The 57,671-nt window shown below is 60.2% G+C and carries 50 protein-coding genes, 1 tRNA gene and 1 riboswitch (1 of these 52 running past the window's edge); of the genes, 30 read left to right on the forward strand and 21 right to left on the reverse strand.

Annotated features, from left to right (window positions below):
* Positions 1–243 precede the first annotated feature (243 nt).
* From NE623_RS00005 to NE623_RS00035, 7 genes are all read left to right on the forward strand, one after another.
* The gene (locus NE623_RS00005) at positions 244–1,008 is read left to right on the forward strand and encodes a DUF975 family protein (RefSeq protein ID WP_256271231.1); all 765 of its coding nucleotides are present in this window, start codon (positions 244–246) and stop codon (positions 1,006–1,008) included.
* A gap of 168 nt (positions 1,009–1,176) precedes the next feature.
* Positions 1,177–2,217, forward strand: a complete 1,041-nt coding sequence (locus NE623_RS00010) for an ABC transporter ATP-binding protein (protein ID WP_256271230.1) — start codon at positions 1,177–1,179, stop codon at positions 2,215–2,217.
* Positions 2,214–3,077, forward strand: a complete 864-nt coding sequence (locus NE623_RS00015) for an ABC transporter permease (RefSeq protein WP_256271229.1) — start codon at positions 2,214–2,216, stop codon at positions 3,075–3,077. The genes NE623_RS00010 and NE623_RS00015 overlap by 4 nt, the downstream gene beginning before the upstream one ends.
* 15 nt (positions 3,078–3,092) lie before the next feature.
* A complete protein-coding gene (locus NE623_RS00020; protein WP_256271228.1) occupies positions 3,093–4,517 on the forward strand; it encodes a Gldg family protein in 1,425 nt (474 codons plus the stop codon).
* Positions 4,518–4,526: 9 nt separating this feature from the next.
* On the forward strand, positions 4,527–5,543 hold the full coding sequence (locus NE623_RS00025) for a DUF4340 domain-containing protein (protein ID WP_256271227.1): 1,017 nt from the start codon (positions 4,527–4,529) through the stop codon (positions 5,541–5,543).
* Between the two features lie 142 nt (positions 5,544–5,685).
* Positions 5,686–6,858, forward strand: coding sequence for a glycoside hydrolase family 3 N-terminal domain-containing protein (locus NE623_RS00030; RefSeq protein WP_256271226.1), 1,173 nt, complete (start codon positions 5,686–5,688; stop codon positions 6,856–6,858).
* Complete coding sequence (locus tag NE623_RS00035) at positions 6,851–7,906, forward strand: glycosyltransferase family 4 protein (RefSeq protein ID WP_256271225.1); 1,056 nt, start codon at positions 6,851–6,853, stop codon at positions 7,904–7,906. Before NE623_RS00030 ends, NE623_RS00035 begins: the two co-directional genes overlap by 8 nt.
* A 215-nt stretch (positions 7,907–8,121) precedes the next feature.
* Here NE623_RS00035 and NE623_RS00040 read toward each other — a convergent pair whose 3' ends face one another.
* Positions 8,122–9,651, reverse strand: a complete 1,530-nt coding sequence (locus NE623_RS00040) for a YifB family Mg chelatase-like AAA ATPase (protein WP_256271224.1) — start codon at positions 9,649–9,651, stop codon at positions 8,122–8,124.
* Positions 9,652–9,835: 184 nt separating this feature from the next.
* Between NE623_RS00040 and NE623_RS00045 the strand changes: the two genes are divergently transcribed.
* The 6 genes from NE623_RS00045 to NE623_RS00070 all read left to right on the forward strand — a co-directional run bounded on the left by NE623_RS00045 (position 9,836) and on the right by NE623_RS00070 (position 17,472).
* A complete protein-coding gene (locus tag NE623_RS00045) occupies positions 9,836–11,518 on the forward strand; it encodes a phospho-sugar mutase (RefSeq protein WP_256271223.1) in 1,683 nt (560 codons plus the stop codon).
* Between the two features lie 430 nt (positions 11,519–11,948).
* A complete protein-coding gene (locus NE623_RS00050) occupies positions 11,949–13,928 on the forward strand; it encodes a M56 family metallopeptidase (protein WP_256271222.1) in 1,980 nt (659 codons plus the stop codon).
* 10 nt (positions 13,929–13,938) lie between these two features.
* Positions 13,939–14,322, forward strand: a complete 384-nt coding sequence (locus tag NE623_RS00055; protein ID WP_256271221.1) for a BlaI/MecI/CopY family transcriptional regulator — start codon at positions 13,939–13,941, stop codon at positions 14,320–14,322.
* Between the two features lie 227 nt (positions 14,323–14,549).
* Positions 14,550–15,416, forward strand: coding sequence for a PHP domain-containing protein (locus tag NE623_RS00060; protein ID WP_256271220.1), 867 nt, complete (start codon positions 14,550–14,552; stop codon positions 15,414–15,416).
* Positions 15,417–15,428: 12 nt separating this feature from the next.
* A complete protein-coding gene (locus tag NE623_RS00065) occupies positions 15,429–15,683 on the forward strand; it encodes a TIGR03905 family TSCPD domain-containing protein (RefSeq protein WP_256271219.1) in 255 nt (84 codons plus the stop codon).
* A 10-nt stretch (positions 15,684–15,693) separates the two neighbouring features.
* Positions 15,694–17,472: an HAD-IIIC family phosphatase gene (locus NE623_RS00070; RefSeq protein WP_256271218.1), complete on the forward strand. Its 1,779-nt coding sequence runs from the start codon at positions 15,694–15,696 to the stop codon at positions 17,470–17,472.
* A gap of 230 nt (positions 17,473–17,702) precedes the next feature.
* Here NE623_RS00070 and NE623_RS00075 read toward each other — a convergent pair whose 3' ends face one another.
* Both NE623_RS00075 and NE623_RS00080 read right to left on the reverse strand, forming a co-directional pair.
* A complete protein-coding gene (locus NE623_RS00075) occupies positions 17,703–18,662 on the reverse strand; it encodes an ATP-binding protein (RefSeq protein ID WP_256271217.1) in 960 nt (319 codons plus the stop codon).
* A 3-nt stretch (positions 18,663–18,665) separates the two neighbouring features.
* Entirely contained in the window at positions 18,666–19,574 is a 909-nt protein-coding gene (locus NE623_RS00080) for a DnaD domain-containing protein (RefSeq protein WP_256271216.1), read from the reverse strand.
* Between the two features lie 169 nt (positions 19,575–19,743).
* Here NE623_RS00080 and NE623_RS00085 point away from each other — a divergent pair, with 169 nt between their 5' ends.
* Entirely contained in the window at positions 19,744–20,382 is a 639-nt protein-coding gene (locus NE623_RS00085; protein WP_256271215.1) for an orotate phosphoribosyltransferase, read from the forward strand.
* A 307-nt stretch (positions 20,383–20,689) separates the two neighbouring features.
* Positions 20,690–21,787, forward strand: a complete 1,098-nt coding sequence (locus NE623_RS00090; protein WP_256271214.1) for a hypothetical protein — start codon at positions 20,690–20,692, stop codon at positions 21,785–21,787.
* 87 nt (positions 21,788–21,874) lie between these two features.
* Here the strand turns inward: NE623_RS00090 and NE623_RS00095 are convergent.
* Positions 21,875–21,949 (reverse strand) — tRNA-Gly (locus NE623_RS00095).
* A 156-nt stretch (positions 21,950–22,105) separates the two neighbouring features.
* On the opposite strand from NE623_RS00095, the gene rsmD reads away from it, so the two are divergent.
* Together rsmD and NE623_RS00105 are read left to right on the forward strand one after the other, a co-directional pair.
* Entirely contained in the window at positions 22,106–22,684 is a 579-nt protein-coding gene (rsmD, locus tag NE623_RS00100) for a 16S rRNA (guanine(966)-N(2))-methyltransferase RsmD (RefSeq protein ID WP_370866654.1), read from the forward strand.
* Complete coding sequence (locus NE623_RS00105) at positions 22,681–23,151, forward strand: HrpE/YscL family type III secretion apparatus protein (protein ID WP_256271213.1); 471 nt, start codon at positions 22,681–22,683, stop codon at positions 23,149–23,151. Before rsmD ends, NE623_RS00105 begins: the two co-directional genes overlap by 4 nt.
* Positions 23,152–23,290: 139 nt before the next feature.
* On the opposite strand, the gene NE623_RS00110 is transcribed toward NE623_RS00105, so the two are convergent.
* Positions 23,291–23,488 carry a hypothetical protein gene (locus tag NE623_RS00110; RefSeq protein WP_256271212.1) on the reverse strand — a complete coding sequence of 66 codons (198 nt, stop codon included), beginning with the start codon at positions 23,486–23,488 and terminating at the stop codon, positions 23,291–23,293.
* Between the two features lie 91 nt (positions 23,489–23,579).
* Between NE623_RS00110 and mraZ the strand changes: the two genes are divergently transcribed.
* The 9 genes from mraZ to NE623_RS00155 all read left to right on the forward strand — a co-directional run bounded on the left by mraZ (position 23,580) and on the right by NE623_RS00155 (position 34,218).
* Entirely contained in the window at positions 23,580–23,996 is a 417-nt protein-coding gene (gene mraZ, locus NE623_RS00115) for a division/cell wall cluster transcriptional repressor MraZ (RefSeq protein ID WP_215692529.1), read from the forward strand.
* A 19-nt stretch (positions 23,997–24,015) separates the two neighbouring features.
* The gene (gene rsmH / locus NE623_RS00120; RefSeq protein ID WP_256271211.1) at positions 24,016–24,939 is read left to right on the forward strand and encodes a 16S rRNA (cytosine(1402)-N(4))-methyltransferase RsmH; all 924 of its coding nucleotides are present in this window, start codon (positions 24,016–24,018) and stop codon (positions 24,937–24,939) included.
* A 12-nt stretch (positions 24,940–24,951) separates the two neighbouring features.
* Positions 24,952–25,428, forward strand: a complete 477-nt coding sequence (locus NE623_RS00125) for a hypothetical protein (protein WP_256271210.1) — start codon at positions 24,952–24,954, stop codon at positions 25,426–25,428.
* A gap of 83 nt (positions 25,429–25,511) precedes the next feature.
* Positions 25,512–28,028 (forward strand): penicillin-binding transpeptidase domain-containing protein, encoded by a 2,517-nt coding sequence (locus NE623_RS00130; protein WP_256271209.1) that lies wholly within the window; start codon positions 25,512–25,514, stop codon positions 28,026–28,028.
* A gap of 63 nt (positions 28,029–28,091) precedes the next feature.
* Entirely contained in the window at positions 28,092–29,456 is a 1,365-nt protein-coding gene (locus NE623_RS00135; protein WP_256271208.1) for a UDP-N-acetylmuramoyl-tripeptide--D-alanyl-D-alanine ligase, read from the forward strand.
* 30 nt (positions 29,457–29,486) lie between these two features.
* Positions 29,487–30,497 carry a phospho-N-acetylmuramoyl-pentapeptide-transferase gene (gene mraY / locus NE623_RS00140; protein ID WP_256271207.1) on the forward strand — a complete coding sequence of 337 codons (1,011 nt, stop codon included), beginning with the start codon at positions 29,487–29,489 and terminating at the stop codon, positions 30,495–30,497.
* Positions 30,498–30,561: 64 nt separating this feature from the next.
* Positions 30,562–31,842: an FtsW/RodA/SpoVE family cell cycle protein gene (locus NE623_RS00145; RefSeq protein WP_256271206.1), complete on the forward strand. Its 1,281-nt coding sequence runs from the start codon at positions 30,562–30,564 to the stop codon at positions 31,840–31,842.
* Positions 31,843–31,880: 38 nt separating this feature from the next.
* Positions 31,881–32,999, forward strand: coding sequence for an undecaprenyldiphospho-muramoylpentapeptide beta-N-acetylglucosaminyltransferase (gene murG / locus NE623_RS00150; RefSeq protein ID WP_256271205.1), 1,119 nt, complete (start codon positions 31,881–31,883; stop codon positions 32,997–32,999).
* Between the two features lie 37 nt (positions 33,000–33,036).
* The gene (locus NE623_RS00155; RefSeq protein WP_256271204.1) at positions 33,037–34,218 is read left to right on the forward strand and encodes a cell division protein FtsQ/DivIB; all 1,182 of its coding nucleotides are present in this window, start codon (positions 33,037–33,039) and stop codon (positions 34,216–34,218) included.
* Positions 34,219–34,293: 75 nt separating this feature from the next.
* On the opposite strand, the gene purB is transcribed toward NE623_RS00155, so the two are convergent.
* The 10 genes from purB to purE all read right to left on the reverse strand — a co-directional run bounded on the left by purB (position 34,294) and on the right by purE (position 47,228).
* On the reverse strand, positions 34,294–35,730 hold the full coding sequence (gene purB / locus NE623_RS00160) for an adenylosuccinate lyase (RefSeq protein WP_256271203.1): 1,437 nt from the start codon (positions 35,728–35,730) through the stop codon (positions 34,294–34,296).
* Between the two features lie 20 nt (positions 35,731–35,750).
* Complete coding sequence (locus NE623_RS00165) at positions 35,751–39,437, reverse strand: phosphoribosylformylglycinamidine synthase (RefSeq protein WP_256271202.1); 3,687 nt, start codon at positions 39,435–39,437, stop codon at positions 35,751–35,753.
* A gap of 39 nt (positions 39,438–39,476) precedes the next feature.
* Positions 39,477–40,760 carry a phosphoribosylamine--glycine ligase gene (purD, locus tag NE623_RS00170; RefSeq protein WP_256271201.1) on the reverse strand — a complete coding sequence of 428 codons (1,284 nt, stop codon included), beginning with the start codon at positions 40,758–40,760 and terminating at the stop codon, positions 39,477–39,479.
* Positions 40,761–40,828: 68 nt separating this feature from the next.
* Positions 40,829–42,010 (reverse strand): phosphoribosylaminoimidazolecarboxamide formyltransferase, encoded by a 1,182-nt coding sequence (locus NE623_RS00175; RefSeq protein WP_256271200.1) that lies wholly within the window; start codon positions 42,008–42,010, stop codon positions 40,829–40,831.
* A gap of 1 nt (position 42,011) precedes the next feature.
* Entirely contained in the window at positions 42,012–42,743 is a 732-nt protein-coding gene (locus NE623_RS00180) for an IMP cyclohydrolase (protein ID WP_256271199.1), read from the reverse strand.
* Between the two features lie 3 nt (positions 42,744–42,746).
* The gene (gene purN, locus NE623_RS00185; protein ID WP_256271198.1) at positions 42,747–43,340 is read right to left on the reverse strand and encodes a phosphoribosylglycinamide formyltransferase; all 594 of its coding nucleotides are present in this window, start codon (positions 43,338–43,340) and stop codon (positions 42,747–42,749) included.
* Positions 43,337–44,377 carry a phosphoribosylformylglycinamidine cyclo-ligase gene (purM, locus tag NE623_RS00190; protein WP_256271197.1) on the reverse strand — a complete coding sequence of 347 codons (1,041 nt, stop codon included), beginning with the start codon at positions 44,375–44,377 and terminating at the stop codon, positions 43,337–43,339. Before purM ends, purN begins: the two co-directional genes overlap by 4 nt.
* A gap of 48 nt (positions 44,378–44,425) precedes the next feature.
* Positions 44,426–45,898 (reverse strand): amidophosphoribosyltransferase, encoded by a 1,473-nt coding sequence (purF, locus tag NE623_RS00195; protein WP_256271196.1) that lies wholly within the window; start codon positions 45,896–45,898, stop codon positions 44,426–44,428.
* Positions 45,899–45,966: 68 nt separating this feature from the next.
* Positions 45,967–46,680 carry a phosphoribosylaminoimidazolesuccinocarboxamide synthase gene (purC, locus tag NE623_RS00200; protein WP_256271195.1) on the reverse strand — a complete coding sequence of 238 codons (714 nt, stop codon included), beginning with the start codon at positions 46,678–46,680 and terminating at the stop codon, positions 45,967–45,969.
* A gap of 50 nt (positions 46,681–46,730) precedes the next feature.
* Complete coding sequence (gene purE, locus NE623_RS00205) at positions 46,731–47,228, reverse strand: 5-(carboxyamino)imidazole ribonucleotide mutase (RefSeq protein ID WP_256271194.1); 498 nt, start codon at positions 47,226–47,228, stop codon at positions 46,731–46,733.
* Between the two features lie 405 nt (positions 47,229–47,633).
* Here purE and NE623_RS00210 point away from each other — a divergent pair, with 405 nt between their 5' ends.
* Both NE623_RS00210 and NE623_RS00215 read left to right on the forward strand, forming a co-directional pair.
* Entirely contained in the window at positions 47,634–48,125 is a 492-nt protein-coding gene (locus NE623_RS00210) for a transporter (protein ID WP_256271193.1), read from the forward strand.
* A gap of 22 nt (positions 48,126–48,147) precedes the next feature.
* Positions 48,148–49,503, forward strand: a complete 1,356-nt coding sequence (locus NE623_RS00215) for a GH1 family beta-glucosidase (RefSeq protein WP_256271192.1) — start codon at positions 48,148–48,150, stop codon at positions 49,501–49,503.
* A 205-nt stretch (positions 49,504–49,708) separates the two neighbouring features.
* Here the strand turns inward: NE623_RS00215 and NE623_RS00220 are convergent, their stop codons facing one another.
* The 6 genes from NE623_RS00220 to NE623_RS00245 all read right to left on the reverse strand — a co-directional run bounded on the left by NE623_RS00220 (position 49,709) and on the right by NE623_RS00245 (position 56,820).
* The gene (locus NE623_RS00220; protein ID WP_305146072.1) at positions 49,709–51,370 is read right to left on the reverse strand and encodes a formate--tetrahydrofolate ligase; all 1,662 of its coding nucleotides are present in this window, start codon (positions 51,368–51,370) and stop codon (positions 49,709–49,711) included.
* 53 nt (positions 51,371–51,423) lie between these two features.
* Positions 51,424–51,516, reverse strand: a riboswitch (ZMP/ZTP riboswitch).
* A gap of 48 nt (positions 51,517–51,564) precedes the next feature.
* Positions 51,565–53,073, reverse strand: coding sequence for a hypothetical protein (locus NE623_RS00225; protein WP_256271191.1), 1,509 nt, complete (start codon positions 53,071–53,073; stop codon positions 51,565–51,567).
* Between the two features lie 16 nt (positions 53,074–53,089).
* Entirely contained in the window at positions 53,090–53,629 is a 540-nt protein-coding gene (locus NE623_RS00230; protein ID WP_256271190.1) for a sigma-70 family RNA polymerase sigma factor, read from the reverse strand.
* A gap of 148 nt (positions 53,630–53,777) precedes the next feature.
* Positions 53,778–54,566: a glycosyltransferase family 2 protein gene (locus NE623_RS00235; RefSeq protein ID WP_256271189.1), complete on the reverse strand. Its 789-nt coding sequence runs from the start codon at positions 54,564–54,566 to the stop codon at positions 53,778–53,780.
* A 2-nt stretch (positions 54,567–54,568) separates the two neighbouring features.
* Positions 54,569–55,498, reverse strand: a complete 930-nt coding sequence (metA, locus tag NE623_RS00240) for a homoserine O-acetyltransferase MetA (RefSeq protein ID WP_256271188.1) — start codon at positions 55,496–55,498, stop codon at positions 54,569–54,571.
* A 107-nt stretch (positions 55,499–55,605) separates the two neighbouring features.
* Entirely contained in the window at positions 55,606–56,820 is a 1,215-nt protein-coding gene (locus NE623_RS00245) for a trigger factor (RefSeq protein ID WP_256271187.1), read from the reverse strand.
* A gap of 352 nt (positions 56,821–57,172) precedes the next feature.
* Between NE623_RS00245 and NE623_RS00250 the strand changes: the two genes are divergently transcribed.
* Both NE623_RS00250 and NE623_RS00255 read left to right on the forward strand, forming a co-directional pair.
* Positions 57,173–57,391, forward strand: coding sequence for a DUF896 domain-containing protein (locus NE623_RS00250; protein WP_256271186.1), 219 nt, complete (start codon positions 57,173–57,175; stop codon positions 57,389–57,391).
* Between the two features lie 138 nt (positions 57,392–57,529).
* Positions 57,530–57,671, forward strand: the 5' end (the start) of a protein-coding gene (locus NE623_RS00255) for an adenylosuccinate synthase (RefSeq protein WP_256271185.1). 1,151 nt of this gene lie beyond the right edge of the window; 142 of the gene's 1,293 nt are visible here — the first part of the coding sequence; it begins with the start codon at positions 57,530–57,532; the stop codon falls past the right edge of the window.

Here is a 57,671-nt window from a genome sequence, read left to right on the forward strand (position 1 = left end):
CCGCCACATCCGCATATTCTTTTCGCCGGGGGCCGCGGCCCTGCCGAGGCCCTGACGACGTGTATTATTATAGCCAACTGCCCGGAAAATGTCAAGCGTTTTCTGCAAAAAAATCAAATATTTTTTATATTTTTGTTAAAATCTATAAAACTTGCGTAAAAACGTGGAATTGCAGCGGCGCACGGCTTGCTTTTGCGCCATAAAATGCTATAATAGAACTATGAAATATGGAGGTGACCCACTATGTGGACACGTGATTTATTGAAAACCAACGCCAAGCAGGCGCTGAAGGGGCGCTACTGGCGCAGCTTCTGGATTTGCCTTGTGCTCAGCTTTGTCGGGCTGGGAACCGTTGGCGGCAACAGCGGCGCGGGTGCCCGCGAGGCGGTGAATAACGCAACAGGGAACACTACCCATGTCGATGACGTCATCAACAGCATCCCGGACAGTATGATGACAATGGTGATAATCGGTGTCATCATCGGCTCCATTATCGCAATCTGCTGGACGCTGTTTATTCTTTACCCGCTGGAGGTGGGCCGCTGCCGCTATTTTATGGAGAGCCGCCAGTCCCTGACACCGCCCTCCACGGTGGTCAGCGTGTTCCGCTACCCCTACGGCAACCCCATTGCGGTTCAGCTTCTTACCGATTTGAAAATAGCCTTGGGCTATTTCCTGCTGATTGTGCCGGGCATTTACTGGACCTACTGCTATATGCTGGTGCCCTACCTGCTGGCGGAAAACCCCTATATGACCTCCACCCGCGCTATGGAGCTGAGCAAGGAGATGATGTACGGCGAAAAATGGAAATTCTTTGTCCTGCAGCTCTCTTTCTTCGGTTGGCTGCTGCTTTGTGCCCTCACGCTGGGCATCGGCGGCTTCTTCCTGGAGCCGTATATGCAGGCTACCTATGCGGAGTTCTACGCCGCCATGCGCAGCAAGGCGCTGGCGCAGGGCTTTGCCACCACTGATGAGCTGGGCGGCTTTGTGCGCCACGATGCAACCTGAATAAAACTGTCTTACCGCCGCGAGGCCGGGCACGTAACCCGGCTTCGCGGCGCTTTTTGTGGAAGATTTGGTTTCGATTTCACACTTATTCAAACTGTTCACGCAAATTTTTCACATTTTGCCACTATAATATATGTAAAGTTTCAGCACAAAAGGAGAGTGCATACTTTGATTGAAGTAGAGCATCTGACAAAGCGCTACGGCAGTCACACGGCAGTGGATGACATCAGCTTCACGGTCGAGGACGGCTGCATCTATGGGCTGCTGGGGCCAAACGGCGCGGGCAAGTCCACCACCATGAACATCATCACCGGCTATATCTCGGCCACGGACGGCACGGTCAGAATCAACGGCCACGATATTGTCGAGGAGCCCGCCGCAGCCAAGGCTTGCATCGGCTATCTGCCGGAGCTGCCGCCACTGTATCAGGATATGACGGTGCGGGAATATCTGCTTTTTGTGGCCGAGCTGAAGGGCACCCGCAAAAAGGCAGACCGTGCCGCCGCAGTGGAGCAGGTCTGCGCCCGGGTGGGGCTGCAGGAGATGGAGCAGCGGCTGATTCGCAACCTGTCCAAGGGCTACCGTCAGCGTGTGGGCATTGCCGCCGCACTGCTGGGCACGCCGAAAATCATCATTCTGGATGAACCCACCGTGGGCCTTGACCCGGCGCAGATGATTGAGATTCGCTCCCTTATCCGCGATTTGGGCAAGACGCACACGGTCATTCTGTCCAGCCATATCCTCAGCGAGGTACAGTCGGTCTGCGACCGGGTGCTGATTATCGCCCATGGCAGGTTGGCAGCGCAGGGCACGCCGGAGGAGCTGGCTGCCCAGCTGACCGCGAAGGGAACCATCACCGCCACGGCACAGGGCAGCCGCGAGGCTGTTGCCGCCGCTGCCGAAAGCGTCCCCGGCCTGACCGATTTGCGGATTACCGCAGAGGCCGACGGCGAGGTCAGCTTTACCGCCGTCAGCACCGCGGGCACCGATTTGCGCGGTGCGCTCTCGCAGGCACTGGCTGCGGCAGGCTGCCCGGTGCTGAGCCTGAGCGCCGAAACGATGAGCCTTGAGGACGTGTTCCTGCAGCTGACCGAAGCGCAGGAGCCGGCGGCAGCGCCGGAAGTCCCCGCAGCGGTGGAGCCGACTGAAGCGCCCGATACAACCGAGACACAAGACACAACCGAAGGAAAGGAGGGTGACGCACAATGACCGCCATTTTCAAGCGTGAATTCAAGAGCTGCTTTACCGGTATGATTGGCTGGGTCATTGCCGCGGTCAGCCTGTTCTTTCTGGGGCTGTACTACACAAACCGCAATCTGCTGTATGCTTCGTCGGATTTCGCCACGGTGCTTTACACCATGACGATGATTCTGCTCTTCCTGCTGCCCGCCATCAGTATGCGCAGCTTTGCCGAGGAACGCAAAAACAAGACCGACCAGTTGCTTCTGACCAGCCCGGTCGGCATCCCGTCTATTGTGGCGGGCAAATATCTGGCCGAGGTTGCCGTCTTTGCGCTGCCGCTGGCGGCGGCGGTCATTATGCCGTTGATTCTGACGGCCTTCGGCACGGTATCGCTGGTGGCGGCCTACAGCGCGCTGCTGGGGTATCTGCTGCTGGGCGCGGCCTGTCTGGCGGTGGGTACATGGATTTCCGCCCTGACGGAAAATCAGATTCTGGCCTACCTTGCCACCTTCGGCGCGCTGCTGGTGGCCTACCTGATGAACGGCATCCAGACGATGTTCACCACCGGCAATCTGCTGGCCTTTGTGGTATTTATGGTCATTGTGCTGGTGGCGGCCATCCTTGTGGGCGTCAGCTGCAAGCGGCTGACTGCGGGCCTTACGGTGTTCTGCATCGGCGCGGCGGCGGTTTTCATCCTGTTCCTGGCGCGCCCGGCGTGGCTGCTGACGGCCTTCAACGCGGTGCTGGATGCACTGGCGCTGTTCGAACCCTTCAAGGACATTGTGGGCGGTATGTTCAGCATCCCGGCCATCGTCTACTATCTTTCGGTCATCGGGCTGTTCCTCTTTATGACCGGGCAGGCGCTTGAGCGCCGCCGTTGGAACTGAGGAGGGGCGCAGAGTATGAAAAAATTGAACGTGAAGCTCCCGCAGGGCGGCAACAAGCGCACCCTGCACAGCGGCGTGTACGCCAGCGTGCTGGCGGTGGTTGTGTTGGCGGTGGTGATTCTGCTGAATCTGGTTATCCGCGCACTGCCCACCAAGTACACGCAGTATGATATTTCCACCACCTCGCTCTTCACCCTGAGCGAGACCACCGAGCATCTGCTCCATGAGTTAAACACCGATGTCACGGCCTACTATCTGGCCGAAAGCGGGCAGGAGGATGCCAACATCACCCGCCTGCTGGACCGCTATGCGGGCGAGAGCAGCCATTTCAGCTGGCAGCAGCGTGACCCGGTGCTCTACCCGACCTTTGCCCAGCAGTATGACGGTGCCTCCGTCGGCAGTGTGGTGCTGGTCAGCGGGGACAACAACACGGTGCTCTCCTACAGCGATATGTACAAGATGGATTTGGAGAGCTACTACACCACCGGCACCGCCAACTACAGCTTCCAGGCCGAGAACAGCATTACCTCCGGCATTGCCAAGGTGACCCGCACTGCGGCCTACCAGCTGTATGAGCTGACCGGCCACGGTGAAGCGGCCCTTGCCAGCGACTTTACCGAGACGCTGAACAACGCGGGCGTGACCGTGACCGAGCTGAACCTGACCACGAACGGCAGCATCCCGGCGGATGTGAGCGCGGTGCTCATCAACGCGCCGGGGGCAGACCTGACGGACGCGGAAACCACCATCCTGCGGGACTACGTGGCCAACGGCGGCAAGCTGTTTGTGGCCACCGACTTTACCACCGACACCCCGAATCTGGACACCGTGCTGGCGGACTGCGGTATGACCCGTCAGCCCGGCCTGCTGATTGAGACGGACACCGACCACTACCCCTACGGCTATCCTCAGACCTATCTGCTGCCCACGCTGGCCAGCAACGAGATTACGGCGGGCGTGTCCCAGAATATGATGGTCTACACCCCCATTGCGCAGGGCATTGCCACCGATGAGGACAGCGAGTACAGCTTTACCGAGCTGTTGACCACCAGTGCTAACGCCTACTCGATGGAGAACTACGCCACCGCCGAGACCGCCCAGAAGGCCGACACCGACCCCGAGGGCAGCTTTGCCGTGGCTGTGGCAGCGGAAAACGTCACCACCGGCGCACGTGTGGTCTGGGTCAACTGCCCGAATCTGTTGCTGACCAACATCAATCAGGCTGTGTCCGGCGGCAATGCCCAGCTGCTGGGCAGCATTGTCAACTGGATGAACGGCGAGCAGACCACCGCGGTCATCAACGCCAAGAGTATGAGCGCCGCCGCGCTGAGTGTGCCGACCTCGGCCGCGCTGCCGCTGGGCGTGTTGTTCACGATGGTGCTGCCCATCGTCTGCCTGGTGGCGGGTGCGGTCATCTGCGTGGTGCGCCGCCGCCGATAAAGGAGAGCTATGAACAAGAAAAAACTGCTGCCGCTGGCTGTTCTGGCGTGCATTGTGGCCCTGCTGGGTGTGCTGCTGGCGGTGCTGAACCGTACCGACAGTGCGCAGACGGATACCACCATCCCGCTGTGCAGCCTTGCGGCGGATGACCTTGACACGCTGGCCTACGCCGGGAACAATATGGAAGTGACCCTGCTCAAGGGCAGTGACGGCACATGGCGGCTGGACTCCGATCCGACCCTGCCGCTGGACCAGACCAAGGTGCAGAGCCTTGTGGAGGGCTACACCGGGCTGACCGCCCTGCGCAAGCTGGAGGGCGATGATTTGGCCGCCCTGCCCGAAAAAAGCCATACGCCCCAGATTACGATTATGCTGGGGGCAGGGGAGCAGAGCGTAAACCTGACCGTTGACCAGCTGAACAGCGTGGCCGATGTCTACTACGTCTATGACGAATCCGGCGCGGCCTACACGGTGCAGCGCAGTGATCTGGCCACGCTGAGCAAATCCCCGCGCGATTTGTACAAGGCCCAGACGCTGACCGATAAGACCATTGACGATGTGGCCGCTATGCAGGTGAACGAGTTGGCCTTCACCCAAACGGACGGCAACTGGACGCTGACCGATGAGCCGGGCTACGCCCTGACCCAGAGCAGCGTCAAAAAGATGGCCAGCACGATTCTGGAAATGCAGACCGCGTGGAGCATCACCGCGCCCGAGGCGGACAGCACCTATGGGCTGGATGAACCGGACGTAACCGCCACGCTGACCTTTACGGACGGCACAAGCCTGACCGTGCGCTTTGGCAATGCCTGCACCGACACCGAGGACAGCCTGTGCTACCTTGCCAGCGATGCCGCGCCCACGGTGGTCTATGAGGTGAACGCCGATTACAAGACCGCCTACGCCGTGACGAAGGAGAGCCTGCACGATGAGAACGCCACCGCCGAAACCGCCGACCCGGCGGACGTGGTAGCGCAGTACCCCGTCGGCGGCGAAAATGATTTCGCCGACAGCCTGCCGGAATGATGATACAACGCGCTGCCCCGCGCCGGGCAGCGCATTTTTCTTGCCCGAAGCCGGGAAATATGCTACTATTATGCTACTATATAGTATATGATGAGCGATACAAAAGGGGGCGCTGCCCGCACCCCCGGAAAGGTGGTATTCCATGAAAAAGCGTTTTTTTCTGCCCGTTCTGCTGGCGGCGCTCTGCGCCTGCAATGCAGCCGTGCCGACGCCCACCCCAACGCCCACCCCAACGCCCGCCCCGGCAGCGACACCGACCATAGAGGCGCAGCCTGCCGATGCGCTGACGCTGGAAGAAAAGGTCGGTCAGCTTTTCATCGTCCGCCCGGATGCACTCGACCTGAGCCTTTCGCAGGAAACGATCAACGATGCGAAGGCCGATGGCGTGACCGCTGTGACAAACGATGTGCGCAGGGCGCTGCAGCAATACCCCGTGGGCGGCATCTGTCAGTTTGGCAAAAACATCGAATCACCGTCCCAGCTGGCGCGTTTTAATAAAGAGCTGCAGGACGCAAGCGCCACGCCGTTGTTTATCGCGGTGGATGAGGAGGGCGGTCTTGTCGCCCGGCTGGCGAACAACGATGCGTTTACGCTGCCACGCTACGCCAGTGCTGCCGCCGTGGGCGCAAGCGGCGACCCCGAGGATGCCCGCGCCATGGGGCAGACCATCGGCGCTTATCTGAAGGAATACGGCTTTAATATGGACTTTGCGCCCGATGCCGATGTGAACACCAACCCGGATAACCCGATCATCGGCAGCCGCGCCTTCTCATCCGATGCCGGTACCGCAGCTGCCATGGCGGCCGCTGCGGCAGACGGCCTGCGGCAGAACGGTATTCTGCCGACCCTCAAGCACTTCCCCGGCCACGGTGACACCGCCGAGGATAGCCACACAGCGCTGGCTGTGACCTACAAAACGCAGGAGGAACTTGCAAACTGCGAACTGCTGCCCTTTGGGGCGGACACCGGCCTGCACGCCGTCATGGTGGGGCATATTGCCGCGCCGAATGTGACAGGCAGCAATACCCCGGCTACACTCTCGCCGCAGCTGATCGCAATGATTCCGAACGCCGAAGATACGCTGATCATCACCGACTCGCTGGCGATGGATGCCATCGCCGATGCCTACACCCCCGGCGAGGCCGCAGTGCTGGCCCTGCAGGCGGGCTGTGATGTACTTTTGATGCCAAACTCCCTACCGGAGGCCTACGCTGCCGTGCTGGATGCCGTACAAAACGGCACGATCACGCAAGAGCGTCTTAACCAAAGCGTCAATAAAATCTTGCGCTATAAAGAGATATTTGCTCATGTCTGAAACTGTCTGGGCCGTTGACGGCTCCTTTTTTGCCCAGCGCCTTTCGGGCATCCAGCGCTATTCCATCGAGCTGCTGGCCGCGCTTGACCGCATTGTGCCGCCGGGCCTTGTGGAGATCGTCACCCCGCAGGGCGTCACCACGCCGCAGTATGCCAATATAAAGGTGGTGCCCTATGGCACGCACAGGGGCGGCGTGTGGCAGCAGCTGGACTACCCGCGCTATCTGAAGCGGCGCGGGGCAAAGGGGCTTGCCACCTGCAACGTCATTCCACTGTTCGGGTTCCGCGGTATAGCGGTGGTGCACGATGTCTGCTACCGTGCCCGCCCGGACTTCTACACCGACCCACGCGGCCGACTGAGCGCCGCATGGCACTGCCTGCAATACCGCCGCATTGCGCAGCGGGCCGAGCGTATTATCACGGTGTCGGAGTTTTCCAAAAGTGAAATTACTAAATATTACGGCGTGCCTGCGTCCAAAATAGACGTGATTTACAATGCGTGGCAGCAGATGGAGCGCGCCGTGCCGGACGAGACCGTTTTTGCCAAGCACCCCGAGCTGAAGCCGGGCGAATACTATTTCAGTATGGCGAACCTGCTGAAGAACAAGAACTTTCCGTGGGTGTTGCGTGCGGCCAAGGCCAAGCCAGACGCCGTGTTTGCCATTGCGGGCGGCGGCAGCCTTGCCGCCGAGGCCGAGCGTCTGGGCCTTGCGGATTTGCCCAATGTGCGCTATCTGGGCTATGTCCGGGACGGTACGGCCAAGGCGCTGATGGCCCACTGCCGCGCCTTTCTGTTCCCGACCCTGTACGAGGGCTTTGGCATCCCGCCGCTGGAGGCCGCCGCCTGCGGTGCGCCGCAGATTCTTGTCAGCGACACGCCCTGTATGCGGGAGGTCTACGGCCCCAGCGCCGCCTACATTGATTTGAACACAAACCCCGGCAATGTCGATGCTGTCACGCCCGCCACAGCCCCCACCGCCGCGCTTTTGCCTCGCTACAGCTGGGCCAAAAGCGCGGAGAAACTGTTGAGGATCCTGTTGCAGGGATAGAGACTGCCCGGTTGCGGGTGTTTCCGCACGCTTGGCCCTCATCAGTCACCTTCGGTGACAGCTTCCCCCGCAGGGAAAGGTGGTGCAAAGCGCCGGATGAGGGGCAACCTGACCGGTAAATGCTGCTTGCGGGCAACCGTCCATACCCCCAAAAACACCACGCGCCCGCCGTTCCCAAAAACGGTGGGCGCGTATTGTATAGGCAAACCAATCGTTTACCGCATCCCGGCCTTCCTGTCCAGGCTGCGGTACTGCAGCGCTTCGGAAATGTGGGCCGCATCTATCATCTCGGCGCCGTCCAGATCGGCCACCGTCCGGGCCACGCGCAGGATGCGGTCATAGGCGCGGGCACTGTAGCCCAGACGCTCAAACGCGCCGCGCAGGATTTTATCGGCGGCGGGGGTCATACGGCAGAAGCGCCGCAGGGCAGAGGAAGGCAGCTGCGCATTGCAGCGCACGCCGGGCAGGGTTTTGCTGCGCTCCTGCTGAATAGCGCGGGCCGCAACCACCCGGGCGCGGATGGCCGCGCTCGGCTCGCCGCCCTGCTCGGAAGCAAGGTCATCGTATTCCACCGGCAGGGCCTCCACGTGCAAATCAATGCGGTCAAGCAGCGGGCCGGAAATGCGCCGCCGGTAGCTGTCCACCGCGCTGGGCGTGCAGGTACACTCCCGCGTGGGGTGGCCCAGATAGCCGCATTTGCAGGGGTTCATGGCGGCCATCAGCATAAATTTGCAGGGGTAGGTCGCCGTGCCGTGCACGCGGCTGACTGTGACCTTGCCATCCTCCAACGGCTGGCGCAGCACCTCCAGTGTGTCGCGGGCAAACTCCGGCAGCTCATCGAGAAAGAGCACGCCGTTGTGGGCCAGGCTCACCTCGCCGGGGCGGGGGACAGACCCGCCGCCCACGATGGCGGTGGAGCTGACGCTGTGATGCGGGCTGCGAAAGGGGCGCTCCTTTATCAGCCCCGCGCCGCCGCGCAAAAGCCCGGCCACCGAGTAGATGGCGCTGGTTTCCAGCGCTTCCTCGTAGGTCAGCGGCGGCAGAATCCCCGGCAGGCGCTTGGCCAGCATGGATTTGCCGGTGCCCGGCGGGCCGACAAGCAGCAGATTGTGCCCGCCCGCGGCGGCAACCTCCATCGCCCGGCGTGCCTCGCTCTGGCCGCGCACATCGGCCATATCCGGGCCAAGCCAGACGCCGTTCTCGTCGTAGCCGTCCGGCGTGGCGGGGGTGATGGGGCTTGCACCGCACAGGTGCAGCACCACATCCTGCGCACTGCGCGCCGGGTAGACGGTCAGCCCCTCGGCCACAGCGGCCTCGGCGGCGTTCTCGGCGGGCAGAAAGAGCTCCTTCACACCGTTCTCCACGGCGGCCAGTGCCATCGGCAGCACGCCGGTCACGGGGCGCAGTGTGCCGTCCAGACCCAGCTCCCCCAGAAAGGCACGCGCATCGCCGGGGGCGGGCAGCTTGCCCTGCGCGGCCAGAATCCCGACAAAGACCGGCAAATCGTACACTGGCCCTGTCTTGCGCACGTCGGCGGGGGCAAGGTTGATGGTAATGCGGCTGGCGGGCCACTCATAGTGGAGATTTTTCACGGCGCTGCGCACGCGCTCGCTGCTCTCCTTCACGGCGGAATCCGGCAGCCCCACAAGGTTGAACTGCGGCAGCCCGCCGGACAAATCGGCCTCCACCTGCACGATATACCCGGCCAGCCCGGTCACGCCAAGACTTGTCACTTTTGCATACATTGGGGCCTACACTCACTTTCGCGCTTTTTTATCAGTATACCGCACACCCCGCCGTAGTACAAGCATAAACCGGGAAAAAACAGGCAAATTTAAACAAAATTCGATTGACAGGCTGCTGTAAAGTTGGTATATTTAGAATATACCTAAGATATGGGTACCTATGGAAAGTGAAGGTGTTTTACTTATGTATCAGGATATGTATGAGCGCTGGCTCGCCGCTGAGCTGGACGATGCCGACCTCAAGCCCGAGCTGGAAAGCGTCAAGGGTGACGATGCCGCCATTCAGGACCGCTTTGCCGTGGCCCTGAAGTTTGGTACCGCCGGTCTGCGCGGCGTCATCGGCGCAGGCACCAACCGTATGAATATTTATGTTGTCCGTCAGGCGACCCAGGGCCTGGCCAACTGGGTCAAGACGCAGGGCGGCAGCCAGACTGTTGCCATCAGCTATGATAGCCGCATCAAGAGCGATTTGTTCGCCAAGACCGCTGCCGAGGTGCTGGCCGCCAACGGCATCAAGGTGCGCATCTACAAGGCGCTTATGCCGGTTCCCGCGCTGAGCTTTGCCACCCGCTACTATAACTGCAACGCGGGCATTATGGTCACGGCCAGCCACAACCCCGCCAAGTACAACGGCTACAAGGCCTACGGTCCGGACGGCTGCCAGATGACCGATGAGGCCGCCGACATCGTCTACGCCGAAATCCAGAAAACCGACATCCTGACCGGTGCCAAGCTGATTTCCTTTGAGGACGGTATGGCGCAGGGGCTGATTGAGTATGTCGGCGAGGACTGCGTCAATGCGCTGTATCAGGCCATCGAGGCGCGCTCCATCCGCCCCGGCATCTGCAAGACCGCCGGCCTGAAGCTGGTCTACAGCCCGCTGAACGGCTCTGGTCTGGTGCCTGTTACCCACGTGCTGGGCGACATCGGCATCACCGATATTACCATCGTGCCTGAGCAGAAGAACCCGGACGGCAACTTCCCGACCTGCCCGTACCCCAACCCCGAAATCTTTGAGGCACTGCGTCTGGGTCTGGAGCTGGCCGAGAAGTCCGGCGCTGACCTGATGCTGGCCACCGACCCCGACGCCGACCGCGTGGGCATTGCCGTCAAGTGCAAGGACGGCAGCTATGAGCTGCTCTCCGGCAACGAGGTGGGCGTGCTGCTGCTGGACTACATCTGCGCAGGCCGCATTGAGCAGGGCACCATGCCGAAGAACCCGGTTATGTGCAAGAGCATCGTCTCCACCCCGCTGGCCGACAAGGTGGCCGAGCACTACGGCGTAGAATGCCGCAACGTGCTGACCGGCTTCAAGTGGATTGGCGACCAGATTGCCAAGCTGGAGGCCGCCGGTGAGGTTGACCGCTTCATCTTCGGCTTTGAGGAGAGCTATGGCTATCTGGCAGGCCCCTATGTCCGCGACAAGGATGCGATCATCGGCTCTATGCTGATTTGCGAGATGGCCGCCTACTACCGCGCCAAGGGTTCCTCCATCAAGGAAGAGCTGGAGCGCATCTACGCCGAGTACGGCCGTTACCTGAACAAGGTGGATAGCTTTGAGTTCCCGGGCCTGTCCGGCATGGACAAGATGGTCGGCATTATGGCAGGCCTGCGCGAGAACCCGCCGAAGGACTTTGCCGGTGACAAGGTGGTCAAGGTTGTGGACTACAAGAAGCCCGAGGAAACCGGCCTGCCCGCCGCCAACGTCCTGATTTACACGCTGGAAAGCGGCGCCACCGTGGTGGTGCGCCCCTCCGGCACCGAGCCGAAAATCAAGACCTACTTCACCACCAAGGGCAAGGATCTTGCTGAGGCCGAAGCCCAGAAGGAGAAGCTGGCCGAGGCCTGCAAGCCCCTGCTGGCGTAACCGCTGCTGACCCCTGATTCACCCGCACCGTTCCTGTAAAAGGGAGCGGTGCTTTTTTTGTAGGGCAAAAGCCAATTTTACAGCCACTGTAGGGGGGCGGCGTCGCCGACGCCCGGGCAACGTACCGGCAGATGGCGTTTGCCCGGGTACGCGGGCGGATATAGAATCCGCCCCTACGGCGCAATGATTTTGGATATCTGTAGGGCGGGGTGACCCCACCCCGCCGTAGTGTTGCCGTTATATCCCGTTTCCGGTTCAAGCGTCCCCATGGCTTCCCCCTCCAGGGAAAGCCATTTGCGCTCCGTTTCCTTCTCACATTATGCACAAACCTATCCCGCAAAAATTGGCGGCTTGTACGATTGACAAAAACCCTCTACATTTGTAGAATGAAATTATCCTCTACAACTGTAGAATTTAAAGGAGGCCGCTTATGCTTGCTGCACTTTTTACATCGCTCTTTGTTCAGGGGCTGCTGCTGGGGCTGGCTGCGCTGGCTCTGCTGGCCGCTGCGCCCGGGCTTCAAAAACGCTATGGCCCGCAGTGGCTCTGCCGCCTGTGGGTAGTGCTGGCGGTACTGCTTCTGGTGCCGGTGCATTTTCTTCTGCCAAAAGCCCCGGCGCTGGTGTCTGTCCGCACCGAGCCACTTTACAGCGTGAACGCCGCACCAGCCCAAGGCACAACCGAAGAGCCGCCCGCCGGAACCACCTATGCGGTGACGAACGAGGCAAGCGGCGTGACAAGGCACTATATTGCCTCCTACCAGACGGAGCAGGCAGGCCCTGCCGGTTTACAGCGGGCCGCCAGCCTTGATGTACTGTCTGCCCTGTGGGCATTTGGGATGCTGGCGGCGGCAATCTGGCAGCTTGGCGGGTATGCAGTGTGGCGGCTGCGCGTGCGCCGCACGGCACAGCAGCCCGCCCAAAGCTGGCGTAACGCTCTGCCGCAGGGGCAAAGCCCGCGTATGCTTGCCACGCCGCTGGTGCACAGCCCGATGGTGGCAGGCATCCTGCGCCCGGTGCTGCTGGTTCCGGCCGGGGAGGCTCCGCACGGCGCCGCGTATATGCTGGCGCATGAGCTGACCCACATTGCGCGGCAGGACGTGGCCCAAAAGCTGCTGTTCACGCTGGCTTGCCTTGTGCATTGGTATAACCCGGCGGCGTGGCTGCTGGCGGTGCGCGCCGGGCGGGACATAGAAGCCGCCTGTGACGCGGAAACCCTGCGCGGGCGGGGCGCGGCCTACCGCGACGCTTACGCGGATGCACTGCTGACCGCCGTGCGTTTGAACCGCGGCCCGGCGCTGACCAGCGGTTTTGCGTTGAACAAGCGGCAGTTCAGGCAGCGCCTTGCCGCCCTGTGGGACACCGCGCCCAAGCACCGCGGCAGGCTTCTGCTGGCGGTGCTGGCCCTGACCGTCTGCTGTGCGGGTGGGCTGGTGGCCTGCAGGACGGCGGATACCCCGCAGGACGAGCCCGCAGCGGAAGCGCCCGCGCCCACGGCAGCGCCGACCGCCACCCCGGCGGCAAGCACAACCCGGCCTATGCCCACGCGGGAAGAGATGGACGCCTTCAACCGGGAATCCAGCTATTTTTGGGACGAGTATCTGTCCAGTCAGCGGGGCTACATTTTCAATAACGGAATGTCCAATGAGGTGGATATAAAGGATGACGGACAGGACGGCCTGCGCGAGGTTCTGGCCCAGAAACGGAAGGACGGTACAACATGGCAAGAGTATCTGGAAGGTGGAAATGGTATTCTGGTCAAACAGTTTTTTGAGGCAGAATTGCAGCCGGAGTATGCGTATCTTGGTCCCCAGTACGGAGAAGGGCGCTTCTTTGCCTATGTTGCAGCGCCGCTTGATGAGAGTGAGCCCTGTGAGGTAATCAGCGGCTGGCAACAAAATGATACGTCGAAGGCACCGCAGTTTGCCATTCTTGACGATGCCCGTGAGCTGAAGCTGACAAACAAGCAGTACCGTATGCTGCTGCACCAATGTGACGCGCTGGCATTGACCGGTATACGCAATTTTGCAGGCCCGGCGGACTGGACGCAGGACGAGCTGGAAAGCTATCTTTACTACCGCAATCGGTATTTTTATAATGAGGCGGACGCCCTGATGATTCTGAACCTTGATTTCAGCGACACGAACGACTGGAACGCTCTGCCGCCCTACCTGACCTATGACGAGATGACGGCGCTGGACTGGTCTGCGCCCAGAACCAGTGCTATGCCCGGCTACAGCACGCCGGTAAGTATGGCAAGTGACGGTGCGGGCGGTTGGCGGTTTACGCGTGACGGCGATACAATCACGGCAGAGTGGCCCGGTGCCCAGCGCTACACCTTTGCGGTGCACAACGATGAAAGGGACTGGTTCTCCCGCACTGTGTGCACCGGCGGCGAAAGCCTGCAATAAGGAGGCTGCTATGGCAAAAATCAAACGCCTGCCTGATGCAGAGCTGGAAATTATGAACACGCTGTGGGACGCGCCCGCCCCGCTGACGGCGGCGGAGCTGGAGGCCGCCCTGCCCGGTACGCCCCGCGCCCGCACCACCCTGCTGACACTGCTGGCGCGGCTGGAGGAAAAGGGCTGTGTGGCGCGTGAAAAGCAGGGGAGAGGTTACCGGTATCTTGCCGTGCTGGCACGGGAGGAGTATCTGCCCGCCGAGACCAAAAGCCTGCTGGGCCGCCTTTTTGGCGGTAGCCCCCGCAACTTTGTTGCCGCCCTTGCCGAAACTGACGCCCTGACGGAGCAGGACATAGACGAGCTGGCGGCCTATCTGGAGGAACTGAAAAAACAGCGCGGATAAATTAACGGCATAGAACGGCAACGTTGCACGGCGGGGTGGGGTCACCCCGCCCTACGGATAACCCAAAAGCATTGTGCAGTAGGGGCGGGGCTCTGCTCCGCCCGCCCCATGGCTTCCCCCTCCAGGGGAAGCCATTTGCCCTGCTTTCCTGCCAACACTTGCAATCCACCACCAATTTGTAGTATAATAATATGTCCTATAATATCTGCAAGTGAGGTGACAGCGCTATGCCCGGGGATTTGCATACCCATACCACGTTTTCCGATGGCTCGACCAAGGTGGAAAAGCTGCCGTTTCTGGCGGCCTGCGCGGGTATGACGCATCTGGCAATTTCGGACCATGACTCCATCCAGAGCGTGCGGTACGCCTACGCGCATCCGGTGCAGAACGGCGTCCATCTTATCCCGGCCACCGAGCTTACGGCCTATGACTATGAGCGCGCCCACCGCGTGCATCTGCTCTGCTACTGGCCGGATGACTGCGCCGCGCTGGCGGACTTCTCCGCCCTGATGGCCGAGCGCCGCCTGACCGCCATGCTGCAAAGCTGCAAGGAGCTTGAGCAAATCTGCCCGCAGTTCCGCACCGAGGAAGCGCTGGAGCTCGCCAAGGACAGCGGCACACTGTTCAAGGCACAGGTTATGCAGGTACTGTGCCAGTACGGTCTGGCCGATGGTATCTACAATTCGGTCTACAAATCCCTGTTCGGGCTCAAACCGGTGCGCGGGCGCATCCTGCACACACCCCGGTATGAGTCGGTGGACACCGTGCTGGAGGTCATCAAGGCAAGCCGCGCCGTGGTGGTGCTGGCGCACCCCAGTGTTTACCACAGCATGGAGCTGGCCCGGGAGCTGATTGCCGCCGGGCGGCTGGATGGCGTGGAAATCGACCATCCCCGCAACACGCCGGAGGATAAGGCCGAGCTGACGCGCCTTGCCAAGGAAAACGGACTCATCGTGACAGGCGGCACGGACTACCACGGCATGAACACCGTCACCCCGCGCCCTGTCGGCGCATTTGCCACAAGCGATGAAATGATTGCGCGCATCGGCGATATTGCCAAGGCGCGCAAGGCAACCTGGAAAAAATCAAACTAAGGAGCAAAACAAATGACTTACACCTATAACAACAAGGGAACCTGTTCTGTGCGCACCATCGTGGAGCTGAACGAGGACCACACCATTAAGGACGTGCAGATTCTGGGCGGCTGCGACGGCAACCTGAAGGGCATTGCCAAGCTGCTGCCCGGTATGAAGGCCGAGGATGCCATCGCCCGCATGGAGGGCACCACCTGCGGCCGCAAGCCCACCAGCTGCCCTGACCAGATTGCACAGGCGCTCAAGGGTGCTTTGGCAGAGCTGTAAGGGAGACATTATGGACTGCTTCCATTATCCGCTGGATACCGAAACCCTGCTGCGCAAAAAGCGCAGACTGCGGCGGGAGCTGCTGGCCCAGAACCCGCATCCGCTGCACAAAAAAATTGCTATCCTCGGCGGGTCCACCACCAATGAAGTGGCCGATCAGCTGGGGCTTTTCCTGCTGCAATACGGCATTGAGGCGGAGTTTTACCAGAGCGAGTACGCACAGTACTGGCAGGATGCGATGTTCGGCACGCCGGAGCTGGACGAGTTCCACCCGGATGTAATCTACATCCACACCAGCTGGCGCAATTTGACAGCGCTGCCCACCACCGCCGACAGCAAGGTCGACATTGACGCCATGCTGGACGAGCAGTACGCCCATTTTGAGACGATGTGGCAGGCGCTGGAGCAGAAATTTGCCTGCCCTGTCATCCAGAACAACTTTGACCGCCCCAACTACCGCCTGATGGGCAACCGCGACATCTGGGACTGCCACGGCCGTTCCAACTTCATCAGTCGGCTGAACCAGAAATTCTATGCCTACGCCGCGGCGCATGAGCATTTCTACATCAATGATATTGACTACCTCTCTGCCGATTACGGCCTGACCGCGTGGGGGGATGCCTTCTACTGGCATATGTACAAATATGCCATGTGTCTGGATGCGATTCCCTCGCTGGCCAACAGCGTGGCCAATATCATCAAGTCGCTGTACGGCCGCAACAAAAAGGCGCTGGTGCTCGATTTGGACAATACACTCTGGGGCGGCATTGTCGGCGATGACGGCGTGGACGGTCTGGCCATCGGCCCCGAAGTCCCGGAAGGGCAGGTCTACGCTGAATTCCAGAGCTACTGCAAGGCACTGAAGTCCATCGGCGTCATTCTGGCGGTGGACTCCAAGAATGAGGAAACCAACGCGCTGGCGGGTCTGAACCACCCGGATGGTGTGCTGCGCCCCGACGATTTTGTGGCCATCAAGGCCAACTGGGAGCCGAAAGATCTGAACCTGAAGGCGATTGCATCCGAGCTGAACCTCGGTGCGGACAGCTTTGTCTTTGCCGATGACAACCCGGCGGAGCGCGCCATTGTGGCGGCACAGGTGCCCGGCGTGGCGGTGCCTGCGCTGGACGGTGCTGAAAACTACATCAAAACGCTGGACCACGGCGGCTATTTTGAGGTGACGGCCCTCTCCAAGGAGGACTTGAAAAAAACCGAGCTCTACCACCAGAACGCCGAGCGCGCCAAGGCACAGGCGGCCTTCACCGACTACGGCCAGTATCTGGACAGTCTGGAAATGACGGCTACCATCAAGGGCTTTGAGCCGCTGTACATCCAGCGCATTGCCCAGCTGACAAACAAGTCCAACCAGTTCAACCTCACCACACTGCGCTGCTCGGAGGATGATATCCGCGCAATGGCGCAGAATGAAAATGCGCTTTGCCTTTGCGGCAGGCTCGTCGATAAATTCGGCGATAATGGCATTGTCACCGTTGTGGAGGGCGAACAACAAGGGGATACCCTCGATTTGCGTCTCTGGCTCATGAGCTGCCGCGTGCTCAAGCGCGGTATGGAGGATGCCATGATGGACACCCTCGTGGCCGAGGCTGCCGCCCGCGGCGTGAAAACCATCGTGGGACACTACTATCCGACTGCAAAAAATGCGATGGTGCGCGAGTTCTACGCACAGTTCGGTTTTACCAAGGTTGCCAAGGACGCCGACGGCAACACCGAGTGGCGGCTGGATGTCTCCACCTATGCACCGAAGCATCCGCATATGAAGATTGAACGGTGATACGATAGGAAATCTCCCGCAAAAGTAGGAGGGACCCTGTCGGTACGGCATTAAAAATAGTAAAGGCATATGCCCCCGAAGATGGGAGGCATATGCCTTTTTGTTTGCGTGTGGTCACCCGGTGACGGATGCCAACCATCTACAAAGCAATGGAAAGCGTGTAGGGGCGGGCATTGCCCGCCCGCAGGAGCTATAAATGATGGACGGCATTTTCCGGCAATCCGCGGCGGTTATTTCAAACGCTGGTCTACCCCGAAAAATTTGAACATCTTACAGCCGCCCAGCATACGGCTGGCTACTTTCTCGGTGTAGCGGGCCACAAACACATTCTGGTCGGTAATGTTTGTTGTGTAGATGGTTGGGCGGTGAGTCAGCATCCGGGTGTTAATCAGCTCATACAGCACGCTGATCGTCAGCGGCGTGATGTACTCGGTGCCCAAATCGTCCAGAATCAGCAGGTCGGCCTCCTGGCAGGCGGCCAGCCACTCATCGTTGTTGGTGTAGTCAAAATGCTCACGCCCCAGCTGTGCGGCAAGGGCGGCGGCGCTGGTGTACAGCACATCATGGCCGCCCTCCAGCACGGCGTCCGCAATGGCCAGTGCCAGATGGGTCTTGCCCAGCCCGGTGTGCCCCATAAACAGCAGATTCGGGCTGCTCTGGTTGAACCGGGCCGCGTAGTTCTTGCAGTAGTTCAGCAGCTTACCCATATAGGCCCGCGGCGAAATGCCCAGCTCGGGCTCCACCTCGTCACTGTAGCGCACCAGCTCAAAGCTGGCAAACTGGCACAGGCCCAGCGGGCTGGCGGCGTTGATTTCCTCCCGGCGCAGGCGGCGGGCTACATCTGCCACGCAGCTACAGGGCACGCCGTCCTTCATACCGGTGTCCTCACACAGGGGGCAGCGGTAGGCGGGGCGGAAAGCGTCCGCACTGTAGCCGGCCTCCTGCACGGCGGCGGCAAGGGCTTCGTCGGCGCGGGTCAGCGCGGCGCGGGCGGCGTCCACGTTGCCGCCCAAGGCTGCAGCCTTGGCCAGCCCCAGCCCGGCCCGCATATGGGCCTCATCTGCGGCGGCCAGCGCCGGGTGGGCGGCGTAGGCGGCACGGCGGGCGGTCTCGGCCTGCATTACAGCCTGCTGGCGGTAGGCGGATACCTCCCGCTGGGCGGCGCGGAACAGTTCATCTTTTGTGCGCATGGGTTACCCCTCCTCGTCAAACATGGCCGCCCAGTTGCGGTTGAACAAATCCTTCTGGGCGCTGGCTGCGGCAGGCGGCTGCGCGCCGGGGCGCTCGGTCATAACAATGTTGCTGCCCTCCAGCTGGCCCTGCTTGCGGGCGGCATCCACGGTGGTAATGCCCTGCGCACGCCATGCGCGCAGGATGCCGTCCACGTACCGCACGGTGTTCTTGCCATTGGCGCGCAGCAGGGCCTCGTCAATCATCTCGCGGCCAATGCCCATCTCCTCATGCCAGCGGGCAATCGTGCGGCGCTCCCAGCTGGTCAGGTCGCGGGGCGCAATGCCGAACTGCGCGGCAGCGTCTGCACACCAGGTCTCGCGCTGGGCGGCGCGCTTGAGCCAGCGCTCGGCGTCCTCGCCGGTTTCCACGCCGTCCTCCCGCCAGCGGGCCAGCAGGTGGGCCACGGCGGCCACGGTGCGCCGCCCAAGGCGGGTGACCTCGGCACAGCAGAGGAGAATTACATCGGGCTTCCAGCCCTCGTTCAGGTAGAGCCCCACCAGCCGCTGCATTTCGCTGCGGTTCAGCGCCTTGCCAAAGGCGTTCTGCGCCTCCTGACAGAGCACCGCCACATAGGGGTCGTTGGCCACGCTGGCCAAATCTACCTTGGCTGGTTCAACGGCCGGGGCAGGGGAGCCGCCGCGGTCGGATTCCAGCAGCCCCGCACCGGCCCAGTATTGCAGGGCACGCTTGGCAGCCTCGATGCTGGGCAGCGCCAGCGCCCGCGCCATGGTGCGGGGGTCGGTGTCATGGGTCTGCAAAATGTAGAGCGCGGCGCGGATGGTATCGCCGTCGGTCTGGGTCAGGTGCGCCAGAACCAGCTGCGGCACGGCCAGTGTATCGCCGTTGTTCGCCGCCAATTTATAGCCCATATCCGCAAACCTCCCCACTTTAAAAGTGTCTTAATTATACCATTTGTCCCGCTGTTTGTCCAGAAAACTGCCCAAAAATCGCCCTTGGATTTTGGGTAAACCGTTTCTTGTTTTTCCTGCTAAAAATTTGTACAATATACCTATAAAAAGTTAAAGGGAGGATTTCACTATGGCGATGAATCTTGTCAAACTGCCCACCGGCAAACCCAATCTGCAGCTGCGCGTCAGCAAGGGGCACTATGCCACCAGCCACAGCCATATCAACTATTATATTGATGTCACGCTGACGAAGTTCCGCCTGTCGGAGGCCCGCGCCGCCGCCGCAGAGCTGGTGCGTGAGTACAATTCAACCACCATCGTGGACACCATCCTCTGTCTGGACGGCACGGAGGTCATCGGTGCCTGCATGGCCAGCGAGCTGACGAAGTCCGGCTACACGAATATGAACGCCCACCAGACCATCTACGTTGTCACGCCGGAGCACACCACCGGCAGCCAGCTGCTCTTCCGCGAGAACACCGCCCCGATGATTGCAGGCAAGCACGTGCTGGTGCTGGCCGCTTCCGTTACCACCGGCTTCACGGTGCAGGGCGCGATTGAGGCCATCCGCTACTACGGCGGCGAACCTGTGGGCATTGCGTCCATCTTTGCCTCGGTCAAGGAGTGCGCCGGGTACCCGGTGGCGAGCATCTTTGACACCCATGACCTGCCCGATTACGAGACCTACGATTCCCACAGCTGCCCATGGTGCAAGCAGGGCAAGCGGATTGACGCGCTGGTCAACAGCTTCGGCTATTCAAGCCTGTAAACCGCCTTCCCGGAAACGGCATTTTTACAGATTTTGCCCCCTTTTGCAAGGGGGCATTTTGTTGTTTTTACGGATTGACGCCTTGTGTTCATTCTTTTATAATAGGAAGGCTTGGGCAACACCGCACAATTCGCGCCTTACGGCTTAAGCACCGCTACAGCGGCGGCGAAGCACAATCTGCGTTGCAAAAATGCTCGATAATACATCCAGTATTATCTGCGCTTTTTGCTTAGCAGCTTGCACTTCTCGCTCGCCGTATCGGCACTTAGAATTATGCGGTGTTGCCCTTATGCAAGGAGGAATTGGTTTGAATACGGAAAATCTGAATGGGATTCTTGTACAATATATCCAGCACTGCAAAAGCCGTGCGGCGGCGGAGGAAGGCTCCTTCTGGCGCGCAGCGGACTGCTTCGGCGTAAACTGGGACATAGATGACAGCGACTTCCCGGCGATGTTTGCCGATGCTACGCAGCAGGCCAGGCTGGCGCTGGACAACCCGGTTCTGCAGCCCATCGGCGGGATGCAGAACCTGATGCTGCGTGGTACCGAGATTGAGCTGGTACGGGAGTGCTTCCGATGGCTGTTCAAGGCGGATGACGGCGATATTTCCAAGCGCCGCGGCCGCGTGGAGCTCTTTGCAGACCAGATTAACGGCCGGTTCCGCCGCGTTTTTCCGCGTATGACCAAATATACGATGAATGCGGCCCATGCGGCGTATCTGCTGAACCTGTGGAGCCCCCGCGAAAACTACTTCTATAACGCCGCCGAGGCCAAGGCATGGGCGGACTATTTTGACTATGAGGCCGATTTCGGCGGCGGTGCGGCGCTGAACCTGCCCCGCTACTACACGATGTGCAATGACCTGCTGGCCGCGCTGGAGGCCTACCCGGAGCTGCTGGCGCTGCACAAGGCGTATGTGGGGCAGGAGCTGGGCGGCGTGGATGATGCCAACCATCTGCTGGTGTATGACATCCTGCACACGGCCTACACCGAGCAGCTCTACCCGAAGGGCTACGCCCGCACGGCCACCACGAAAGAGCGCGCCAAGGCTGTGCAGGAGAAGGCGACCCGTGCCGAGCTCTGCGCCTGCATCGGCGAAGCCGAGCAGGAGCTGCAGGAGCTGCTGGCCAACCCCGCGCAGCTGCCCGACTTGACCGGCTGCAAAATCACCCATAAGATGTTCGGCGCGGGTACGGTCCAGCCTGTCGAGGGGCAGTTTATGGTCATTGATTTTGGCGGTACGCTGAAAAAATTCAGCTACACAGCGTCGATGAACAGCGGCTACCTCACCGCCGAGGACCCCACCGTCGAGGATGAGCTGCAGGCCTATCAGGACTACAACAAGACCAAGGACCGCCTTGAAAAAGAGCTGAAGGCTATGAAGGCAGAGCTTGTGAAGATGTGAGAAACCCCGCTTATGGGTGCTTTCCGGCCGCAAATACAAATAATAAAAACGCTGGCGCAGATTCCTACGAATCTGCGCCAGCGTTTTTGGAGCGGCTGATGGGAGTCGAACCCACGTCCTCAGCTTGGAAGGCTGATGTACTAGCCGTTGTACGACAGCCGCATAACAGTGTCTATTATACCTGTCCGCAGGGGGATTTGTCAAGCCCGCAGGGCGGAGTTTTCTGGTCTCTGTTACAATTTTGCCATTTTATTTTACATTTTGCACCCTTGACAATCCTTGCGGTAGGCCGCATAATAAATACTGAATCTGTATCAAGTGAATTTGGAAAGGAAAGAGGTGCGGCATATGCGCGTCATCGCCGGTACAGCCCGCGGCAAAAATCTGCAGGCCCTCCCGGGGGAGGATATCACCCGCCCGACCATCAACCGCGTGAAGGAGGCCATGTTCTCCAGCGTACAGTTTCTTGTGCCCGGAGCCCGGGTGCTGGATTTGTTCGCGGGCAGTGGCCAGCTGGGCATCGAGGCGCTGTCCCGCGGTGCAAAAAGCTGCCTCTTCGTTGACCACTCCGCCGAGGCTCTGGCCATCGTGAAGGCCAACTGCAAGACGGCGGGGGTGGACCGCCAGAGCGATATCCGCCAGGGCGAGGCCGAGAGCTTTCTGGCCAACATCCGCGGGCCGTTTGATCTGGCTCTGCTGGACCCGCCGTTCCACCATGATACCGTGGCGGCGGTGCTGCCGCTGCTGGCGGCCAAAATGGCCCCGGGCGGCGTGGTGCTCTGCGAGACAGAGCGCGAGGCCGAACTGCCTGAGCAGGCCGGCGCCCTGACGCTGGTGAAGCAATACAACTACGGCAAAATCAAGGTCAGCCGCTATGAGAGAGGGGAAGAGGCATGAACGTTGAAGAATTGCTGGAACTGATGGAGGAAACGCTGGAGGCGGGCACTGCGGTGCCATTCTCGCCCTCCAAGCGCATGGTCGATGTGGACCGTATGCGGGACATCATTGATGAGGTGCGCAACAATCTGCCAGATGAGGTCCGCGAGAGCAAGAAAATTGTCAATGACCGCGAGCAGATTATGAAAAACGCCCGCATTGAGTCGGAAAATATCATTCAGCAGGCCGAGGAGCGCGCCCGCACCCTGACAAGTGAGCAGGAAATCGTCAAGCGCAGCCAGCAGCGTGCGGTGGAGATTCTGACCGCCGCCCAGTCGCAGGCCAAGGAGCTGAGCCGCAATGCCACGGTCTACTGTGAGGGTATCCTCAAAAATTCCGAGGAGGTGCTGGCCCGCAGCGTGGCGGATATTAAAAATACCCGTATGAATCTGCGCAGTGCCGCCCGCCCGAACCGCGGCCAGAAATAAAGCCCTGCGGCGGGCAGAATTTTGCCTGCAAGGTTGTTATTCACGGCACAATTCCCATAAAAAAGACAAATAAGCACAAAATAAATCGCTGTATCGTGAAAAACGATACGGCGATTTTTCTTTTGCGTAAATTAAAACTTTACCCATGCGCATTTGATGCAAACCGCCTGCCCTGGGCCGCCCGGCTTTGTACAATCTGTGAAAAATCCATTTGCGGCGCAGTTTTTACGCTCTCGCCCTTGCTTTTTGCAAAAGAAAATGGTACTATTATTTTACCACGGTGGGTAATTGTGGTGAGAATAACAACAAAAGTGGTGAAGAGTGGGTAGTTTTCCACGTTCTCCACAGAGTTATCAACAAACTGGACGCAGACACGTAAAAAACTAAGTCGCAACTTTGTGCAACCTGACGAAGGGAGGGAAAGACAGATGCTCGTAGGCCAGTACGATTACGCAATCGACGCCAAGGGACGTCTGAATTTTCCCGCCCGCTTCCGCGATGCGATGGGGGAGACCTTCATCGTCACCCGCTGGCTGGACCACTGTCTCGCCGCCTTCCCGGCCGAGGAGTTTGAAAAGGTTGCCGCCAAAATTGAGGAAAAGGGCCTTGTCAAGGGCCGCAAGGTCAGCCGTATGCTCTATGCCTCCGCGGTGGAGGTCACGCCGGACAAGCAGGGCCGCATCCAGCTGCCCGCCAAGCTGCGGGAGTACGCGGGTCTTGACCACGATGTAACCATCATCGGCAGCCGCAGCTTTGCGGAAATCTGGAACACCGAGGCATGGAACGCCAGCCAGGAAACCAGCGATGAGGACTTCACCGCAGAGATGGAAAATCTGGACTTTTAACGATATAGGACGATAACACATGGAATTTTCACATATTCCCGTACTGCTGCAGCCTTGTTTGGACGGGCTGAACATTGACCCCACCGGCATCTATCTGGATGGCACGGCGGGCGGCGCAGGCCACAGCAGAGAAATTGCAAAACGTCTGACCACAGGACGCCTGATTTCGCTGGATCAGGACCCGGATGCGGTGGCAGTCGCCACCGAAAGGCTCAAGGGTCTGCCCGCGCAGGTGGTTCAGGTCAATTTCCGAGAGGCGGCACGTGTCCTCTCGGAGCTGGGCATCCCGGCGGTGAACGGAGCCCTGTTGGATCTCGGCGTGTCCAGCCACCAGCTGGACGATGCGGCCCGCGGCTTTTCCTACCATGCCGATGCGCCGCTGGATATGCGCATGAGCCAGCAGGGCCCCACCGCCGCGGACCTGGTCAACACGCTCGACCGCGAGGAGCTGACCCGCATCCTGCGCGACTACGGCGAGGAGCCCTACGCGTGGCAGATTGCGGGCAAAATCGTGGCCGCCCGTCAGGAAAAGCCCATCACCACCACGCTGCAGCTGGCCGAGATTGTGGCTGCCGCCGTGCCGCCTGCCGAGCGCCGCAAGGCCAAGAACCCGGCCCGCCGCACCTTCCAGGCCATCCGCATTGCGGTCAACTCCGAGCTGGATGCCCTGAACGAGGGTCTGGACGCAATCTTTGATTGTCTGGCCCCAGGCGGACGGCTCTGCGTCATCACCTTCCACAGTCTGGAGGACCGTCTCGTCAAGAACAAATTCCGCCGCTGGGCACAGCGCTGCACCTGCCCGCCGGAGCAGCCCATCTGCACCTGCGGGGGCGTGGCCAAGGCCAAGCTCATCACCCGCAAGCCTATTGAAGCCGACGCCGCAGAGCTGGAGGCCAACCGCCGCAGCCGCAGCGCCAAGCTGAGAGTTTTGGAGAAAGTATAAGAGGCAACAACTATGACAACTGTTTTGCTGCACAGCGGTGCGGCGGCGCCCAGGCTGGACCCGCCGCGGCCCGAGGTACGTGTTGTGCGCGGAGGAAACCGCGGGCTGAACCGCGCCCGCCGCTTTGCGCGCACGCTGCTGCACGTGATGGCCGTCGCCACTGTGGCGGGGCTGATTATCAGCGTGCTGTACAGCCACGCCAAGCTGGTGGAGCTGAACGGCCAGATTAACAGCATCAATACCGAACTGGCCGCCGCCCAGAGCGAATATGACTACCTGAGCACCAAGATGAGCGACATCACCAGCCGCGCCAGCCTGCAGGAGGTAGCCGAGGGGCAGCTGGGCCTTGTAAAGCTGGACCCCAGCCAGATTACCTATGTGCAGCTGGAGGACCAGAGCGTCATTGAAAAGAGCACCAACAAGGCGGGCCGTCTGCTGGACAGCGTGCGCACCGCCGCCCTAAGCCTTCTGGACGGGCTGAATCCGTAAAAAATAGGCAGCTATGAGCCTTTTTGCTGCGCGGTGTCCCCGCCGACGGTAAAAAGGCTTTTTGAAATACCAGAGGAAAATTCATGCCACAAACCAACCAACCCAATCCGCCACGCCGCCGCACCCGCGCCGACAGCGGTATGATTACCCGCACACTGTTCTGTGTGGCTGTGTTTATCATTGTCTTTTTCGGTCTGCTTGTCTACCAGCTGTACGCCCTGCAGCTGCGCGATGCTGAGCTTTACCGCACCGAGGCTGTGACCCAGCAGCTGAAGGACACCACCATGCCCGCACTGCGCGGCTCCATCTACAGCGCCAACGGCAAGCTGCTGGCCAAGAGCAACACGGTATGGAATATTGTTGCCGACCCGTCCTCCATCGCAAAAAGCGAGGCAACGGATGACCAGCTGCGCACGGCGGCAGAGTATATCGCCGGTGTGCTGGGCGGTGACGCCACCGCCGACAGCATCTATGCCGTGCTGACCGCCAAAAATGACAGCGGTGAGCCGTACCAGTACCGTATGCTGGCCAAGGGCGTGGAAAAGCCCGTGGCGGACGCGATACTGGACTACGCCGACACCTACCGCATGGCGCCCGAGGACGGCGCAAAGACCGGCAAACGGATTCTTTACCTTTCGACCGAGCAGGCCACAACCCGCAGCTACCCCTACGGCGAGTTCCTGGCCTCGGTGCTGGGATTTTGCAACAGTGACGGCGCGGGTGCCTACGGACTGGAAAAATACTACGATGAGACGCTGGCCGGCACGCCGGGCCGCAGTGTGGCGGAGACGGATGTCTACGGCAACACGCTGGCCGCAGGGCAGGCCGATGTCCATGAGGCTATTGACGGCAATGACCTGAACCTGACGATTGACGAAAACGTGCAGGCCGTTGTGGAGGAGTATCTGGCCGAGGCTATGAACACCTTCACGGTGCACGGCCGCGGAAGCGCCATTGTGATGAACGTCAAGACCGGTGCCATTCTGGCTATGGCCTCGGTTGAACAGTTTGACCCCAATGACCCCTATAAAATCACCGACACCAAAATGACCGACATTCTGGATAAGGAGGAAATCGACGCCGACGATATTGACTGGCTCGAGGGCCGCCTTGGCGAGAAGGCTGTGGCGTCCATTGTGGCGGATGGAAAAATCAGCCGCGAAAAGACTGTAGATGAGGACGGCAACGAGGTCGCCAGCGAGTACACCCAGCTGCAGGGTATGATGCGCGAGGCACAGTGGAAGAATAAGAACATCACCGAGCTGTATATGCCCGGCTCCGTATTCAAGCTTATCACCGCATCTGCAGGACTGGACTCCGGCATCATGAGCACGAGCCAGACCTTCTACTGCGGCGGCAGCCTGACCGTCAATGAGGGCAGCGAACTGTGGGAGCATACCTACCGCTGCGCCAACGGTGAGGTCCACTATGAACAGGACATGGCGGGCGCGCTGAACCACAGCTGCAACCTCTGGTTCATTCAGGCGGCCGAAACACTGAAGCCGCAGATCTTCTACGACTATATTCAGGCGTTCGGCTTCACCCAGCCCACCGGCATCGACCTGCCCAATGAGACCCGCTGGACAAGCGTCTACAACGCCGAGCAGATGGCGGAGGTCGATACAAACCTCTATACGGCAGCCTTCGGCCAGAACGAGTCCATCACGCCGATGCAGATGGCCACTGCCGTGGCGGCCATTGCCAACGGCGGCTATCTGGTCACCCCCTACGTGGTGGGTTCCATCACCGATAAAGACGGCAACGAGGTCAGCAAGACCGAGACGAACATCCGCCGTCAGGTTATCTCCGAGGATGTCAGCCGTCAGCTGCTCTCAATGATGGAGAACAACGTCTACGGAGAAGGGGACTACCACTCCTGCATCAACGCCTATGTGGCGGGCTACCGCATCGGCGGCAAGTCCGGCACGGCCGAGCGCACCGACCGCCATCTGCGCGGTGACGGCGACTATTATAAGATGATGAGCTTTGCCGCCGTCCTGCCGATTGACGATCCCGAAATCGAGGTTTTTGTCCTGCTGGATGACCCGCGCTGGGTCAAGGACTACGCCAGTCAGGTTGTAGCTCCGGTGGTCGGCAACATCATCAGCGAGATTGCGCCCTATCTGGGCATCGAGCAGAACCCGGACTACAACCCCACCGGCAGCGTCAAGGTACAGACCTGCCTGAACTACACCTGGACCAATGCGCAGGTCACACTGAACCGTCAGGGCCTTAAGCACAAGCTGATTGGCCCCAGCAGCGGTACGATTGTTTACCAGTACCCTGTTGGCGGCAGCGAGATTCCCGCGGGCTCCACGGTCTATCTCTACACGGCCACCGACCAGAATGCAATGACCACCGTGCCCGATGTGGAGGGCAAGACCGGCACCTTCGCCGAGCAGATGCTCAAGGCTGCCAACCTGAACGTGCAGTTCAGCGGCAGCAGCGAGGGCAAGGTGGTGGCCCAGAGCGTTACGGCGGGCGGTACCGCCGCCTATGGCACCGTCATTACACTAACCACGGACAGCGGCGAGGATACCGCCGCAGCAGAGCCCGTGCAGGATGACGGCACGATTGACCCGGCCAACGAGGCAGGGTAAGCTGAGACAATTCCTTTTTCTATATAGAGAGTCTGATTTTCAATCCCAAGGAGGTTCCCATTCATGCAAAAGATTCCTGCCAATGAGCTGCTGGCCGGGCTGACGCTGGCCGAACCCGTTCCCATCCAGTCGGTTGTGACGGACAGCCGCAAGGTCGCGCCTGGCTGCGTGTTCGTCTGCTTCCCCGGTGAGCGTGTGGATGGCCATACCTTTGCCGCCGCTGCGTATAAAAACGGCGCGGAATATATCATTGCCAACCACCCGGTGGACGGCGTCCCCGCGGAGCGCACCGTGCTTGTGCCGGACAGCGCCCGGGCAATGATTCGTATGGCGTCCAACTATCGGATGCTGTTCAACCCCAAGATGATTGGTGTTACCGGCAGTGTGGGCAAGACCACCACCAAGGAGTTCTGCTATGCCGTGCTGTCCGCCTTCGGCAATACGCTGAAAACCGAGGGCAACCAGAACAATGACATCGGCGTGCCCAACACGCTGTTCCGTCTGGACAACGATACTGAGTACGCTGTTGTCGAGATGGGCATGGACCACGCGGGGGAGATTGAGCGCCTGACCCGCTGCACGCGGCCCTCGGCGGGTATCATCACGATGATTGGCGTCTCCCATCTGGAAAATCTCGGCACGCGGGAGAATATACTGAAGGCAAAGATGGAAATTTGCGTGGGCCTGCCGGACAGTGCACCGCTGGTACTGAACGCGGACAATGACCTGCTGCCCACCGCACAGGTCCCGGCCCGCCTGCAGGCCGTGTGGTTCGGCATCGACGCTGAGAATGTCGATGTCCGTGCCACGGACATCACCACTGGAACGGACGGCACAACGTTCAAAATTGTGGATAAGGCATACGGCACCTTCAACGCATTCATCCCCACCGCGGGCGTGCACACCGTGTATGACGCGCTGGCAGCCTACGCTGCTGCCACTCGGCTGGGGCTGGATGCTGCCCGCTGCGCCGCCGCGCTGGCCACCTACCAGACAACCGGTATGCGCCAGCATATTGTGGAAAAGGGCGGCGTTACCTTTGTGGAGGACTGCTACAACGCCAGCCCCGACAGCATGAAGGCTGCGCTTTCTGTGCTGAAGGCACTGCCCAACGCCCGCAAGATTGCGCTGCTGGGGGATATGCTGGAGCTCGGCGATGCCAGCGAGGATGGCCACCGCCATACCGGCGAGTGGGCCGCAGACGCAGGCGTGGAGGTAGTGATTGCCTACGGCCCCCGCAGCGAAGCCATGGCACAGGCCGCAAGGGAGCGCGGTGTTACAACTGTGCATTGCCAAACGGCGGAAGAAGTGCTACAATATCTACGGCAATTCGTGCGCCCCGGCGATGCGGTTCTGGCCAAGGCCAGCCACGCAATGGGCCTGGAGCAGCTGCTGCAGGATTTCTACAAGGAATTGCCGCAGGGGTAAGCTGACCCCTAGATTTGGAGGAATCACTGCATGGAGCAAATCTCATCTCTACTGGCGGCGGCAGCTGTCGGTGGCTTTGCCATCACCGCGGTGGCAGGCAAGCTACTCATCCCGGTGCTGCACCGTCTGCACTTTGGCCAGACCATCCGCGAGGAGGGCCCCACCTGGCATAACAAGAAAAACGGCACCCCCACGATGGGCGGCCTCTGCTTTATTCTGGGCATTGTGGCCACCCTTGGCATTGTGTGGGCCATATTCCACGCCAGCCTGCCGGAGGTGCTGGGCCTGCCCCAGCTGCAGGCGGGGCTGCTGGTGCTGTTTCTGGCTTTCGGCTCCGGCCTGATTGGCTTTCTGGATGATTTCATCAAGGTGTTCAAGCACCGCAATCTGGGCCTGACCGAGGCGCAGAAGATGATTCTGCAGATTGCCCTGACCTTCGGCTTTATGTTCGGCTTGAACAGCATGGGGCTGCTCACCACCGTGGTGCAGCTGCCGATTTTCGGCACGGTCGATATGGGGCTGCTCTACTATCCCATCGCTTTCTTCGGCATCATCTTTTTGGTCAACGCGGTCAACCTGACCGACGGTCTGGACGGCCTTTGCACCGGCGTGACCTTTGTGTCAATGATTGGCTATCTGCTGGCGGGCAGCCTGCTCGGCTTTGTCCATGTCTCGCTCATTGCCGCCGCTACAGCGGGCGCCTGCGCGGGCTTCCTGGTCTGGAACTTCTACCCGGCCAAGGTCTTTATGGGCGATACCGGCAGTATGTTCTTCGGCGGCATTGTCACGGCGCTGGCCTTTGTGATGCAGCGCCCCGAGCTGGTGCTGTTCTTCGGCATTGTGTACATCTGGGATGCTATGACGGTTGTCATCCAGCGTGTCTACTTCAAGGCCACGCACGGCAAGCGCATCTTCCGTATGACGCCCATCCACCACGCTTTTGAAATGCGCGGCTGGAAGGAAGTCAAAATCGACGCCTTCTTTGCCCTGATTGCCGCCATCGGCGTGGCCATGGGTATGCTGTACATCTGCGTTGCATAATTTACAGGGCCGGGCCCACCCGGCTCTTATTTTGTTCTTACCCTGTCGGGGGAGGTGACTGCTTATGAATATGGCAGTAAGTCTGCTCAGTATCCTGTTTGACCATACCATCGGCAATATTCTGCGTATGCTGGCGGTCATCCGCCTGCCTAAAATGGAGCGCGGCCACCTTTCCCATGGGTTTGTGGCCACGCTGATTGTCATTATGTGCTATGGGCTGGTGATGCTGTTTTCGGCCAGCTATTCCAACGGCTACACAAACTACGGCGATGTCTACCACTTCATCCGCCCGCAGACCATCATTGCGGTGGTGGGGCTGGGCGTTATGTGGCTGGTGTCCAACATCAACTACCGCGCCCTGCGCTATATGAACGAGAGCTTTTATATCATCACGCTGGTGCTGCTGATTGCGGCCCTGCTAAGCCCGGAGGATACCAACGGCACCTACCGCTGGGTCTATTTTGCGGGCGGCGCGGTATCCGTCCAGCCGTCGGAGCTGGCCAAATTTGCGGTTATGCTCTGCACGGCGGACATTCTGGACCGCTATCATGACAAGAAAAAGACCCTCCGCTATGGCTTTGGCTTACCGCTGCTGCCGCTGATTCCTATTATGCTTCTGCTCTGGAAGGAACCGCACTACTCCGCCATGATGCTGATGATGGGCATTTTTGCCACAATGCTGATTTGCAGCGGCTCGGCCATGCGCTGGTGGCCTGCACTGGGCGCGGCGGGTGTGGCGGGCATCCTTGCCTTTCTGAAACATCTTGCCACCGGCGAGGGCTACGCCGCGGGCCGTCTGGGCGGCGTCTGGGGCCTGACGCCCACAAACACCGCGGGTATGCAGTGGCAGACCCGCCAGAGCATCTACGCCATCTGCACCGGCGGGCTGTTCGGTGTGGGCATCGGCAACAGCGTGCAGAAGCACCAGTGGCTGCCTTACGCGGAAAATGACTTCGTCTTTTCCGTTGTGGGCGAGGAGCTCGGCTTTGTGGGGGCGATTGCCCTTATCGCGCTATTTGCGGCGCTGGTGGTGCAGGGCGTCTTTATTGCGCTGCGTGCGCCGGATTTGTACGGTACCCTGTTGGGCATCGGCATTATCTCGCAGGTGGCGTGGCAGGTGTTTCTGAACATCGGCGTCGGCACGGCGCTGTTGCCCAATACCGGCATCAGTCTGCCGTTTTTCTCCTACGGCGGCACAAGTCTTTTGATGCTGCTGGGCGAGATGGGCATACTGTTGAGCATATCCCGCGCAGGTAATGCCCGGGAGGCGCGCCTGGCGGAGCAGCATCAGGCCGAAACCGACCGCCTGCTGCAGCGCACCCGCTACCGCAAGCGGACAGAGTAAATGATATTTGCACGGAACTTCACTCGGGAGGGTTATCAATGCGTGTTCTTATTGCTGCCGGCGGCACAGCCGGTCACATCAATCCCGCGCTGGCGATTGCCGGTGCGCTGAAGGCCGCCGACCCCACAGCGGAAATACACTTTGCGGGCCGGCGCGAGGGTATGGAATATGGCCTTGTCACCAAGGCGGGCTACCCATTCCACCACATCGAAATTAACGGCTTCCAACGCAAAATCAATCTGGAAAACATCGGCCGCAATATCGTGGCTGTCTGGCATTTGGCGCTGTCCGGCCCGCGCACCAAGAAAATTCTGAATGAGGTGCAGCCGGATCTGGTCATCGGCTGCGGCGGTTATGTCAGCGGGCCCATCGTCCGCGCCGCCGCCCGCCGCGGCATCAAGACGGCCATCCATGAGCAGAACGCCTTCCCCGGCGTGACGAACAAGCTGCTGGCCAAGGAGGTCAACATCGTCCTGGCCGCCAGCGCAGACGCGGTGGAAAAGCTCGGTGCGCCGGAAAAGACCACCGTGGTGGGCAACCCTGTCCGCCCCGAGGTGCTGACCGCTGACCGCGCCGCCGCCCGCGCCAAGCTGAACGCAGGGGAGCGCACGGTGATTCTCAGCTTCGGCGGCAGTCTGGGTGCGGACCGCATCAATCAGGTGGTGGCTGACCTCTGCGCGTGGGAGCACAACACCCATCAGCAGGTGCTGCATCTGCACGCCACTGGCAGCCGCGGCGTCAAGCTGTTTGAATCGCTGGAAAAAGAGAAGGGCTTTGCCCCCGGCGAAAACCTTGTGGTGACGGAGTATATTAACAATATGCCGCAGCTGCTGGCCGCGGCGGATCTGGTCATTGCACGCTCCGGCGCGCTGACGCTGGCCGAAATTGAAGCGGTGGGCCGCGCCGCAGTGCTGATTCCCAGCCCGAATGTGGCGGAGAACCACCAGTATTTTAACGCGCTGGAGCTGGAAAAGGCCGGAGCCGCCGTTGTGATAGAGGAAAAGAACCTGACTGGCGAGGGGCTGGTGCAGACGGTCGAGAGCCTGCTGAACACCCCCGGCAAGCTGGCAGAGATGGGCGCCAACGCCAAAACGCTGGGCAACCCGCACAGTCTTGACTTGATTACCGAAAAATTGATGGAACTGATGCAGCAGTAAGCTGGCTGCAAATGGAAAGAAAGGAGCCGTTCCCCGCATGGACAACAACCAGCGCAGCCGCAGGCAGAAATCCGCGAACGGCTCCCCTGCACAAGGCCCACGGCGCGGCCTTGGCAGCCGTATCGGGCTGGAAAAGCGCGGCGCACCCGCCCCAGAGCAGCCCACGGCACGGCAGCAGGCGGCGCGGCCAAGGCAGAACGCCCAGCGCCCGCCGCGCCCCAGCCAGCAGATTAACCCGCAGAAGCCCGGTTACCGCCCCGGCGCGCCCCAAAAGCAGCGCCGTGTCACCCAGGCGGAAATCATCCGCCGCCGCAACCGCCGCCGCGCACTCGGGATTCTGGGCGTGCTGGCGGTGCTGGCGGTCGGCGCGTTTGTGTCGGTCAACCTGCTGTTCAAGGTCACAATTTTCCGGGTGGAAAATATGGACCGCACCACCCCTGCAGACACCGGCATTTACACGGAGGAGGAGCTGCTGACCGCGCTGGGCGTGGAGGCAAACTCCAACCTGTTCGGCTTCTCCACTGCCGAGAAAACGCAGCAGCTGGCCCAGCAGTTCCCGTATCTGGAACAGGTGGAGGTGGATATTCAGCTGCCCGCCACCGTCATCATCAAGGTGCAGCCCGCGCAGGAACGGTTTGCCTGTGCGTATTCCGGCGGCTGGATGGTACTGAGCGATTCCCTCAAAATCCTGCGCACCGATGCAAGCCAGCCGGATGGCCTTACGCTGCTGAACATCGCCTTGCCGGACGACTTCACGCCTGCGGTGGGCGCACACATCACCCCCAAGAGCTACAACTCCTTGCTGGGGGCAGAGCAGGCCACCGCCGAGACCGCGGGCCTGCAGGCCTCCGCCGCCGATACCCTGACCGAGCTGATGGAAAATCTGCAGGCAAACGGCCTGTTTGACGGCACCACGGCGCTGGACGTACAGGATTTGAGCGATATTGAGTTCACCTACCAGAACCGTGTGGTGGTGCGGCTGGGCAGTGAGACCAATCTGCCCTACAAGCTGCGGCTGGCCGCAGCGGCGCTGGCAGACCCCGAAAAGGGGCTTGCGGACAGTGACCGCGGCGTGCTGGACATTTCCACCCAGCAGTCAAACGGTGATATCCGCGCCTACTTTGCGCCGGAGGAGGCCGCCCCGACCCCGGAACCCGAACCCACCCCTGAGCCTGCGGAAAACGCAGGGGATGCAGGGGACGCCGCTGCGGCAGAATAACCAGACAAAATAAATCCCGCTGACCGGGTTGCATCCGGTCAGCGGGATTTTTGTACTTTTGATGCGGGAAAGGGCTTAGACGCTCAGCTCGACGTGCTGGCCCAGATCCTCCTTGTTGGCGTCCAGCACAGGCTGGATGACGTCACGCAGGAACTCGGTGACCTGCTCGGCGCTGCGACCGGTGAAGGCTTCGGGCGAGAGCTCGGCCTCAATCTCCTCACGGCTCAGGCCGAAGGCGGGGTCAGCCTCCACGCGGGCAATCATATCGTTGGGCTTGCCCTCCTGCTTAACAACCGCGGCGGCGGCCACAGCGTGCTCACGCAGGCGCTCGTGCAGCTCCTGACGGTCACCGCCCTTCTTGACGGCCTTCATCATAATGTTCTCGCTGGCCATAAAGGGCAGCTCGGCCATAACGCGGGCGCGGACAACCTTCGGGTAGACAACCAGCCCGTCAGAGACGTTCAGCAGGATATTCAGAACGGCATCGGCGGCCAGGAAACCCTCCGCCATGGCAATGCGCTTGTTGGCGGAATCGTCGAGGGTACGCTCAAACCACTGGGTGCCTGCGGTGATGGCGGGATTCAGCACGTCCACCATCAGGTAGCGGCTCAGGGCGCAGATACGCTCGCAGCGCATGGGGTTGCGCTTGTACGGCATAGCAGAAGAGCCAATCTGGTTCTTCTCAAACGGCTCTTCCATCTCCTTGAAGTTGGCCAGCAGGCGGATGTCGGTGGCCATTTTCATTGCGCTCTGACCAATACCGGCCACGGCGGACAGGACGTTGTAGTCCACCTTGCGGCTGTAGGTCTGGCCGCAGACCGGCACGACCTTGTCAAAGCCCATCTGGGCGCAGACGTCCGCCTCGACCGCCTTGATTTTGGCAGAATCGCCGTTGAACAGCTCCACAAAGCTGGCCTGCGTGCCGGTGGTTCCCTTGACGCCGCGCAGCGCCAGCTGGGAAATCTGGTGGTCAACCTCCTCTAAATCCATGTACAATTCGTTCATCCAGAGGGTGGCGCGCTTGCCCACGGTGGTGAGCTGGGCGGGCTGGCAGTGGGTGTAGGCCAGGCAGGGCATGGCCTTGTATTCATCGGCAAATTTGGCAAGGTTTGCCAGCACGCCGATGAGTTTCTTGCGGACAAGCTGCAGGCCCTCGCGCATGATGATAACATCGGTGTTATCGCCGACATAGCAGCTGGTGGCACCCAGATGGATGATGCCCTTTGCCTTGGGGCACTGCAGGCCGTAGGCGTAGACGTGGCTCATCACATCGTGGCGAACCAGCTTCTCGCGGGCAATGGCATCCTCATAGTTGATGTCATCCTTGTGCGCCTCCAGCTCGGCAATCTGCTCATCGGTGATGGCCAGACCCTGCTTCTGCTCGGCCTTGGCCAGTGCAATCCACAGTCTGCGCCAGGTGCGGAACTTGTTGTCCTCCGAGAAGATGTACTGCATCTCGTCAGAGGCGTACCGGGTGCTGAAGGGGGAAATGTATCTGTCATGTTGTGCCATGGAAAAAGTCCTCAACTTTCTTACAGCTTGAAGTAGTTTACGCCGCCCTCAAAAATCGGCTGGTACTTGTCGCCGGTGACGTTCTTGTACAGCAACTCGCCGCTGCGCTCGCTGTGGCCCATCTTGCCAAAGACACGGCCGTCCGGGCTGGTAATGCCCTCAATGGCCAGCACAGAGCCGTTGGGATTGTAGCGCAGGTCCATCGTCGGGCGGCAGGTCAGATCCACATACTGGGTGGCAATCTGGCCGTTGTCGATAAGCTGGTTCAGCAGCTGCTCATTGCAGACAAAGCGGCCCTCGCCATGGCTGATGGCAATCAGGTGCTCATCGTTGATGTCGCACTTGCTCAGCCACGGGCTCTTGTTGCTGGCCACGCGGGTGCGCACCAGCATGGACTGATGGCGGTGAATCGTGTTGAAGGTCAGCGTCGGGTCATTCTCGGTGATGGGGCGGATTTCGCCGTAGGGGACAAGGCCCAGCTTAATCAGCGCCTGGAAGCCGTTGCAGATGCCCAGTGCCAGACCGTCGCGCTGGTTCAGCAGGCGGTTGACAGCATCAGCCACAGCAGGATTGCGGAAGAAGGCTGCAATGAACTTGGCGGAGCCGTCCGGCTCGTCACCGCCGGAGAAGCCGCCCGGCAGCATCAGAATCTGTGCCTCGTCCAGCTCCTTCACCAGCGCCTCGCAGCTCTCGGCCACATCGGCGGGGGTCAGGTTCTTCAGCACCAGAATATGGGGGTCACCACCGGCACGGCGGAAGGCGCGGGCCGTATCATACTCGCAGTTCGTGCCGGGGAAAACAGGGATAATCACGCGCGGCGTGGCAAGGCGCACAGCGGGGGCTACGCGCTTGTTGGCGGGACAGTCATGCTCCAGCGCGGGCACAAATTCGCCGGGCTTGCGGTAGGGGAACACCGGTTCCAGCTTGGCCTCCCACAGCTCCTGTAGGCGGGCCAGGTCGATGTGCTTGCCCTCGGCCTCCAGCGTGTAATCCACGGTGGTGAAGCCGAGGAACTCACCGGCAGAGGGGTCAAGCAGCTCCAGAATGACCGCACCGTAGGCGGGCTTGAAAAGGCTGTCGAGGTCGATATCGTTGGACAGCTGCAGGCCGACATGGTTGCCGACACACATCTTGAAGAGGGCCTCGGCCACACCGCCGTAGCCGGGGGTGGCGGCGGCCAGCACCTTGCCTTCGTCAATCATCTGCTCAACGGCCTTGTAAATGGCAATCAGGCTGCCGACCTCGGGCAGACCGTTCTTGCAGTTGGGGCGCAGAATGACAACCGAGCTGTTGGCCTTCTTGAACTCGGGGCTCTGCACGTCATGCGTGTTGCCGACTGCGGTGGCAAAGCTGACCAGTGTCGGGGGCACGTCCAGCCCCTCAAAGCTGCCGGACATGGAGTCCTTGCCGCCGATGGACGCAATGCCCAGACCCATCTGTGCATCCAGCGCACCCAGCAGGGCAGCCAGCGGCTTGCCCCAGCGCTCGGGCTTATCATTCATGTGCTCAAAATATTCCTGGAAGGTCAGGTACATATCCTTGTGGTGGAAGCCTGCGCAGACCAGCTTGGTCACGCTCTCGACCACAGCCAGATAAGCGCCGCGGTAGGGGTCGGCCTCGGTCAGATAGGGGTTGAAGCCCCACGCCATACCGCTGCAGGTGGTGGTCTCGCCGTCCACAGGCAGCTTGGCGGCCATGGCCATGGTCGGGGTCAGCTGGTACTTGCCGCCGTAGGGCATCAGCACGGTGGCCGCGCCGATGGTGGAGTCAAAGCGCTCGCCCAGACCCTTCTGGCTGCAGACGTTCAGGTCAGAGACCATGGACGCCATTTTTTCCTCAAAGGTGTTGCCGGCAAAGTGCGGTTGCCAGCTGTGGCCGGCCAGAATATGGGCGCTGGCGTGGCGCTCGGCACCGTTGGAGTTCAGAAACTCGCGGGAGAGGTCAACAATCGTCTTGCCGTTCCAGACCTCGCGCATACGCTTTTCCTCGGTCACGGTGGCAACAATCGTAGCTTCGAGGTTTTCTTCGGCAGCATACTGCATAAAGGTCTCGGCATCCTCGGCAGCAACGGCCACGGCCATACGCTCCTGGCTCTCGGAGATGGCCAGCTCGGTGCCGTCCAGACCCTCGTACTTGCGGGTAACCTTGTTCAAATCGATGTGCAGGCCGTCGGCCAGCTCGCCGATGGCCACGGAAACACCGCCCGCGCCGAAGTCATTGCAGCGCTTGATCAGGCGGCAGGCGTCCTCGCGGCGGAAGAGACGCTGCAGCTTGCGCTCGATGGGCGCGTTGCCTTTCTGCACCTCGGCACCGCAGGTTTCCAGACTGGTCAGCTTGTGTGCCTTGGAGGAGCCGGTGGCACCGCCGACGCCGTCACGGCCGGTGCGGCCGCCCAGCAGAATGACCACATCGCCGGGAGCGGGTTCCTCGCGGCGGACGTGGCTGGCGGGGGTTGCACCCACAACGGCACCGATTTCCATCCGCTTGGCGGCGTAGCCGGGGTGGTAGAGCTCGGCTACCTGACCGGTGGCAAGGCCAATCTGGTTGCCGTAGCTGGAATAGCCCGCGGCTGCGGTGGTGACCAGCTTGCGCTGAGGCAGCTTGCCGGGCATCGTCTCGGAGACAGGCTTCAGCGGGTCAGCCGCGCCAGTCACGCGCATGGCCTGATAGACATAGCTGCGACCGGAAAGCGGGTCACGGATGGCACCGCCGATACAGGTGGCAGCACCACCGAAGGGCTCAATCTCGGTGGGGTGGTTGTGGGTCTCGTTCTTGAACAGGAACAGCCAGTCCTGCTGCTCACCATCCACATCGCACTTGATTTTGACCGTGCAGGCGTTGATTTCCTCGCTCTCGTCAAGGTTCTGCAGAATACCACGCTGCTTGAGGGCTTTGGCACCGATGGTAGCGCAGTCCATCAGGGTGCGGTTCTTCTGGTCGCGGCCGGTCTCGGCACGCAGGGCCATATAGCGGTCAAAGGCGGCCTGCACCACAGCATCATCAATCTTGACATCGTCAAGAATCGTGCCAAAGGTGGTGTGGCGGCAGTGGTCAGACCAGTAGGTGTCAATCAGGCGGATTTCCGTGATGGTCGGGTCGCGGTGCTCGGACTTGAAGTAATTCTGGCAGAACACGATGTCGGCGTGGTCCATTGCCAGACCCTTCTCGGTGCGGAAGGTCTCCAGCGCGTCCTCGTCCAGCGCAGTGAAGCCGGTCAGCGTCTCAACCTCGGTGGGGATGGCAAACTCCATCTTCAAGGTGTTGCGCTCGTCCAGGCTGGCCTCGCGGGCCTCGACCGGGTTGATGACATACTTCTTGATGGCGGCAAGGTCGTCCTCGGTCAGCGCACCCTGCAGCAGGTAGACGCGGGCGGAGCGCACGGCGGGGCGCTCGCCCTGGCTCAGCAGCTGGATGCACTCGCTGGCGGAGTCGGCGCGCTGGTCAAACTGGCCGGGCAGATACTCGACCGCAAAAACATTCTCGGCCTCGGGCAGCTTGTCATAGGTCACATCGACCGGCGGCTCACTGAAAACGGTGGGCACAGCCTGCTGGAACAGCACGTTGTCGATGCCCTCCACGTCATAGCGGTTCAGCAGACGCAAGCCGGTCAGGCTCTTGATGCCAACCAGATCGACCAGCTCATGCAGCAGGCCCTGCGCTTCGCCGTCGAAGCCGGGCTTTTTCTCAACATAAATGCGATATACCATTGTATTTCCTCCTGAGAGTTGAATTTGCAGGAAGTGGGTTCAGCGCATCGCCGCCAGCGCACGTGCGCCGATGTCGCTGCGCTTGTGCAGCTTGTCAAAGTGGATACCCTCCGTTGCGGCGTAGGCTTTTTTCAGAGCCTCGGGCAGGGTGTTGGCCGTGGCGGTCACGCCCAGCACGCGGCCGCCGTTGGTGACAAGCGTACCATTTTGAAGGGCTGTACCTGAATGATACACCGTCACGCCCTTCGCGTCAAGTTGACCGGCGGTAAGACCGGTAATCTCCTTGCCCTTTTCGTAGGCAACCGGGTAGCCGCCGCTGGCCAGAATCACGCAGGCGGCAGCGCCGTCGCGGAACTTGACCTCGGTTTCGGCCAGTGTGCCGTTGGTGGTGGCCTCCATCACGGTCAGCAGGTCGCTTTCCAGCAGGGGCAGCACCACCTGTGTCTCGGGGTCGCCAAAGCGGCAGTTGTACTCAATAACCTTGGGGCCGTCGGGGGTCAGCATCAGGCCGAAATAGAGGCAACCTTTGAAGGGGCAGCCTTCGGCCTGCATGGCCGCAACGGTGGGCAGGAAAATCTCCTTCATGCAGCGCTCGGCAATTTCCGGCGTGTAGTAGGGGTTCGGGGCCACCGTGCCCATGCCGCCGGTGTTCAGGCCCTCATCGTGGTCCAGCGCACGCTTGTGGTCCATGCTGGACACCATCGGCTTGACGGTCTTGCCGTCACAGAAGGAAAGCACGCTGACCTCGGGACCGGTCAGAAACTCCTCCACAACCACATGGTTGCCGGAGGCACCGAACTTTTTGTCCAGCATAATCTCCTTGACGCCGTCGGCAGCCTCCTGCTCATTCTGGCAAATCAGCACGCCCTTGCCCAGCGCCAGACCGTCCGCCTTGATGACGACCGGGTATTTGCCCTCGGCACGGATGTAGTCCATGACCTTCTCGGGGTTGTCAAAGGTTTCATACTTGGCGGTGGGGATACCGTATTTCTTCATCAAATCCTTGCTGAACACCTTGCTGGCCTCAATGCGGGCCGCGGCCTTGTCGGGGCCGAAGGCCGGAATACCGACGGCGGCCAACGCGTCCACCATGCCCAGCGCCAGCGGGTCATCCTGTGCGACTACCGCGTAGTCAAAGGCTTCTTCCTTGGCAAACTTGACCATGGCGTCCACATCGGTGGCCGGGATGGCCTTGCAGTGTGCATCATAGCTGATGCCGCCGTTGCCGGGCGCGCACCAGATTTCGGTGCAGCGGGGGCTCTTTTTCAGTGCGCGGATGATGGCGTGCTCACGCCCGCCGCCGCCAACAACCAGAATTTTCATAGGGGAAACCTCCTGTAAAACACCAACAGCCCGCGGCGGAAAAAACGCCGCAGGCGCGATGAAAAATATCAGTGATGGAACAGCCGGATGCCGCAGAACGCCATGGCAATGTTATATTTGTTGCAGGTGTCAATGACCTGCCCATCGCGGATGGAGCCGCCCGGCTGCACGATGGCCGTCACGCCGCTGCGGCGTGCACGCTCAATGTTGTCGCCGAAGGGGAAGAAGGCATCGCTGCCCAGAGAAACGCCGGTCACGGCGTCCAGCCACGCGCGCTTTTCCGCAGCGGTCAGCGGGGCGGGCTGCTCGGTAAAGGTCTCGGCCCAGACATCATCGCCAATCACGTCCTCCGGCGTGTCGCCGATATAGACGTCAATCGCGTTGTCGCGGTTGGGCTTGGCCACATCGTCACGGAAGGGCAGGGCCAGAACCTTTGGCATATGGCGCAACTGCCAGTTGTCGGCCTTCTGACCGGCCAGGCGGGTGCAGTGTACGCGGCTCTGCTGGCCTGCGCCCACGCCGATGGTCTGGCCGTCCTGCACGTAGCAGACGCTGTTGGACTGGGTGTATTTCAGCACGATCAGGCTGATAATCAGATCGCGGCGCTGCTCGTCACTGATGAACTTGTTCTCGGTCACAATGTTCTGCAGCATCGTCTCGTTGGAAATGGCCAAATCCTGGCGGCCCTGCTCAAAGGTCACGCCAAAGACCGTGCGGGTTTCCAGCGGCTGCGGCTCGTAGCTGGGGTCAATCTGCACAATGGCGTAGTTGCCCTTTTTCTTTCCCTTCAGCACCTCAAGTGCGTCGGCATCATAGCCGGGGGCAATGATGCCGTCTGATACCTCGTGCTGGATGAGCTTGGCGGTGGACAAATCGCAGACATCGGAAAGTGCAATCCAGTCGCCGAAGCTGGACATACGGTCCGCACCGCGGGCGCGGGCATAGGCGCAGGCCAGCGGGGAGAGCTCGGTCTCCGGCGCAATGTGGTACATGGCGCGCAGGGTATCGTCCAGCGGCAGGCCGATGGCGGCACCGGCAGGGGAGACGTGCTTGAAGCTGGCGGCGGCGGGCTGGCCCAGCGCCTTCTTCAGGTCGCGCACAAGCTGCCAGGAGTTGAAGGCATCCAGAAAGTTGATGTAGCCCGGGCGGCCGTTCAGAATCTGTACCGGCAGGTCACTGCCATCGGCCATATAGATGCGGGCGGGCTTCTGGTTGGGGTTTGTGCCGTATTTCAGTTGAAATTCGTTCATATTAACCCTCCACAGCGGTGTATTTGTTCAGAATAATGTCCTCATAGGCGCCGGTCTCCAGCTCAATGCTACGGACAAACAGGCTGACCTTGTTGTCAGCGTTCAAGTTCTTCCACAGCTTTTTGGCAAAGGCGTCGGCATCGTTGGTGTCAATGGCCACGCGCAGCGGCTCCCCGGCAAAGCTGGGAATCGGCGCGCCGTTCTTGACGTAGGTGCTGATGAAATGTCCCTCGCCGGCCATGGGCTGGGGGTAATCGAAGGTCTGGCGCTGCACGCTGTCGGCGCGGCCCTCGTTGGATTTGACGATGGACAGCTTGTAGCCGCCGCGGCGCATATCCATCACGCCGGAGATGCGCGGTGTGAAGTTGGGGGCGTCATCCTCAAAGGTGCGGGTGGCAAGGGCGGCTTCAAAGCTGTAGCCGGGGAAAAGGTTGCCGTTCATAAACTGGGCAATCGTGTCGGTCTGGTCGCCGTTGGTCACCACGGTGGTCTCGCGCAGGGTCAGCACCGCATTGTAGATAATCAGATGCGGGTCCTCCAGCTTGGCAGGGTCGGCGGCTACCGTGCGGATGCCGCCCTCGATGGGCTCAAACACGCGGTTGCGGCTGTTGGCGCTGCGGCCCATAATCCAGTAGGCCACAAACGCCTTCTGGCCATCAGGGCTTTGCCCCAGCACAATGCCGCGGCCCGGGTATTCATTCCCGGCCAGATATTTGTACAGATTCTTTTTCATTGTTTATACCTCGTCACTGCACACCATCGCCAGTGCCTTGGGCAGCAGCTGCCACTCGGCCTCGACCATGACGCGCTTCTGCAATGTCTCGGGGGTGTCACCGGGCTGAACAGCCACGGCCTTCTGCAGCAGAATCGGCCCGCCGTCACATTCCTCGTTCACAAGGTGGACGGTTGCGCCGGTCAGCTTTACGCCGCGGGCCAGCGCTGCCTCATGTACGCGCAGGCCATAGTAGCCCGGGCCGCAGAAACTGGGAATCAAACTGGGGTGGACGTTCAGAATTTTGTTGCGGTAGGCCGCAATGACCTTCTCGCCCAGCACGCTCAAAAAGCCTGCCAGCACCACCACGTCAATCTGGTGGCTTTGCAGCACCTCCAGCAGCGCGGTGTCAAAGGCGGCGCTGTCAGCATAGTCCTTACGGCTGACAACCGCGCTCTCCACGCCGAAATTGGCGGCGCGCTCGAGCGCATACACGCCGGGTTTGCTGGCAACCACCAGCACGATTTTCCCGTTCGGGTTTTCGCCGCGGCGCTCACTTTCCAGCAGGGCCTGCAGGTTGGTGCCGCCGCCCGATACCAGTACCGCTACACGCTTCATACCAGCTCGACCCCGTCACCCTCAACGATGGTGCCCAGACGGTAGGCGTCCTCGCCGTGGGCCTTCAGAATCGCAATGGCCTTGTCCGCATCCTCGGGGGCAACGGTCAGCACCATGCCAACGCCCATATTGAAGGTGTTGAACATATCGTGCTCGGAAATGCCGCCCTCGCGCTGCATCACGTCAAACAGGGCAGGGGTGCGCACATCGGCCTTGGCAATGCGGGCTGCACAGCCCTTCTTCAGGCTGCGGGGAATGTTCTCATAGAAGCCACCGCCAGTGATGTGGGACACGCCCTTGACGGTCAGCTCGTCCATAACGGCCAGCACCGGCTTGACGTAAATCTTCGTGGGGGCCAGCAGGGCCTCGCCCAAAGGCTTGTCCATGCCGTCAAAGGTTTTCTGCAATACCTCGGGGTGGTTGTCGATGTCAAAAATCTTGCGAACCAGCGAGAAGCCATTGGAGTGCACGCCGGTGGAGGGCAGGGCGATGATGACATCGCCCGTCTGCATCGTGGAGTTGTCCAGAATCTTGGCCTTGTCCACAACGCCGACGGTGAAGCCCGCCAGATCGTACTCATCCTCGGGCATCATACCGGGATGCTCGGCGGTTTCGCCGCCCACAAGGGAACAGCCCGCCTGCACGCAGCCCTCGGCCACGCCCTTGACGATCTCGGCAATCTTTTCCGGGATGTTCTTGCCGCAGGCAATGTAGTCAAGGAAAACCAGCGGCTTTGCGCCCGCGCAGATAACATCATTGACGCACATGGCCACGCAGTCGATGCCGATGGTATCGTGCTTGTCCAGCAGCATGGCAATGCGCAGCTTGGTGCCGACGCCGTCCGTGCCGGAAATCAGAACCGGGTGCTCCATGCCGGAGCAGTCCAGCTCAAACAGGCCGCCGAAGCCGCCCAGACCGCCGATGCAATTCTCGGTCATGGTGCGGGCCACATACTGCTTCATCAGCTCAACCGAGCGATACCCGGCGGTAATATCCACGCCTGCGGCGGCGTAGCTGGCAGAATAGCTTTTTTCCATAATAGAATCTCCCTTGCGAATCCGTTCGTATTTGTGGGGATGAAATTTTTACAGCTTTTTGTTCGGGTTTGACACGCTCAGCGGCTTGTCGTAGACAATGTCCATCGTCTCGGTGGGCGGGTTGACCGGGTATTCGCCGGTGAAGCAGCCTGTGCAGAAGCCGCACTTGCTGTGGATGGCCAGCTGCTGCACGTGCTCAATGCTCAGGTAGCCCAGACTGTCGGAGCCGACCAGCTTGTTGATTTCCTCCACCGTGTGGCCGGTGGCAATCAGGTCCTTCTCATCGGGAATGTCAGTGCCAAAATAGCAGGGGTGGGCAAACGGCGGTGCGCTGATGCGGTAATGCACCTCGGCGGCACCGGCCTCGCGCAGCAGGCGGATGGTGCGGGCGCTGGTCGTGCCGCGGACGATGGAATCATCCACCAGCACAACGCGCTTGCCCTTGACTGTGGACGAAATAGCGTTCAGCTTGATGCGCACGCTGCTCTCACGCTGGGCCTGCGAGCCCTGAATGAAGGTGCGGCCGACATATTTGTTCTTGATAAAGCCCACGCCGTAGGGAATACCGCTTTCCTGCGCGTAGCCCAAGGCGGCGTCAAGGCCGGAATCCGGCGCGCCGATGACCACATCGGCGTCTACAGGATGCTCCTGCGCAAGGAAGCGCCCGGCCTGCAGGCGGGCCTCATGCACGCAGGTGCCCTCAATGACGGAATCGGGGCGGGCAAAGTAGATGTACTCAAACACGCACATCGTGTGCGGGGCCGTGCCGCAGTGGTCCTCCATTGTGCGCAGGCCGTTGTGGTCGGCAATCACGATTTCGCCGGGCTTCACGTCGCGGACGAATTTTGCACCCACGGCGTCCAGCGCGCAGCTCTCGCTGGCAAAGGCCCAGCCGTTGCCGTTGGGCAGCTCACCGATGCACAGCGGGCGGAAGCCGTTGGGGTCACGCGCCGCAATGAGCTTGGTGTGGGTCATAATGACCAGAGAGTACGCGCCCTCGATGTCATCCATCGTGCGGCTGACGGCCATCTCAATGTTGGGGGTCAGCAGGCGGTTCTGGGTCAGGAGATAGGCAATGACCTCGGTATCGGAGGTGCCGTGGAAGATGGAACCACTCATCTCCAGCTTGCGGCGCAGCTTGGGCGCGTTGACCAGATTGCCGTTGTGGCAGACGGCCATGGCACCCTTGCAGTGGTGCAGAACCATCGGCTGCGCGTTGGAACGGCTGCGCTGCCCGGCGGTGGCATACCGCACGTGGCCGGTAGCCATCTTGGCACCGTGGGGCAAATCTTCCAACACGCGCTTGGTAAAGACCTCGCTGACAAGACCCAGATCGCGGTAGCCGGACAGTACGCCGTCCACGTTTAGGGCAATGCCGCAGCTCTCCTGCCCGCGGTGCTGCAGCGCGTACAGGGCGCTGTAGACGGCGCTGACCATATCGGTCTCGCCGGTTTTATCATACATACCGAACACGCCGCACTCCTCGTGCAGGCCCGCGGCATATTGGGAAAATTCGTTCATGTTTTGCTCCATTTATCGGAAAGTAGAAAGCCGCAGCGGCAAAAGCCGAGCTCTGTCTGCGGAAAAAATCAGCCCAGCAGGCGCTTCATGACCTCCTGATAGGCGTCAGCCTCGCCGCCCATATTACGGCGGAACAGGTCCTTGTCAAGATGTGCGCCGGTGGTGGCATCCCAGAAGCGGCAGGTGTCGGGGCTGATTTCGTCAGCCAGAATGATGGTGCCGTCCGGCAGGCGGCCGAACTCGAGCTTGAAGTCTACCAGACGGATGTTGGCGTCCAGCATAATCTTTTTCAGCACCTCGTTGACCTTGAAGGCATACTTGGCGATGGTGTCCAGCTCCTCCTGCGTGGCCAGCTCCAGGGCCAGGGCATAGTAGTGGTTGATGAACGGATCGTGCAGGTCGTCATTCTTGTAGCTGTACTCCAGAATGGGGGTCTTGAAAACCTTGCCCTCGGGCACGCCCATGCGCAGGCTGAAATGACCGGCGGCCACGTTGCGGATGATGACCTCCAGCGGCACAATCTCGACCTTCTTGACGAAGGTGTCGCGGTCATTGACCTCCTGCACGTAGTGGGTGGGGATGCCCTCCTTCTCGAGCTTCTGCATCAGAGCGTTGGACAGCTTGTTGTTGACAATGCCCTTGTCGCGGATGGTGCCCTTCTTCTCGCCGTCACCGGCCGTGGCATCGTCCTTGTAGTGCACCATAACGATTTCGGGGTCATTGGTGGCAAAAACCTGCTTTGCCTTGCCTTCGTACAGCTGCTCTTTGACTTCGTAATTCATGATAAACGCTCCTTATTTTTAATATACGGTGTGTGGTTGACGTGTAAATATTACAGGGCCGCGGCCTCGGCGGCGATGGCGGCATCCTTTTTGGCAATGGCGGCGGCGGTGTCTGCGCGGAAGGCATCCAGCTTGGCTGCCAACGCGTCATCGGCCACGGCCAGAATCGCCACGGCCAGATAGGCGGCGTTCTTGGCACCGTTCAGCGCCACGGTGGCCACCGGAAAGCCGCTGGGCATCTGTACGGTGGCCAGCAGGGCATCCAGACCGTCCATGGCGCCGCCCTTCATTGGGATACCCACCACGGGCAGGGTGGTGTTGGCGGCAAAGGCACCGGCCAGGTGCGCTGCCATGCCCGCGGCGCAGAGAATCACGCCGTAGCCTTCGGCGCGGGCGGATTTGGCAAAGGCTGCGGCAGCCTCCGGCGTGCGGTGGGCCGAGAGAATGTGCGCCTCATACGGCACGCCGAAATCCTTCAGCACTGTGCAGGCGGACTTGACCACCGGCCAGTCACTGTCGGAGCCCATGATAATCGCAACTTTTTTCAATGTGGTAAACCTCCCTTACAAAAGCGAAACAGCGCAGTGCCCCATTAGGTTACACTGCGCTGTGGTTTTACTGTGAAAAGGGTATGACGGTACAGAACACCCATGTGAATCCAAAGACGCTGCATTGCGTTTGCCACACTAGATCCCCCTTTATAGAAAAGTAAGATGTGTCCTGTAAAACCAGTGTAAACTGTGGGGCGAAAAATTGCAAGTGGGCGGCGGACATTTCAGCCAAAAAACGGCACGGCCGGAGTTTTTACCGTCGCTTTTTGTCGTATTTGATGGGGTTTTGAGGGGAGTTGTCATACTTTAAACCGGTCTGTAAAATTATGCTGGTACAGCGGTGTGAAATGTGGTATGATAAAGGCAATTCTACAACTATCATATACTTAAAGGAGCAGCCCTATGAATGAGCCCAGACGCCGCCTGACGAACCACGCCCTGCACGGCAGGGAAGAATGGTTCAAGCGTGTTTTCCGTGACCAGATTGCCGAAGCCGCGGGCATCCTGGAGGTGGTGCTGTCCGCTATTGTGCTGATAGCCCTGCTGATGAGCGTCATCCCGCTGCTGAAGCTGATGCCCGGCCTGCTCACCGACGCCGACAGTATGGAGGTACACACCTTTTTAGAGCGTGCGCTGGACATCGTCATCGGCATTGAGTTTATCAAGATGCTGGCCAAGCACAGCCCCGGCAGCGTGCTGGAGGTGCTATTGTATGCCATCGCCCGCCATATGATTGTCGGTCACGAGGACGCCGTGCAGAACCTTGTCAGCGTGGGCGCGATTGCGCTGATTTTCATTATCCGCAAGTATTTCTTTGTTCCGTCCTTCGGCCACAAGCTGCCCGGCGGGCAGCCTGCGCCCGATATTACAGAGCAAACAGAAAAAGAGGAATAAACCAAGGCAGGAGGTCTTGTGTATGTCATTTCCGGAAAATTTCGTCTGGGGTGCGGCCACAGCGTCCTATCAGATTGAGGGCGGCGTCTCAGAGGGCGGCCGCGGCGTTTCCATCTGGGATACCTTTTCCCACACGCCGGGCCGCATTGTGAACGGTGACACCGGCGACGTTGCCTGCGACAGCTACCACCGCTGGGCGGAGGACGTCGAGCTGCTCAAGGCCATGCACCTGAAGGCTTACCGTTTCTCGATTGCCTGGCCGCGCATTATCCCGGGCGGCACCGGCCCGGTGAACGCCGAGGGCCTTGCGTGGTACAGCCGCTTTGTCGATGTGCTGCTGGCTGCAGGCATTGAGCCGTATGTCACGCTCTATCACTGGGATTTGCCGCAGGCTTTGCAGGATAAGGGCGGCTGGCTCAATGCGGATACCGCCAAGGCCTTTGCCGAATATGCCCGCGTGGTGGCAGAACACTTCCGTGGCCGCGTCACACACTATTTCACGCTGAATGAGCCGCAGTGCAGCGTCGGCCTCGGCTATGCCACCGGCGCACACGCGCCCGGCTATAAGCTCGATGACGGCGCGGTTTTCTGCGCATGGCACAATACAATTTACGCGCATTGTCTGGCCGCGGACGCCATCCGCAAGGCAGACCTGGCGGCGCTGGTGGGCATTGCCCCCACGGGCCGCATCTGCACGCCTGCCACCGACAGCCCCGCCGATATCGCCGCCGCCCGGCAGGCCATGTTTGACCTGGAGGACGGCAACTGGACCTTCACCTACAGCCCGGCGCTGGATCCGATTGTGCTGGGCAAGTGGCCGCAAATCAAGGGCGGGCAGGCACAGCGCGTCATTGACGCCATCCCGCAGGAGCAGCTGGACGCCCTGCCGCTGGGGCGGTTGGACTTTATCGGCATGAACATCTACAACTCCATCGCGGTGCGTGCCAGAGCCGACGGCAAGCCGGAATTCTGCCCCCGTGCCGCCGGTCATCCGCGCACGGCCATCGGCTGGCCCATCACCCCCGAAGCCATGGAGTGGGGCCCGCGGTTCCTCCATGAGCGGTACGGCCTGCCCATCTTTATCACGGAGAACGGCCTTTCCTGCACCGACCGCATCCACCTGGACGGCAAGGTGCACGACCCGGAGCGCATCGACTTTATCCACCGCTACCTGCTTGCCCTGCGGCAGGGGATAGAGGCCGGGGCCGATGTGCAGGGTTACTTCCACTGGTCGCTGCTGGATAACTTTGAGTGGAGCGAGGGATACAACGAGCGGTTTGGCCTGGTGTATGTAGACTACCCCACCGGCACCCGCACCCCCAAGGACAGCGCGGCATGGTACACCCACGTTGTGGACACCAACGGCGAGGCGCTGTAAGGCAAGCCGCAAGAGGGCGGCAACGCAAGGCTTCTCCCTCATCAGTCACCTTCGGTGACAGCTTCCCCCGAAGGGGAAGCCAATGCCCCCACCGGGGGAAGGTGAGGACAGACCCTGTCCCATATCCCGCTCCCATCTCGCTACTTTACAAGCAATCTACGAGAAAAGCTCCGCATGCTGTGCGGAGCTTTTCTATACGTATCTATCAGAACAGGCCGGTGATCTTGCCGTTCACGTCCACGTCAATATCCATGGCGGCGGGGTGTTTGGGCAGGCCGGGCATCGTCATGATGCTGCCGCAGACGACGACCACAAAGCCCGCACCGGCGGAGAGCCGCACCTCGCGGACGTTGAGGGGGAAGCCCTCCGGTGCGCCGGTCAGCTTGGCGTTGTCGCTGAAGGAATACTGCGTCTTGGCAATGCAGACCGGCAGGCCGCCGTAGCCCAGGGCGGTCAGCTCGTCCAGTGTCTTTTTGGCGGCGGCACTGTAGCTGACACTGCCTGCACGGTAGATTTTCTTCGCTACAGCATCAATCTTGTCGGTGAGCGGCGCGTCCAGTTCATAGGTGTATTTTACCTGGGCGGTATCGTCCAGAATCGACAGCACGGTTTCGGCCAGGGCCTTGCCGCCCTCGCCGCCCTTGGCAAAAACCTCGCTCAGGGCACAGGGCACACCGGCCTTGGCGCAGACCTCATGGATAACGGCCATTTCCTCGTCCGTGTCGGTGGGGAAGGCGTTGATGGCCACACAGACCGGCACGCCGAAGCCCTGCAGGTTCTCAATGTGGCGGGCCAGGTTCACACTGCCCTTGCGCACGGCCTCGGCGTTGGGTTTGCTCAAGTCGGGCTTGGCAACGCCGCCGTGGGATTTCAGCGCACGGACGGTAGCAACCAGCACCACAGCGGCGGGGTGCAGCCCGGCATAGCGGCACTTGATGTCGAGAAACTTCTCCGCGCCCAAATCTGCGCCGAATCCGGCCTCGGTGACAACATAGTCCGCCAGCTTTAGGCTCAGTCGGGTGGCAATGGCACTGTTGCAACCGTGGGCAATGTTGGCAAACGGGCCACCGTGGATGATGGCGGGGTTGTTTTCCAGCGTCTGGACAAGGTTGGGGTCAATGGCGTCCTTCAGCAGGGCGGTCATAGCGCCCGCTGCGCCGATTTGCCCGGCTGTGACCGGCTGGCCGTCGTAGGTGTAGGCGCAGACAATGCGGGACAGGCGCTCCTTCAAATCCTGCAAATCGGTGGCAAGGCAGAAGATGGCCATAATCTCGCTGGCAACGGTAATATCAAAGCCGTCCTCGCGCGGGGTGCCGTTGACCTTGCCGCCCAGACCGTCCACAATGAACCGCAGCTGGCGGTCATTCATATCCATGCAGCGCTTCCATGTGATGCGGCGGGGGTCGATGTTCAGCGGGTTGCCCTGCTGGATGGAGTTATCAATCATAGCCGCCAGCAGATTGTTGGCGGTGCCGATGGCGTGGATGTCGCCGGTAAAGTGGAGGTTGATGTCCTCCATGGGCACGACCTGGGCGTAGCCGCCGCCGGCCGCGCCGCCCTTGATGCCGAACACAGGGCCCAGGGACGGCTCACGCAGGCAGAGCATCGTTTTCTTGCCCAGCGCGTTCATGGCGTCCGCCAGACCCACGCTGGTGGTAGTTTTGCCCTCGCCCGCGGGGGTGGGGCTGATGGCGGTCATCAGAATCAGCTTGCCGTCCGGTTTGTCACTCTTGGCCAGCTTGTGGTTGATTTTTGCCTTGTAGTGGCCGTAGGGGATAACATCCTCACCCTGCAGGCCCAGCTGCGCCGCAATCTCGGTGATGGGCTTCATTTTGGCGGCCTGTGCAATTTCAATATCGCTCAGCATAACGATTCCTCCGTTTTGTAAAATAAAAAGGGCTGCACACACTAAACCTAAGTGTATGCAGCCCAGACGGTCGGCTTAAAGTGCAAGTGTTTTGCCGCATCCCCTGTGGTAAGCCCCACAAAATTCCGTCGGTCAGCGGCCTTGCATAGTGTTACTGTACCACACTACCAACAGGTTTGTCAAGGGCGACTTTTTTATTGCAGCGGCAGCGTGACGGCACGGCTTTCGTCCGCATGGTATCCGCTGCCGAACAGATACCGGAACTCGCTGATTTTCGCCACCTGCGCGGGGTCTGCGGTGTAGTAGTCGATGCGGCAGCTGATGATGCCGGTGGTCGGGTCCACGGTGCTGCTGCGCATGGCATAGGAATTGGTGTTCGTGTCGATATATTCCTCGTCCTGCGGCGTCAGCTCACAGCTCTGCGCATAGCCGTAGGGTACCATCTGCCAGGTCAGTGCCCGCCCCTGCACGGCAAAGTTCTGCAGGGTGTAGCCGCCCGCATCGCTGGTGGCAATTTTCACGCCCTGCTGCATTTCGTCCACGGTCACGGTGCGCTCCTCGTATTCGTACACACCGCTGTGGTACACGGGGGTAAAGGTGATGCTTTGGGCATTTTCGGCCGGCACGGTATAGGCAACAGCACCGCCGGACACGCCGTCGGGGGAGCTGGGCAGCAGTTCCCGCCCCGTATCGTCGGTCAAAATCATTCCGCCGTTGAAGATCACAGGGTTGTCCGCATCCTCACCCCGCAGTTTCTTTTCCTCGTCCTCGCTTACCACACCAAAGGGGTGCGTTTCGGCAAATTTTTCATCCGCCTCGGAATGTTTCACAAGGCTGCCGCTGCCGGTGCCGAAGCACAGGCTGTCCAGCGTGATGGGGTTATCGCTCAGCAGGGCATCGGTAATGCCGAAATCCAACACCGTCGGCGCAACGCGGCGCGCCCCGGCACGCACCTGCTCACCGTTCAGCTCCATTGTGTAGCTAAGCCCCGGTTCTCCCTCTGCAGCGTGGGAATCCAACAAACGCAGCATAACGGTGTCGCCCTGCGGCTCTTCCGGCAGCTGGTAGTGCAGCCACAGCCGGAAGGTATCGTCACCCTGGCGATAGAAATCGCTTTGCATCGTGTAGATTTCCTCACCGCCGTTGATTTGCGCCGCCATCCATGGCGTATTGCTGCTGAGCTGTTCCCATTCGGGGTAGATGCTGTCGGCGTCCAGAAATTTCGACACCACATTCTCACCGCTTACGGTAAAGAAGCAATCCAGCGTGGCGGCGTCCATGGACACCGTGTCCAGCGTGTAGTTGACGCCGTCCAGCGTCTGCGTCTGGCCGATTTCGGTATTGTGGCCTTCCGTATCGGTCTGCTGCCCGCCGTACTCGCCGCGCGGGGCGTCCAGCACATTCTGCACCTGCGCCTGCGATTTGGCATCGATGAAAAACCCGATTTTTCCTTCGGCCAACTCCTTGATATACGGTGCTGCGGCAATTCCTGCCGAAAGCACACAGGTGGCAGCCACGGCAGCGGCCACGCACACGGGTACACGGCGGTGTTTTTTCAGCTTAGGCGGCGTGTAACTGCCCGCCTTCTCTATTTTTTTCATAGCCAAGTCATAGATGCGCTTTTCTTCCTGCTTGCTCAGCGGCACGGTTTTTGTGGGATACTGTTCCAACAGGGAATCAGCGGTTTTTGTATTGTTACGCATAAGTTGCAGCCCCCTCTTAATAGGTATTGCGCAGCGCGGCAAACTGTTTGCGCAGTTTTTTGCGCCCGCGGGAAAGTCGGACATTGACGGTATGTTCCTGCATATTCAGCCTGCGGCCGATTTCGCGGCAGGACTCCCTGTAATAATAGCGGCGGAAAAATATCTCCCTGTCCGGCTCCGGCAGTTCGGTCAGCAGTTGGGCAATCAGTTCTTCCGCCTCGGTGGAACGGCGCTCGGTCATCCAATCCTGCGCCAGTTCGTTGTTCAGCTCACATTCCTGTTGTCGGGGCCGCAGCGCCCGCCAACGGTCGATGGCCGCATTGCGCGCCGTCACACACAGCCAGGCGCGCAGTGGACGGTTTTGCTGCTTAAATTCGGCGGCGTGTTTCCATGCTGCCACCAGAACGTCAGCAGCGCACTCCTCGGCATCCTGCGGGTTGTTGGGCAGAATACGGCAAATGACGGTATGAATCAGCCCGCCGTACTGTGTCAGCAAAAACTGCAACCCCGTTTCTGGCTCTGCCAGCAGGGCATCTATGATTTTGTTATCCTCCATAGCGTTGTGATTCTTCCTTTCTGATTCAAGGCCTTGTACCCACTAAACGGCCACGCGGCAGGAAATGTCACAAGGATTCCAAAAAAAGCTGCAGCCACCCGCAAAAACGGGTGGCTGCACAATTTTCATTTGTTTTGCAATGCTGGTATCAAACCTTGCCCTTGCCGCAGCCCCACTTTTTGAAGTAGCGGCCCATGCTGACAAGCTGCATCTTGAACTTGCCCGCATCGCGCATGGGGGCGCGGTGCCAGGCGTGGATGGCCGAAAACTGCGGCACCAGCCAGACAGTGCCCTTGCGCAGCACCTTCTGGGTCAGGTCGGCATCCTCGACATACATAAAATACGCGGGGTCAAAGCCGCCGATTTCCTTCAGCACATCTGTGCGCACGGCCATAAAGCTGCCGGTGCAGAACTCAATCCGGCGCGGAACCGTCAAATCCTCGTCCTGCATGGTGTAGTGGTCATCAGCCTTCTTGAATATACCGCCAAACTTCGGCGCCAGTTGGCGTGCCAGCAGCAGCCACGGCGTGGGTTTGCGGCGGGGCAGGTGCTGCAGGCGGCCGTCCGGGTAGCACAGCTGGGGGGTGGCCATGGCTGCGCCGTTCTGCGTCAGCAGCCAGTCAGCTAAACCGTCCAGAATATCGCCGGTCAGCAGAATGTCCGGGTTCAGGATAAAATGCACCTCGCTGTCCAGACGCTCCAGCACGGTGTTGTGTCCCTTGCCGAAGCCGATGTTCTCCGCTAACTGTATAACGGTCACGCGGGCATCGCCGAAATCCGTGGCGGCCAGCTTCTGGCCGCAGCCGTCAGGGCTGGCGTTATCCACCACGTACAGCGCAAAATCCGCCGCGGGGGTATAGTGCAGGATGCTGCGCACAGCGGCGCAGACCTCGTCATAATCGCAGTACGCCACAATACAGGCGCTGAGCTTGGGCATAATTACTTCTCCAATGCTTCCAGATGGTTCAGGTCATAGGGGGTGTCCTGATACACGTAATAGTTCAGCCAGTTGGTATACAAAAGGTATCCGTGCGCACGCCAGCGGAACAGCGGGTCGCGGCTGGGGTCATCGTTGGGGTAGTAGTTGCAGGGAATGTTGATGGGCTTGCCGGCCTTCACGTCCCGCTTATACTCTTTGTCCAACGTGTACTTGTCATATTCCGGGTGGCCGATGACAAAAATCTGCCGCCCGGATTCGGTGGAGAGCAGCATCGGCCCGGCAACATCGCTCTCGGCCAGAATCCGCAAATCGGGGCAGGCGTCAATCGCGGCACGGTCCAGCCCGGCCCAGCGGCTGTGCGGGGCGTAGAACACCTCATCAAAGCCGCGCACCAGCGGGTTGGAGGGGCGGGTCACGCGGTGTTCAAACACGCCGAACATCTTCTTGTCCAGATGCACCTTGGGCACGCCGAAGTGGTAGTATAGCCCTGCCAGCGCACCCCAACACAGGTGGATGGTGGAGTAGACATTTTCCTTGGTGTAGTCCATGATGCGGCAGAGCTCGTCCCAGTAGTCCACATCCTCGTAATCCAGGTCCTCAATCGGCGCGCCGGTGATAATCATACCGTCAAAACGCTCGTTCTTGATTTCGTCAAAGGTCTTGTAGAACGCCTTCATATGCTCGGGCGCGGTGTGGGTGGTGCTGTGGGTGGCCGTCTGCAAAAAGGCAATCTGTACCTGCAGCGGGCTGTTGGCCAGCAGGCGGGCCAGCTGGGTCTCGGTCACGATTTTGGTCGGCATCAGGTTTAAAATCAGGATGCGCAGCGGGCGGATGTGCTGGCTCATGGCGCGCTCCTGATGCATGACAAATACGTTTTCATGCTGCAATTCGTCGTAGGCAGGCAGATTCTTGGGGATGATAAGCGGCATAGGGAAAAGCTCCTCACTATAGAATACTTCTATTATAAAGGCTCTTGGCGCAAAAAGCAACAAAAAAGCACTCCCGGCGCAAAACCGGGAGTGCAGGAACACGCAGCTTATTCGTACTTGACGTTGTCGATGAGGTTCTGCATCACATCGCTCTGCAGCACGTTCATCTTGACGTAGTTCTCGCCGTAGGCGGTCACATACTGGCTGGGGTCAGTGGTGCCGTAGTAGCGGCCAAAGTCAGCGTTCATCGTTTCGGTGTCGCACTTGAAGCCCATTTTCTCGGCCACGGCCTGCATCAGCAGGGCCTGCTGGGTGATGGAGCGGATGCTGTCGTGCGCATCCTTGAGGTAGGCGTCCACATTGTCATAGCTGGTGCCCAGCGTGCCGGAGCTCAGCAGGGTGTCCATGGTGGTGCCGTACTTCTGGGCGTAGGTGTAGATGCGGTACAGCAGCACATCGCGGTAGTAGTCCAGCGCAATCTGGGGCAGCTCATCGGTGTAGCTGACCTTGTCATGCAGGGCGGTGTAGACATCGCTGGCCTGATTGTCATAGAGCATCGTGGACTTGACGAAGGCCTTCAGCTCGTCAATGTTGTTCAGGCTCATCGTCTCGCTCAGGTTCTCTTTGACCCAATCGTCAGTCAGCTCGGGGGTGACGGTCTCCTTGATGTAGTTCAGCGTCGTCTCAAAGACGGCCTCCTTGCCGTTGAGGTCCTCGTTGCCGTAATCCTCGGGGAAGGTGACGGTGACATCAAAGGTCTCGCCGGGAGTGTGGCCGACAATCTGCTCCTCAAAATTGTCGATGTAGGTGCCGCTGCCCAGCTTCAGGTCAGCGCCGCCGCCGTTGGTGTTGCCGCCGTCAAAGGCCACGCCGTCAATGCGGCCCACATAGTCGATGTTGACGGTATCGCCATCCGCTGCAGCGCGGTCGGTGACCTGCTCATCGGTGGCAAAGCTGGACAGTACATTCGAGGTGATGTAATTGTCAATGTCCTCGTCGCTGACCTGACCCAAATCGGCGCTGATGGTGATGTCGGCGTAGTCATCGGGCAGATTGACGTAATCGGTGGCGGTCACGCCCTTCAGATAGCCGTTCTCGTCAAAGGCGTCCGAAAAGCTGAAATCGGCCAGATAGGCGTACTCGGCGTCAGCGGCGGATTCCTCGGTGGAAGCGCTCTCGGCGGTGGATTCAGCGGCGGACTCTGCGGTCTCTGCAGTGGAGGCGGCGCTCTCGTCAGCGCTCTTGCCGCAGGCGGCCAGAGCAGCGGTCATGCCGACAGCCAGACCAAGGGCCGTCAGGCGGTGAAGATGATTCAGTTTCATGGGTTTCTCCTGTTTCTTTAGAAATAAGGCAATATCACACAATTCTAAGTGCCGATGCAGCGAGCGAGAAGTGCAAGCTGCTAAGCAAAAAGCGCAGATAATACTGGTATGTATTATCGAGCATTTTTGCAACGCAGATTGTGCTTCGCAGCCGTTGCAGCGGTGCTTAAGCCGTAAGGCGCGAATTGTGCGGTGTTGTCATGATATACTTTCCTATTATACACGCTTTTTTGTAAAAGTAAAATGGAAATAGTGTGAAAAATGTGGTACAATGCAACTAAGGACTACCGCGGCCTGTGCAAGCGGGTGCGCCGGGCCCTGCCAATACTGACAAAAAGGGGACTGCCCATCTATGGAAAAATCCAAAATTGACCGCATCAACGCGCTTGCCAAAAAGGCAAAATCCATCGGCCTGACCGAGCGCGAAACCGCTGAGCGTGACGCGCTGCGCAAGGAGTACCTTGCCGATATGCGTGCCTCCTTCAAGCAGCAGTTGGACGCCACCTACGTGCAGACCGCCGACGGCGCAAAGATACCCTATGCAGAGTATGCAAAACTGAACCGCAAGTAAGCGGAAACTTGTACAAAAAACCTCAAAAATCCTATAGAATTTCCTTGACGGCTATGCTATAATAAAACACGGCAGCGGATCCCGGAGATTCCGGAAAAGGCTGAAATGCCTATTTACTTACAAAAGAGGTAGAAACGTATGCTTACTTCCATTACCGGCATTAACTGGGGCGACGAGGGCAAGGGCCGCATGGTCGACCTGCTCAGCCAGGACTATGACATTGTTGCGCGCTATCAGGGCGGCGACAATGCAGGCCACACCGTCAAGAACGAGCGCGGCA

The organism is Gemmiger formicilis, assembly GCF_024462815.1.
GTDB lineage: Bacteria > Bacillota > Clostridia > Oscillospirales > Ruminococcaceae > Gemmiger.

What these genes read in the sequence shown, in the direction of transcription:
- NE623_RS00005 (WP_256271231.1), top strand. Translation starts at nt 244, where the DNA reads ATGTGGACACGTGATTTATTGAAAACCAACGCCAAGCAGGCGCTGAAG.
- NE623_RS00015 (WP_256271229.1), top strand. Translation starts at nt 2,214, where the DNA reads ATGACCGCCATTTTCAAGCGTGAATTCAAGAGCTGCTTTACCGGTATG.
- NE623_RS00020 (WP_256271228.1), top strand. Translation starts at nt 3,093, where the DNA reads ATGAAAAAATTGAACGTGAAGCTCCCGCAGGGCGGCAACAAGCGCACC.
- NE623_RS00025 (WP_256271227.1), top strand. Translation starts at nt 4,527, where the DNA reads ATGAACAAGAAAAAACTGCTGCCGCTGGCTGTTCTGGCGTGCATTGTG.
- NE623_RS00030 (WP_256271226.1), top strand. Translation starts at nt 5,686, where the DNA reads ATGAAAAAGCGTTTTTTTCTGCCCGTTCTGCTGGCGGCGCTCTGCGCC.
- NE623_RS00035 (WP_256271225.1), top strand. Translation starts at nt 6,851, where the DNA reads ATGTCTGAAACTGTCTGGGCCGTTGACGGCTCCTTTTTTGCCCAGCGC.
- NE623_RS00040 (WP_256271224.1), bottom strand. Translation starts at nt 9,651, where the DNA reads ATGTATGCAAAAGTGACAAGTCTTGGCGTGACCGGGCTGGCCGGGTAT.
- NE623_RS00045 (WP_256271223.1), top strand. Translation starts at nt 9,836, where the DNA reads ATGTATCAGGATATGTATGAGCGCTGGCTCGCCGCTGAGCTGGACGAT.
- NE623_RS00050 (WP_256271222.1), top strand. Translation starts at nt 11,949, where the DNA reads ATGCTTGCTGCACTTTTTACATCGCTCTTTGTTCAGGGGCTGCTGCTG.
- NE623_RS00055 (WP_256271221.1), top strand. Translation starts at nt 13,939, where the DNA reads ATGGCAAAAATCAAACGCCTGCCTGATGCAGAGCTGGAAATTATGAAC.
- NE623_RS00060 (WP_256271220.1), top strand. Translation starts at nt 14,550, where the DNA reads ATGCCCGGGGATTTGCATACCCATACCACGTTTTCCGATGGCTCGACC.
- NE623_RS00065 (WP_256271219.1), top strand. Translation starts at nt 15,429, where the DNA reads ATGACTTACACCTATAACAACAAGGGAACCTGTTCTGTGCGCACCATC.
- NE623_RS00070 (WP_256271218.1), top strand. Translation starts at nt 15,694, where the DNA reads ATGGACTGCTTCCATTATCCGCTGGATACCGAAACCCTGCTGCGCAAA.
- NE623_RS00075 (WP_256271217.1), bottom strand. Translation starts at nt 18,662, where the DNA reads ATGCGCACAAAAGATGAACTGTTCCGCGCCGCCCAGCGGGAGGTATCC.
- NE623_RS00080 (WP_256271216.1), bottom strand. Translation starts at nt 19,574, where the DNA reads ATGGGCTATAAATTGGCGGCGAACAACGGCGATACACTGGCCGTGCCG.
- NE623_RS00085 (WP_256271215.1), top strand. Translation starts at nt 19,744, where the DNA reads ATGGCGATGAATCTTGTCAAACTGCCCACCGGCAAACCCAATCTGCAG.
- NE623_RS00105 (WP_256271213.1), top strand. Translation starts at nt 22,681, where the DNA reads ATGAACGTTGAAGAATTGCTGGAACTGATGGAGGAAACGCTGGAGGCG.
- mraZ (WP_215692529.1), top strand. Translation starts at nt 23,580, where the DNA reads ATGCTCGTAGGCCAGTACGATTACGCAATCGACGCCAAGGGACGTCTG.
- rsmH (WP_256271211.1), top strand. Translation starts at nt 24,016, where the DNA reads ATGGAATTTTCACATATTCCCGTACTGCTGCAGCCTTGTTTGGACGGG.
- NE623_RS00125 (WP_256271210.1), top strand. Translation starts at nt 24,952, where the DNA reads ATGACAACTGTTTTGCTGCACAGCGGTGCGGCGGCGCCCAGGCTGGAC.
- NE623_RS00130 (WP_256271209.1), top strand. Translation starts at nt 25,512, where the DNA reads ATGCCACAAACCAACCAACCCAATCCGCCACGCCGCCGCACCCGCGCC.
- NE623_RS00135 (WP_256271208.1), top strand. Translation starts at nt 28,092, where the DNA reads ATGCAAAAGATTCCTGCCAATGAGCTGCTGGCCGGGCTGACGCTGGCC.
- mraY (WP_256271207.1), top strand. Translation starts at nt 29,487, where the DNA reads ATGGAGCAAATCTCATCTCTACTGGCGGCGGCAGCTGTCGGTGGCTTT.
- NE623_RS00145 (WP_256271206.1), top strand. Translation starts at nt 30,562, where the DNA reads ATGAATATGGCAGTAAGTCTGCTCAGTATCCTGTTTGACCATACCATC.
- murG (WP_256271205.1), top strand. Translation starts at nt 31,881, where the DNA reads ATGCGTGTTCTTATTGCTGCCGGCGGCACAGCCGGTCACATCAATCCC.
- NE623_RS00155 (WP_256271204.1), top strand. Translation starts at nt 33,037, where the DNA reads ATGGACAACAACCAGCGCAGCCGCAGGCAGAAATCCGCGAACGGCTCC.
- purB (WP_256271203.1), bottom strand. Translation starts at nt 35,730, where the DNA reads ATGGCACAACATGACAGATACATTTCCCCCTTCAGCACCCGGTACGCC.
- NE623_RS00165 (WP_256271202.1), bottom strand. Translation starts at nt 39,437, where the DNA reads ATGGTATATCGCATTTATGTTGAGAAAAAGCCCGGCTTCGACGGCGAA.
- purD (WP_256271201.1), bottom strand. Translation starts at nt 40,760, where the DNA reads ATGAAAATTCTGGTTGTTGGCGGCGGCGGGCGTGAGCACGCCATCATC.
- NE623_RS00175 (WP_256271200.1), bottom strand. Translation starts at nt 42,010, where the DNA reads ATGAACGAATTTCAACTGAAATACGGCACAAACCCCAACCAGAAGCCC.
- NE623_RS00180 (WP_256271199.1), bottom strand. Translation starts at nt 42,743, where the DNA reads ATGAAAAAGAATCTGTACAAATATCTGGCCGGGAATGAATACCCGGGC.
- purN (WP_256271198.1), bottom strand. Translation starts at nt 43,340, where the DNA reads ATGAAGCGTGTAGCGGTACTGGTATCGGGCGGCGGCACCAACCTGCAG.
- purM (WP_256271197.1), bottom strand. Translation starts at nt 44,377, where the DNA reads ATGGAAAAAAGCTATTCTGCCAGCTACGCCGCCGCAGGCGTGGATATT.
- purF (WP_256271196.1), bottom strand. Translation starts at nt 45,898, where the DNA reads ATGAACGAATTTTCCCAATATGCCGCGGGCCTGCACGAGGAGTGCGGC.
- purC (WP_256271195.1), bottom strand. Translation starts at nt 46,680, where the DNA reads ATGAATTACGAAGTCAAAGAGCAGCTGTACGAAGGCAAGGCAAAGCAG.
- NE623_RS00210 (WP_256271193.1), top strand. Translation starts at nt 47,634, where the DNA reads ATGAATGAGCCCAGACGCCGCCTGACGAACCACGCCCTGCACGGCAGG.
- NE623_RS00215 (WP_256271192.1), top strand. Translation starts at nt 48,148, where the DNA reads ATGTCATTTCCGGAAAATTTCGTCTGGGGTGCGGCCACAGCGTCCTAT.
- NE623_RS00220 (WP_305146072.1), bottom strand. Translation starts at nt 51,370, where the DNA reads ATGCTGAGCGATATTGAAATTGCACAGGCCGCCAAAATGAAGCCCATC.
- NE623_RS00225 (WP_256271191.1), bottom strand. Translation starts at nt 53,073, where the DNA reads ATGCGTAACAATACAAAAACCGCTGATTCCCTGTTGGAACAGTATCCC.
- NE623_RS00230 (WP_256271190.1), bottom strand. Translation starts at nt 53,629, where the DNA reads ATGGAGGATAACAAAATCATAGATGCCCTGCTGGCAGAGCCAGAAACG.
- NE623_RS00235 (WP_256271189.1), bottom strand. Translation starts at nt 54,566, where the DNA reads ATGCCCAAGCTCAGCGCCTGTATTGTGGCGTACTGCGATTATGACGAG.
- metA (WP_256271188.1), bottom strand. Translation starts at nt 55,498, where the DNA reads ATGCCGCTTATCATCCCCAAGAATCTGCCTGCCTACGACGAATTGCAG.
- NE623_RS00245 (WP_256271187.1), bottom strand. Translation starts at nt 56,820, where the DNA reads ATGAAACTGAATCATCTTCACCGCCTGACGGCCCTTGGTCTGGCTGTC.
- NE623_RS00250 (WP_256271186.1), top strand. Translation starts at nt 57,173, where the DNA reads ATGGAAAAATCCAAAATTGACCGCATCAACGCGCTTGCCAAAAAGGCA.